We start from the raw sequence: 57,671 nt of genomic DNA, 5'->3' as shown, positions 1-57,671 counted from the left end.
TAACGCTCATCACTTGGTGCTAACCATTCTTTTTCTGCTCCCCAATACACATCTTTTTCTGGGTGCCAAATATCTTGACGACCAAAGGCAAAACCATAGGTTTTTAATCCCATACTTTCGTAAGCAATGGTTCCTGCCAAAATAATAAGATCTGCCCAACTAACGGTATTACCGTATTTTTTCTTGATTGGCCAAAGTAAACGTCTAGCCTTATCTAAACTGGCATTATCTGGCCAAGAATTTAAAGGTGCAAAACGTTGGTTACCTGTACCACCGCCACCACGACCATCTGCTAATCTATATGAACCTGCTGCGTGCCATGCCATTCTAATCATTAATCCACCATAGTGTCCCCAATCTGCAGGCCACCAATCTTGGCTATCTGTCATAAAATCGTGTACATCTTTCTTTAAAGCGGCTACATCTAATTTTTTCAGTTCTTCTTGGTAATCAAAATCTGCACCTAATGGATTTGTTTTTGTATCCTGTTGGTGTAAAATATCTAGATTAAGTGTGTTTGGCCACCAATCTGTTACTGTTTTTTCGGTTGTAGTAATTGCGCCTTGCATAAAAGGGCATTTGCTCATGTCTCCGCTGCTGTTATGATCCATATTATATAGTTATTACGTTTTAATTTTTTTATAAAATTACTCTATTATAGAACCCTAAAACGATAAATAAAATTGATTGTTTTTATTTTATCATAAGTAATTCTTATAATCCTTCTATTCTAATCTGTCTCTAAATTTACGCAAACCTAACTTAGAGAACAAAAAAAAAGCCACTTCAGTTTGAAGCAGCTTTTTAAATAATCTTAATAAATCCCTAGTAAATTAAGATAATTGTAATATTATAGTATTAAATACATTAATTATGTATTCCATTAGTATTGAATGTTTTATAATTATTCTTTATCCAAAATTGTAATTATACAAATTATCTTACATATACGAGACTTAGTCGATATTGGTTTATAAGAATTTCAGCGTTAACACTTTATTAACGCATAGAGATATTCATTTATTTGATTCATAGTGATTTAATCAAAATCATAAGCATTAAAAAAAGATTAAACAAATAGTTTAAACATCTTATTATTCTTAATTTTACAACACAATTAATAAAACATAAAACTATGGCAACAGTAACATTAAAAGGTGGCGCAATACATACATCGGGAAATCTTCCTGCAAAAGGAACAAAAGCACCTGATTTTGCTTTAACAGCAAACGATTTATCAATAAAAAAATTAAGCGATTTTGCAGGTAGCAAAGTAGTTTTAAATATATTCCCTAGTGTAGATACAGGAACTTGCGCAACATCTGTTCGCGAATTTAACCGTGAAGCTAGTGAACTAGACAATACTAAAGTATTATGTGTTTCTCGCGATTTACCATTTGCTAATGCGCGTTTTTGTGGTGCAGAAGGTTTAAATGATGTAATTAGTTTATCTGATTTTAAAACGGGAGACTTTGGGAAAGCTTATGGTTTAGATTTTATCGATGGCCCTTTAGATGGTTTACACTCTAGAAGCGTTGTTGTTTTAGATGAAAAAGGAACGGTTTTATACACAGAGCAAGTTGCAGAAACTACAGAAGAACCAAATTATAAAGCTGCTTTAGAAGCTCTTTTAAATGAGTAACAAAAAAGAATCTTTTTTAGTAAATAGATTAAAAAGTGTTGGCTTTGCTTTTAAAGGTGCTGTATTACTCCTTAAAACCGAAGCCAGCATTAAAATTCAATTTACACTCGGCGTTATAGTGACTATCGCTGGGTTTTACTATAATATATCTACTACCGAGTGGCTTATTCAACTTTTGGCCATTGCCTTAGTGATGTGTGCCGAAGGCGTTAATACCGCCATTGAAGCTATAGCCGATTTTATTCACCCAGAACATCACGAAAAAATAGGTTTAATAAAAGATATTGCCGCCGGAGCCGTATTTATTGCTGCTATTTTCACCTCTATTATTGGGCTTATCATTTATATTCCTAAAATTTTCTAGACATCATCTTTTAAAAATGAGTGAATTAAAAGGTTTACTCTGCAATTTTTTAAAATATAGTTTCGTTAACGTTAGTAATTTGTATTTTTGTGTCGTTATAAAAATAATGACCTCTTTTGAATTCGATTCAAGACCTCAATCATGAAATCTAAACGCATTAATGGCGAAAAGTAAAACTAAACCTAAAAAAGCACCTCGTAAAAAAGCAGAACTACCTAGTTTTAAAATATCTAGTCAACAAAAACTAGTATTAGGTAGCTTTTTAATAATTTTCGGCTTTGTGCTAGCCATTGCCTTTGTATCGTTCTTTTTTACAGGAGAAGCCGATCAAAGCACTTTATCTCATTTTGCAGATCGCGAGATCGAAACCGAGAACTGGTTAAGTAAATCTGGCGCATGGTTAAGCGATTTTTTTATTCAACGTGGTTTTGGCTTGCCTTCATTCATATTTGCTGGTCTACTTTGCCTATCGGGTATGTATGTTTTAATGAACATCAATAAAGAAAAACTGAGAAGACATTGGTTTTGGGGCGTTTTAATCATCATTTGGTTATCTGTACTTTTTGGTTTCTTCGGAAATAAAAATGCCATTCTTGGCGGTACTATAGGTTTCGAAATTAACAGCTACCTACAAGATTATATTGGAAAAATAGGCGTTTCACTTTTACTTCTTTTTGGCTTAATTACCTATTTGGCTATTCGATTTAAACTTACGTTTGAAAGTATTTCGAATCAATTTAAATCTGCAAAAAGCAATTTAAAAAGTGAGTTATCGGATATGAAAGAAGATATGATCGTGCCTTTAGATAATAATTTATCTGAAGAAGCAGATGATATTAAAGCGGCTTTCAATATTACTGTAGAGGATGAAAAACCAATAGAGACACCTCTCCAAAAGGTTGAAGTTCCTATAAAACCTAAAGTAGAAAAAGTTACGGTTGAAGATAAAACACCATTAGTAGTAAAAGTTGCTGAAGAAGAAGCTATCGATGAAGATTTAGAAATGAAAGTGGTAGAAGTTCCTGAAGAACTTTCGGAAACCGATAATTTAGCCAATAAATTGGTTGAAGATTTTGGGCAGTTCGACCCTACTCTAGAACTTGGTAAATATCAATTCCCTCCTTTAGATTTATTAAAACAGTATGATACTGGTGGTATTACCATCAACCAAGAAGAATTAGAAAGTAATAAGAATAAAATTGTTGATACTTTAAGCAATTATAAAATTGGTATTGCAAGTATTAAAGCTACCATTGGACCAACAGTTACTCTTTATGAAATTGTACCAGAAGCAGGCGTACGTATTTCTAAAATCAAGAACTTAGAAGATGATATTGCACTTTCATTAGCCGCTTTAGGAATTCGTATCATTGCTCCTATTCCTGGAAAAGGAACTATTGGTATTGAGGTACCAAATAAAGATTCCACTATTGTTTCCATGAGATCTGCTATTGCTTCGCAGAAATTCCAAAAATCCGAAATGCAACTTCCTATAGCTTTAGGAAAAACAATTAGTAATGAAACACTTGTTGTGGATTTAGCTAAAATGCCTCACTTGCTTATGGCAGGTGCTACAGGACAAGGTAAATCGGTTGGTTTAAATGCTGTTTTAACGTCCTTACTTTATAAAAAACACCCTGCGGAAGTTAAGTTTATATTAGTCGATCCTAAAAAGGTAGAACTAACGCTTTTCAATAAAATTGAACGTCATTATTTAGCGAAACTTCCAGATAGCGAAGAAGCTATCATAACAGATAACACTAAGGTTATCAATACATTAAATTCACTTTGTATTGAAATGGATAACCGTTACGAAATGCTTAAAAATGCACTTTGTAGAAACATTGCCGAATACAACGTTAAGTTTAAAGCTCGTAAATTAAATCCAAACGACGGACACCAATTTTTACCATATATTGTTTTGGTGGTCGATGAGTTTGCAGATTTAATTATGACGGCTGGTAAAGAAGTAGAAACTCCTATAGCGCGTTTAGCTCAACTTGCTCGTGCCATTGGTATTCACTTAATTATTGCTACGCAACGTCCGTCAGTAAATGTAATTACCGGTATTATTAAAGCCAATTTCCCTGCACGTATTGCTTTTAGAGTAACCTCTAAAATCGATTCACGTACCATTTTGGATGGTTCGGGTGCCGATCAACTTATTGGTCGTGGAGATATGCTTTACACGCAAGGAAACGATTTAATACGTGTACAGTGTGCCTTTGTTGATACGCCAGAAGTAGAACGTATTGTAGACTTTATTGGTGCACAAAAAGCATATCCAGAAGCTTATTTACTTCCTGAGTATGTTGGCGAAGAAAGTGGCACAAGTCTTGATATAGATATATCGGATAGAGATAAACTCTTTAAAGATGCTGCTGTAGTTATTGTAACAGCACAGCAAGGTTCGGCCTCATTATTACAACGAAAGTTGAAATTAGGTTATAACCGCGCGGGACGAATTATCGATCAATTAGAAGCCGCAGGAATTGTTGGTCAATTTGAAGGTAGTAAAGCCAGACAAGTATTAATAACAGATTTAGTAGCATTGGATCTACATTTAGAAAACGAAATATAATTTAAAATGATAATGAAGAAAATTATTGCACTTTTATTAATTACCCTTTCAGTTAACGCCTTTGCTCAAAATAAAGGAAAAGCACTGTTGAATGAAGTCTCTCAAAAAGTAAAAAGTTATGATAACATTTCAATAGATTTTAAATATGTGTTAGAAAACACGGCCGAAAGTATTAAACAAGTCACAAAAGGTGATGTTGTTATGCAAGGTGATAATTACAAATTAAACATTCTTGGTATTACACGCCTATTCGACGGAAAAACTTTATATAGCATAAGTCCAGAAGATGAAGAGGTAACAATTTCTTCGGAAAATGATGATGAAAACGATGCTATTACACCAAGTAAAATGCTATCTTTTTATGAAGATGGTTACACTTACGCTTTAGATATCGAGCAAAACATTAATGGAAGAAAAATTCAATATGTAAAATTAACACCTATTGATTCTAGTTCGGAAATTAAAACCATCTTGTTAGGTATAGATTCTAAAACAAAAAATATTTATAATCTAATACAAATGGGGAAAAGGGGAAAAACAGTACAAAAACAACACTTACTGTTAATTCTTTTAAAACAAACGAGACTTTATCAAAAACCTTATTTACCTTTGATGCTAACAAGTATCAAGACTATTATATCAATAAATTAGATTAGGTTTCCTTTGAAAATATTAGACCGTTACATATTAACAACTTACCTAAAAACTTTTTTCAGCGTGTTTATTATACTCATGCTGATTTTTTGTTTTACAAACCATTTGGTTATACATTAAAGAACTTGCAGGTAAAGATCTAGAAATAGGTGTTATTTTTAAGTTCTTAATCTATTTTATGCCTAAGCTTATACCATTGGTATTACCGCTTACCATTTTACTGTCATCCATTATGGTGTTTGGTAGTTTTGCCGAAAACTACGAGTTTGCTGCCATGAAATCTACAGGTATTTCATTGCAACGTGCTATGTCGGGTTTAAGTGTTTTTATTGTAGGTCTTGGTATTCTTACTTTTTTCTTTGCTAATAACGTTATTCCTTGGGCAGAAGTTAACTCTTATAATCTCCGACGAAATATAGCCAAAATGAAACCGGCCATGTTACTCGCTGAAGGTCAATTTAACAAAGTCGATGATAACTACAATATTAAATTTGCCAATAAATACGGTGATCGCGATCAGTATTTAGAAGATGTTACCATCCACTTAAAAGCTGCAGATGGACGTACAAATGCCACAACTATTAAGTCGAAAACAGGAGAATTAGCTAGTGCGCCAGATTCTAACGTTTTAAAGCTAATTTTATTCGACGGAAACTATTATAGTGATATCACTAGCAAAAATAAAAAAAGCAGAGAGAAAAAACCTTTTGCAAAAAGTACATTTGAAAAGTATATTATAAACATCGATTTATCGGACCTTAATAAAGTCGATATGGACGAGCAATCTCAAACTGATAAATACAGTATGCTCGATGTTGTAGATTTAAACACTGCAATGGACTCGTTAATTGTACAACAAAAAAACCAAAGCGAAGGCCTTGCTAAAAATTTAATTAATAGATCGAGCGTTACTAAAGTATACCGTAACACTAAAAAACGTACGGACTCTGTTTACACTGGCCCTATTCTTGATGTTTTTGATACTAAAGAAAAATCTAAATTAGTAGAACTCACCCTAAAAGCCGCATCAAGCACACTGCAAACTGTAAGTCAAAAAATTATAACATCTAAAAAAGCAAAAACATCATTTAACCGCCATATTATCTCGTTTCACGAAAAATTCGCGTTAGGTATAGCTTGTATTATTTTATTCTTTGTTGGTGCTCCTTTGGGTGCATTAATTAGAAAAGGTGGTATTGGTTTGCCGATGGTTGTTGCCATTTTATTATTTTTAACTTATCACTTTATAGGGATTTTCGCAACAAACTCTGCTAAAACAGGTGATTTTAATCCTGTTCTAGCCAGTTGGTTTTCAACATTAGTTATGCTGCCTTTGGGCTTTTTTCTAACTAAACGTGCTACTGACGATAAAGGTTTATTTGAAGTTGGAAGTATTATGGTTCCGCTTAAAAAAATCTTCAAAATTAAAGAAAAAGACAGTGTTGATTATAAATTTTTAGGATCTTACAAAAACGAAGAACTTATTGATGTAGTTAAAAATTATGAAGCATTAGGACACGATGAAAACTGCCGTTATGAAGCGCTTAATATTTTAAATGAACGCGGATACAGTATTCAAGATTTAAAAGAATCTAATAGTATTACGATAGATAACCGTTTTAATGCTTCGGAAAAGATTTCTAAAGATTACACCGATCATTCTAAGTTTGCTATTTTCCTTTACGGAACAGCTGCGGTATTACTTATTCTCTTTTTTGTATTTAAGAACAATAAACTACTACCACTTGCAACGGCTTCTATACAATTAAGCGTTGTATCATTTGCTCTTTACGTTGTTTACTACGCAAAAACTATTTTCAATTTAAATAGTTTTTACACCTATATCAACAAAAAAATAAAACGCCCTAACCTTGGTTTACTAATTTTAGGATTACCGTTTTATATGATAACATATCCACTATTGAATGTTAAATTGAAAGAAGATATAAAGCGATTTTGTTTAGATTCTTTGAAATAACAATATTTTATAATACATGATTACAGAAATTATGAACCAAACTTCGAACCCAGATATTAAATTAAACACCATTCACGATGCTATTGAAGACATTAGAAATGGAAAAGTTATTATCGTAGTCGATGATGAAAACAGAGAAAATGAAGGTGATTTTCTGGCTGCTGCCGAAAAGGTAACTCCAGAAGTGATAAACTTTATGGCCACACATGGTCGTGGATTAATTTGCGCACCATTAACGGAAACACAATGTAAAGCTCTTGACCTAAACATGATGGTTAGGAATAATACAGACCCAATGGAGACGGCTTTTACAGTATCTGTAGATTTACGCGGACAAGGAGTAACCACGGGAATATCGGCAGGAGACCGCTCAAAAACCGTAAAAGCATTAATAGATCCATCTACAAAGCCACAAGATTTAGCAAGACCTGGACATATTTTCCCACTAGTAGCAAGAGAAGGTGGTGTTTTAAGACGAACTGGCCACACGGAAGCTGCAATAGATTTTGCTCGCTTAGCAGGTTTACAACCAGCAGGTGTAATTGTTGAAATAATGAATGAAGATGGTACCATGGCACGTTTACCTGAATTGTACAAAATTGCACAAAAACACGATATAAAAATTGTTTCTATTGAAGATTTAGTGGCTTATAGAATGCAACACGACTCTTTAATTGAGAAAAAAGAAGATTTCGAGATTGAAACTCGCTTTGGAAGTTATAGACTAAGAGCTTACAAACAAACCACTAACAACCAAATCCATATAGCTTTAACAAAAGGCTCTTGGACCGATGAAGAAGCTGTGCCAACTAGAATAAACTCTACGCTTATAAATAACGACATTTTAGGAACGCTTACAAACAATGTAGACGCACAACTAGAAAACATGTTTAAGGTTATTAATAAAGAAGGAAAAGGTGCTATTATCTTTATAAACCAAGAGGTACAATCAATGAATATTTTAAGTCGATTAGCTTTTCTAAAAGATAATCAAGCTGAAAATAGTGTTACTAAAGCTCCAAAAATAAACATGGATAACCGTGATTTTGGTATTGGCGCGCAAATATTACACGACTTAAACATACATAAATTACGCTTAATTTCTAATACCGAACAAACCAAACGTGTTGGTTTAATTGGTTACGGTCTAGAGATTGTGGATTACGTTAAGTATTAAAAAAATTAAATTTAATCAATACAAAATGAGTGATTTACGACCCATTTTGTATTGATTATTTTATTATGAAGCATTATTCAATAATGACCTTTTTTGTTATATGCTTAATACCGGAAAAAGCTTTAAGTAAATAAAGTCCTTTTGATAAATCTTCTACATTTATCTTTTCGTAATTATTAGAACTTAAAACTTTCTTTCCAGACAAATCGTATATTTCAAACCGATCTACATCAATTTTAGATTCTACATTAATATAATTAGATGTTGGATTTGGGTATATTTTAAACCCTAATCCAAACTCTAAATTGTTTGAAGATAAAGTGATTTTATCCATATCTCCATTGATAAAGCCTTCGGAAAGAAGAATATTATCAGCACTTAATTCTTGTACATTAACTTCTCCAATGGTATAAATCATTTGAATGCCATCAGCACTTGTTGATGCCCCTCCAGAATCGATGCTATATTTTTCTATGCTTTGAGAATATCCTAAATAGGTAATAAGTAAACTTAATATTGTAGTTTTCATAATCTTTGTTTTTTTCAATGTTTTTTTTAATCACAGTTTAATATGTCTACACTAATCATACTTAAATAATAAACAGAACGGTACATTTATCATTCTGTATTTCAGATGATTATCAGAATCAATTATTTAGAACTTCCAAATTCTCTAATTGTTTTGATAATTTCATTAAGTCATTTTCTACATTATCAATTTGAGAATTCTGCTTATCAATTATAAGTTGTTGCTCTTGCAAAGCCTTAATTAATAGAGGAATAAATTCAGAATAAGACAGGGTTAATACGTCAGGCTCTTTTAAATAGTTAGTAATACTTGGAAATATATTTTGAACTTCTTGAGATATTAAACCCATACTGCGCTTTGTATTTACTTGGTTTTTTATTAAGTAGCTCACCGGATTTAGTTCCATAATTTTATCTAATATCCCATTTTCTAAAGATGTGATATCTTTTTTAAGGCTTCTATCAGAAAAAGTGTTATAAGTTCCATTTGTATGATCAAAATACCCTAAAAAATCACCATTATAACTCAGGCTTAATGGACCTTCTGAATACACATAGTATTGCCATGAGGAACCGCTAATTGCATTCGTAATGCTAAAAGTATTTTCACTATTTTCAGGTGTTGGCGAACCATCTTTTAAGACAACTTCAAATTGACTTGAAGGAGAGCTAGAATTAACACCGACTTTCCCTTCTGCGTCAATAGTTAATCTAGGAATGGCTTGCGTAACTAAATGTGCATTACCAGTTTCATTTCCAAAACCCGTACCAAATTCCAAATCATTTACATCTGAAAAAATCCCTGAGTAGCCCTTATAACCATTGGAATTAGAAAATGACATAAAATTAATATTGTTCGTTGTTCTAATTGATAATGGGTTTGAAGAACTGCTATTTACTATAACTCTCTCAGAATTATTATTTGCAATATTATTTCCGGTTTGTGTCCAATTTAAATTACCGGTAGTTTCAGAATGTTTGGCATAAGGTACAGCCTTAAACTCTGTTGTTCCCATATCTACAAAACCATCACTTTTATCAATTAAAACGTTTAGAAAATGAGTGTCGTTTCCCCACTCTATATTAGTGAAATCTGGACTTCCAGAAATTAAATTACCTTCTCCTATATTGACAACTATAATGCCGTTATCGTCTGTAGTTGGTTCGTGAATTTCGGAATATACATTGGTTTGAGCAATACCTTTTAATATATTAAACTGCACTGCTATTTGACTGTTATCTATTAAATTACCACTTCCGTCTTTTATAACAGCCTTATAATTAATACCGTTTTGAGCAAAGCAAATTGAAGTAATAAAAAAAACGAGTAATGTGATTGATGTTTTCATAATTAAATAGTTTTAAATTATTTAGTTCCAAATAGTTTTTCTGCATCAGAATATCCAACACTACTAAAGCTGAAAGGCGTTAAAGAAATAGTCGCCATGGTTTGGTCTGCCAACTGATTTTCTTCAAAACGAATTTCCATATTTGATACCTCTGCAGTTCCGGAGGCTGTTGGGTTAGATAAATCTAAAGTGCCGGTGATTTTACTTTCTGGAAGGCGCTTCCCTCCTTTTATTTTAAGTTGATACATGGCGCTCATATTACCTCCTACCCTTTTTGGAGTTTTAAGTATGGCTGTAACTTCTTCTAAGACATTGCTATCTCCATCATAAAAAAGTTGAACACTTTCCTTTCCTTTTTCTAACTGTTTAGTAAAAGTGATAATCGCTGTACGTTTTTGTGTTTTTTTATGGCGACTTACAATTCCAGACGCTTTAGTATAACTCCAAACTTCACCATTAATGTTACATAGAAAAGTACCTTTTGGCGTTTTATTGGTTACAGGTGACGTTTCTTTTTTAACCGCTTTTGGTTTGTTATTTTCAACCACTATTTTTGTTTCGTTTTTACAAGACAGAACAAGTATGGTAAGTAGTAAGATGACCTTGTATGTTTTCATGAGTTTAGATTAAAGTTTATATAGCATATAATTAAATTTATTACTAACCTTAATTAAGGTTTTCATAGCATTATTAAAACAAATACAAGATTGAAATCACCTATATGTACCACACATACATGGATAATTCGTATTTGGACCAACCCCATTAAATACTTTTAAATACGTTTTAAAAGGATTACTCCCGTTTTCTATAAAAGTTGAATCTTCGATACGTATTTCCCCTGTTGTTCCACGGCCACTATCTCCAGCGCTAATATTGAGCCCATGAGCATTATTTTCATGAGCACTTGCAAAATAGGTATTACCTACATTATAGGTAACTGGTGTAATTGCCCAAAATCGTACTTGATTAATACTATTTAAATTAGTTTCATCATAGTTTCCTAAAATTATGGCTTGGGTTATTTGCTCTAAAGTAAAAGCACGTACATTAGGGTCTCTAGGATAGGCTGCTTCACACATTTTTTGTGCAGCCTGCCACCCATGCTTTTCATTAAATTGAAATCTTGCATTAGAACTTATTAAACTTCTTCCTAAAATATAAGGTTCAGGAAGTTTAATAATTTTTTCCGCAATTTGAGCATGCTTCGCATATGGCACAGACATAAACTCCGTAGTTCCCATATCTACAAAACCTTCTCCAATATTAATATACACACTAAGAAAGTGTCTACCACTTGCCCAATCTATATCTGCAAAAACACCGCTATTTACAGTACCTTCACCTATGTTAAGTATTACTAACCCATTAGCATCGGTAGTTGGTGTATGCGTTTCTAAATAATTATTGTCTGAAGGATTAGATATGCCTGTGCGAATAGCAAACTCAACTTGTATTAAATCGTTGGCTACTACATTGCCACTAGCATCTTTAATAATGGCTTTATAGTTAATACCTTGTTGGGCAAACGTGAAGATTGAATTTACAAGAATAAAGAGGATAATTGATAGTTTTTTCATGATGGATTAATTTTAGTTTTTACTTTTTATATATAAATTTGTGACCTTACAAACCAAAGCATCCTTGCGTAGGGAGATTAGCTGATGTTAATGCAGATCCTAAAGCGAAATCTTCACATCGTATTACATTACTTGTATTCCAACCAGATAAATTTTGATTAAAAACTGTTGCATTTTCAAACGTATTTCTCATATCTTCTACATTGCTAACATCCCAATTACTAAGATCTGCGTTAAAAATACTTGCTCCTTTAAACACATCATCCATAATGGTTACACTGCCAACATTCCAATTACTAAGATCTCCGTTAAAAGCACTTGCTCCTGCGAACATACTTTGTAATTGTATAACATTACCAACATCCCAGTTACTTAAGTCGCCATTAAAAACGGATGCACCTGAGAACATAGACGCTATAACTGTTACATTACTAACATCCCAATTACTAAGGTTTCCATTAAACGCCCATGCAGAAGTAAACATTAACCCCATATCATCTACATTACTAGTGTCCCAAGTACTTATATCCCCATTAAAGGCTCTTGCATGAGCAAACATAGCAGACATATTTGTTACGTTACTGGTATCCCAGCTACTAAGATCTCCATTAAACTCCCATGCAAATGAGAACATACTAGACATATTTGTTACATTACTTAAGTTAGGAGCATCTGTAGCCGTGTATGTTAAAAATCTGCACCCTTCGAAAGCATCTATCATAGATTCCCATTCTATACCACCCCATTGTTCTATAGTTCGTAATTTGTCTGGGGTACTGTTAGTTCCTCCACCACTAAATCTAATAGCAGGAAAGGTTCCTGAGATTTCAACAGTATATGTACCAGGCATTTCATAGGTATGCCTAGCATGATCTGTTAGGTTATTATCAGTTGTACCGTCTCCCCAATTTACGGTGTAGCTATACGTATATCTACTATCTATAGGTATTCTAATATTTTCATTATCGGTAGTCGTTAACCAAGTCGTGATAAATGGTCTATCATCACTATTAGCAGAGGTATCATCATCTCCACCTCCACAATTAAAAAGTGTGATGGATAATAAAAGCAATATTGTATATCTAAGTGTCTTCTTCATAGTAATATGTTTTATTTATTTGACTACATGAGTTTTTTATAACTACTAGTATTAATGGTCGTGTTATTTTTTTCTAGTTTTATACAGGTCATTTTTATGGGTTTATCTTTTTTTCTAGAGGTATCTACCATATCCATTTCTAATGTTAAGCCCGTTAATAATTTTTTAAAAATGACATCTTGGGATTGAGTAGGATCTGATTTGTACATATGCTTCGAAAAAGAAATTCCAGCATCTTGAGTTACCCATACAGTACCTTCAACCGTATCCCCTTCTACTTTATAACCTTCGCAGGTGTAGCCTAGTATAGTTTTTGTAGTTCCTGTTGGAGTTACTTTGATATTAGTTTGGTCAATCATATAATTTGATGACTTGTCCAAATTAAGCCCCATAGAGATACGGGTTTTATCACCTTTATTATCCATTAATGTATGTATTGTTTTTTGAGTCAAATCCATCACACTAATGGTGGTGTTTTTAGCATTACCATCTAGTATTTGGGTCGCAAAATAATCACCAGATGGTGTTAAATAATAATCTAAATTAGTATTACGATTACCATCTTCAATTTGCATGGTATATATATGTGTAAATGTATATGTGCCTGCTGGCTCTACGGCCGATTTTGATACTATGGGATTGTTTTCTTTATTCTTTTTCTTGGGCGTTTTATTGAATGTAGAATCGAATGCTTTATTGGTTTCTTTTTCTGTTTTTTCCTCTACTTTTTTCTCTACTGTTTTTTGTGCAGCGTTTTCTATAGTATTTCCTAATTTTTTTAAAAATTGTGCATTTGTAGTTGTAGTAAAACAAAATGCAATAGCCAGTAAAATAACTTTGGAAACATATAATATGCGTGTATTGTTTTTTGAGGTTTTCATTTTTTAAGTTTTATGGATTAATTATTCATCAACTCGTTTTGCTTCTTTTATTTTTTTACTCATTACTTTTCCTAGTGAGTCTTTTTGCTTTTCAGTAAGATTTTTAGACTGTAAATAATATAGATTTTTGTATTCTGTTTTTTGTTCTGCAGGTAAATCCATTTTATCTACCATTTCTAAAAAACTCAATTTTTTCCCATCTTTATTGCCATCTAAATTGCTACCAAAAATATCGGTTAAGGTTCCTGCTCCCATGTCTAAATAGTTACTTTTATTAACTTGCGTACTGTCTGTTTTTTTTTCTTGGGCTTGTGATATGGCAGATGCGCTTATGGTAAATACAATTAATAGTTTTTGTAATCGTTTCATGATTTTTATTATTAAAATTTTCTAAATAATTATTTTAACTAAAAACAACGACCTAACGTGGGTAGGTTTGATATTGTTAAGGCTGAACCTATTGAAAAGTCATAACAATTTCTTACGTTTCCTGTAGCCCAATCACTTAGATCTTGATTAAAAGAACTAGAGTTCCGAAACATATCGTTCATATCAATTACATTACTAACATCCCAACCACTTAGGTCTTGATTAAAAGAACTAGCTCCCCGAAACACACCTCTTAGACTTGTTACACTACTTAAGTTAGGTGCATCTTTTGTATTTAATCTTAGATTTACACATCCAGAGAAAGCATAATACATAGACTTCCAAGCTATATTGCCCCAACTTTCAATAGTTTGGAGTTTGGCGGCATTATTAGGGCTTTCATAATTATAAATAGCAGGAAAATCTCCGGTTATACTTACTGTATGTGCTCCTGCTGTAGCGTAAGTATGAGAAACAGTTCCAATAGCATTATTAGAAATTGTTCCATCTCCCCAATCTACTGTATAATTATAGGTATAACTTGAGTTTGTGTAAATAGTAATATCTTCGTTAGATGCGGTGGTTTGCCAAGTGGTTACAAAGCCTTGGTTTTTATTACCATTATCGTCGTCTTTACTACATGATATCAGCAATAACACACTTAAAATTGTGATGGTGTATTTTTTAAAATTCATTTTTATCTGTTTAATTAATTAATATATTTCGTATGTCCAATTGTAATAGGTTGTATAGGTATCAGAATCTGTACCGGTAGTATAACTTACCGTTCTTTCTGACGCTATTGGATAATTACCTTCGTTATAAGCATACTCATTTTGAGTTACTTGTGAATCTCCTGAGGAAAATCTCTGATTGATTGTGATTACATTATTTTTACTGTAATAATAAAGTGCTTGATAGCCTATTTGGTTTCCTAAGGTTCTAGAACCAGTTATACTTATTAAATTAATATTGCTAGTAGTACCCGTTTTTGTAAGTGTATTATAATACGGGTTTAGTTTATCATCATAGATATAACTTACGGTTTCTGTAGTTGTAAATGTTTCACCATCTACACTACCTGATGTTCTTTGCTGTATAATATTATCCTTATCATCAAAAGCAAATTCTATTTTATAATACTTATTATAATAAATAGGATTGTATTCTAAAATAGAGTCTACTTTATTATTGCTATTATATACAACCGTTGTTTGTGAAGTACCTGTAACACCAACATTTGGTGTGTAAATAGAATTAATTTGCACCGTTTTTCCGTCATTAATATATACTACATCACTTTCTCTTGTACCTCTACTATTTAATATAGTTATTGTAGACATCCTTCCTTGCGAATTGTAGGTGTATGTGGTATTTCCGTTTTCAATAATATTATTATCTGCATTATATTTTACTTGGTTATTTTCTGTATTTGATTCATAATCTGTTAATAGATTTTTTGCATTATATACAAGATTATACTCATCTGCATTTATAGCATAAGTCTTTACACGAATGCCATCTTCTAGATTATTTACATCATCATTTTTACTACAACTAATAAGGGTAGCGATTATAGTGATTAAGAGTATTCTTAAATTTTTCATGTGTCATTTTTTATATCTTTTTATTAAAAAGCTCTAATTGGCCTAATATTTTGTATGTATGTTTTATAATATGTTTTTGTTAAGCCCGTATCAAATTGTATTAACCAAGCATTTATTTCGACTTCTTCACTAGAGCTCCAATAGTTAGACCTGTCGTCATCTAAAGTTTTAAATACTTCACCTTCATTAGCAATAGCTGTCGCATTAATCTTGTTTTTGTTTGTGTATATTAGGTTAAGTTCATCTAAACTAGGTAGGTACCAATCTGCATACTCATCATCTTCAAAGTTTAAACACAATTTTGCAGCTGTATCAATATCTGGATATGCAGCGGTAATAGCTAGGGTATTTGCTAACCCAGAACCTATAATTTGTTCAGTATTATTTAATAGTACATCGTTATAACCCCATCGCATTGGTTGAATCAAATCTTTTGTTGCACAAACAAGACCATGCTCACCCGTATCATCTACATAAAATACAATACCGCCTTCGTGAAAATTACCAATTTGTATGTTTTCTGAATTATCATCATCATTTTTACTACAGCTAGATAGTATCAATATGCTTGTTAAGCATAAAATGATTTTAAATATATTTTTCATAGGTTCTAGATTTTAGTTATAATGAAACTATTTCTGTGTCGTGCTCACCTATGTATATGGTAAGCTCTTTTGATGTGGTGTTTGATACTCCAGATTCTCCTCCAAAATCTGATACAAAAAATCTAAAAGTGTCTGATATATTCTCGCCATTAGATTCAAACGTTCCTGCAAGTATATTTCCTGTTAAGGGATTATTGGAGTTACCTTCCCACTTAATAATTTTATTTATCGATGAAACATTCGTTACTGTCCATGGGCTTGAAACGGTAGAATCAAACTCTATAAAATCGTCATCTGGCAATTGCCATTCTATAAGCTTAACACCTCCATTGTCACTACCAGAAAAGATGAAATCATATTCGGCATCATGCTTTAAATTAAGCTGTATATTATCATAATCTGTATCTTGATCAAATACATATTCAAACCCGTCTCCTGTTATTCTAAATGAGAAGGTTGGTGGAATATTATCGGTTTCTGGAATATCAGTTTCGCAGCTTTGTGCTGTTATTAATAAAAAGATTAAAAGAAAGTAGATTGTTTTTTTCATGATTATTTATTTTAATTTTTAAAAGCCTCTTTTCTAATTTTTCACTACAAAAACAGCATTAGCACTTGCATAGTTACTACCGTCTGTTAAAAATATTTCTTCTCCATCTTTCCAAATTTTTGCAATATCATTTTCATTATTAGACTCGTAACCAGATAGGTAAATATTATCATCTAAAACAGAAATCGAATAAAGTTTAGAACGATTTAAACCATCTGTTATAGGGACTTCAATGCCGTTTTTCCACATTTTTACCACTCTAATGATATCATTACTTGCAAAACCAGTGACATACACATCACCACCTACTGCATATATATCAGTTGTTTCAGTGTCATAAACCCCATCGCTTAAGGCTGTTTCTACTCCGTTTTTCCACATGGTAGCCACTTTTACTGTACCATTATCTTTGTGTCCTGATACATATACATCACTACCTAAAACATATACAGATGTTGCTTCTGCATCGGTAGTTCCATTTGTTAATGGAATTGGTATTTCATTTTTCCAAATTTTAGCGATATATCCAAATCCATCATCTTCTTCAAAACCTGCCACATATACATCGTTGCTAGAAACAAAAACGGAATTTGCTGATGAAAAATGATTCCCATCAGTTAAGGCTACCTCTATGCCATTTTTCCAAAGTGTTGCATCTCCATTTTTATAGCCAGTAACATAAACATCACCTTCTGAAACATATAAAGATGTTGGTCTTGCATTATTAGTACCATCGGTAAGCGCTATTTCTAGGCCGTTTTCCCATATTTTAATAACTTCATTAGCACCATTCGATTCGTAACCTAAAACATATACATCGTTATTCACTATATATAAATCGACTACTTCTGAATAATAAGAGCCATCTGTTAAGGCTATAGCTTCACTATTTTTCCACATTTTAGCTACCTTTCTTAATCCGTAATCTTCAAACCCTGCAGCATAAACATTTGTTTCGGATTTAGAAACTGAATCTTTACTACAAGCCGTTATTATAGTTATAAGTATTATTAATGCTATTTGTTTAATAAATGCTTTCATAAGTAGTTTATTTTGAAAAATTAATTTAGAGTTATAGTATTTATTGTTCCTACTCTATTTTTTAAAGTAGCCCCTGGTACTTGACGTAAACCTCCAAAAATCCATATAGCATTATTGTAGTTTAACGCAGCAAAGTTTTGAAGGCCATCCTCTGCTGGAAGTGGTTCGTACCTAAACCATGCTTCACCATCATTAGAATACCAAAGTCCCATACCCGTAATTGTTGATGTATTATTTCTACCACCAAAAACCCATAGTTTGTTTTCGTAAACTATAAAGGCATGACCTGCTCTTGGCGAAAAAATAGTACTACTGGTATTTACTTGGGTCCAGTTTATACCATCTGAACTTTTCCATATTTCATTAAAAAAGTCAGACCCCCAACTTCCACCTGTTACATAAATTTCGTTATTGAATACAGTTGAACTAAAATCGTCTCTGTAAGGAAATGCATTATCGGTTTCTCGTACCCATGAAATACCATCACTAGAAGACCAAACGGTACAACCTGGGGCACTTTCGTAGTAACCATCTTTAATAAGATACAATTTGTTATTAAAAACAACTGTACTATGAAATCCTATAGTTGATGTACCAATAATATCATTAGTAGCTAGAGTCCAGGTTTCACCATCTGAAGAATACCATACGTCACTCAATGCTTCATAGACACCAGAATCATTTTCTGTAAAACCACCTATGACCCACATTTTATTATCAAAAACTGTAAGTGTATGTTCAACACGCATTGGAAATTGATTGCTTGTAACTGACAACCAGTTTACGCCGTTTGTACTTTTCCAAACATCACTACCAGCACTTATATTAGATTGGATAATACCACCAATTGACCAAACTTCACTATTAAAAATAACCATTTTATTATGAGAAAAATTTTCCATTTGGTCTTGATTGGTTTCTACATTAAAGGTTAATGTAAAGTCTTCAGTATCATCATTACCTTTGTTATCATCATCCGAACAAGATGTACAAATTAAGAATAGAACTAATGAACATAAACTGAGTATTAAAGTTTTCATGTGGTTATTTTTTTAGTTATTATTAGGCTATTCTATCTGCCCTATTTAATTATTAACTTTTTTATAGTGTGCGTATGGTCTGAACTTAATTTTAGAAGAAACATACCTGAGTCTAAGTTTGAGATATCTATATGTTCTGTTTGGGTTGTTTTTAATACTTGTTTCCCTAACAAATTATACAATTCAACGGAGAGAATTGGTTCTTTAGAAAGGATGTTTAAGTAATGAGTTGCTGGATTGGGATAGACACTAACTGAAGCATTTTTTTCATAATTATTAACCTCTAATGTTTCAGACTCTGACCAGAAATTAACTATTCGTAAAAACCCTTTCCATTCATTAGGTTCCATAGCTATATTCCAGTTTTCATAGATGAATTCTATTTCGTTATCATTGGAGTCGTATGTTTTTACATGTCTATAGGAATTAACCCAATCTCCCAAGGTAGTACTCCAATTTTGCATTACTAATTCTGTTAGATTTTCATTGGTGTAGCTATACAGAAATCGTTCTGTATTCACATATTCTGAGGATGCCCATAACTGCGTTATACTTCCTTCTATAAGTCCTTCAGAAGTATAAGTGATAACTGTTTTTTTGTATGGAGATTCTGAAAACATGCCAGTAGTCGCATTAAATCCAAAATATTCAATATTTTTATGTTGATTATTTATATTATATGTATACTCAATTTTTTCATTATTATCCCAAACACCAAAATCTGGAAAGTAAATTTGATGTATTTCAAAATCCAATAAATTGTCTGAATAGTTATAAATAAATTGTTTTTCTGGTACAAACTCCATCAATACAGAGTTGTATTGATATTGCGTTTTGGTATTAAGGTAGTTGTTCACATAATCTTTAGTTTCCTTTTGATAATTTCCCCAAACACCATTATTGTATAAAAAATATTGATGTTCTATTTCGTTTTGGTTGCTATCAAACAGGTAAACATGTTTATACTTATCATTCCAACCTGTGTTTGGACTATTCCAGTTTTGTTGAATGTTCTCTTCTAAAAGATCACTAGTTGTGTAAACTTTATTGAATTGATAATAATTAGCCCAAGTATTACCACTAAGAAACTGCCGACGTAGATTCGTTTCATTACTTCCTCCATCATCATAAGTGAGATACTCTCTTGTATTATGTTTCCAATTATCATTGGTATTATCCCATTGAAATAGATGAATGGAATCTTTCCTAAACTCAGTTTGAGCATTAAAGTTGAAAAATGCTAAAATGAATATTAATAAAAATAATGTGTATTTCCGTTTCATAATTATTACTTATCAAAGCTTATTTTTTTAATTACTTTATTTCTGTTAAGAATTATTAAAGTGTACGCTCCTTCATCTAAATTGTTAACATTTAGATATATAATATGTCTTGGGAATGATTCTATTTCTCCTTTATAAGTTTTATTTTTTTTAATCACTTATTAATTGAGTAACATTATTGCTATTAATTCCTTCAAATGTAAACGTGTTATAAATAATTATTTATAACGCACGTAACAATAGCTATAAATTATGTAACAAGTGAGTATTAGCAAGGGTTTAAGAAGACTGTTTTTTTACTAATAATTAAAAACAATTCTAATTATAGTAAAACAAAACCCAAGATTTAGAAGTAATATAGTTTGTGTTTAAGAAATAAACGTTGTTAAATAGGGCTCAAAATATTATTTAACAACATTATTTTTTGCATACTCGGTTGGTGTAGACTTGTAAGTATCTTTAAAGCATTTTGCGAAATAAGAATGATCGTTAAAACCAACCGAATATCCTACTTGAGAAATATTAATATCGGAAGTTTTTAAAAGCTGAGCAGCTAATTTTAAACGTTGTGATCTAACAAATTCCGAAGCCGATAAACCAGTAAGTGCTTTTATTTTACGATGCAGTTGCATACGGCTCATACCGACAGCTTTACTGAAATTTTCGACATTGAAAGAAGATTCTATAAGGTTTGCTTCTAGAACTTCCTGAACTTTATTTAAAAATTGTTCGTCTAAATTAGTAACAGCAATATCTTTAGGAGTTAACACTATTTCCTGACTGTAGCGACTTTGAAGCTTTTGCCTAATCGCGATAAGGTTAGATACTTTCGTTTTTAAAAGTTTAGAACTAAATGGTTTTGTAATATAATCATCGGCACCAATTTCTATACCTTTTAATTCGTTTTTGTCCCCTGCTTTCGCGGTCAGTAAAATAATGGGAATATGGCTAGTAAGCGCGTTATTTTTTAATGTTTTGGTAAGTGCTACACCATCTTTAACAGGCATCATAATATCAGATATTATAATATCTGGCACATGCTCGATCGCTAAATCTATACCTATTTGTCCATTTTTAGCCGTAATAATATTATAATAATCTTCAAATGTTTGTTTAAGTAAAATGGTAACATCTACATTGTCTTCAACTATTAACAAAATAGGCTTATCTGCATCTTCAAAATCGTCCTCTATGTTTTTGGAAGCTTCAATTTGAACGGATTCGTAATTGTCGGTAATTTTAGATGATGCTATAAATACTTCATTTTTAAAACTATTTTTATCTATGGGCAGTGTAACACTAAAGCAAATAGATTCATTAAGCTTACTTTCCACTTTTATGGTTCCTTTATGAAGTTCTACTAATTCCTTCACTAGAGCTAAACCAATACCTGTTCCCTGGTTGTTTTCATCGGTTTGATAAAAACGAGTAAAAACATCTTCTTGTTCTTGCTTTGTTAATCCTACACCTGTATTTTTTACACTAAAATGCCATGTATTATTTTCTATATAAGACTTACAAGTAACACTGCCATTAGCGGGTGTGTATTTTATGGCGTTAGACAATAAATTGATACTTATTTTCTCAACTGCGTCCTTATCAAACCAAACGGTATCTTCATATTTTTCAATTTGTAGTTGATAATTAATATGGTTTTGTTTAGCTGAATAGTTAAAAGATTCTGCTAGCCCAGAAATAAGGTCTTGAATATTACCTGTTTGAATATGAAGTTTTAATTGTCCTGCGTCTATTTTTGATAGATCTAATAATTGATTAACTAATGCCAATAACCTATCGGAATTGCGTTTAGCCATAACAAACTGCTCTCGTTTTTTATCTGAAATAGAAGGATCTTCAATAGCGGCATCTATTGGATTTGATATTAAAGTAAGTGGTGTTCGAAACTCGTGCGATATATTAGCGAAAAAGTTTGATTTGGCAGTATCCAGCTCTTTTAATTTAGTATTTGTTTTTTGATGATTTCTGTAAAGCACGAAAAGAAATAGTCCAGCAAGCGTTGTAAACCCTAAACCGCCAACTAATAAGTTGCGCTCATTCTTTTGTTGTTGTAGGGCTAAATCACTTTCTGCTTTTAAAGATTTTATCTCCTTGTCTTTTTGTTCTGTTTGATATTTCTCTTCAATTTCTTTAATAGTTTCAGCAATTTGAATTTGACTGAGTGAATCTTTTATTTTGTATGCTATTTTACTGAGATTATTTGCTTTTTGATGCTCCCCTGTTTGCGTATAAACATCTGCCATAACAAATGCCAAATCCTTTTTAAGTATGCTGTTATTTATACTTTCATTTAATTGAATCCCAACCTTAGACCATGATAAAGCTTTTTGTAAATTATTTTGGAGTAATGAAAGTTTTGCGAGTTCAAGTGCATTTGTAGCCGCTTGTAAATTAAATTTTGATTCCTTATAAAATTCAAAAGATTTCGTAAAATAGACTTTTGCTTCTTCTAATTCATTTTTATCCAATTTAATAAGGCCAAGTGCTCTCCCTATCTCTGCGGCGTTACTTAAGTCTTTAATTTTAATAAAAAATTTCTGCGAATTGGTTAAAATACTATCTGCTAAGTTTAATTTTTGTTGTTTAAAATATAGTTTACCTAACTCTACATTATTAGTACTCATGTAATATTCGGCAGCTGCAGCGGGTAGTTTTCCAAACTGATTATTTGCTTTTAAATAATATGATTCGGCAAGTTCAAGATCGTCAAACTCCAAGTAAATACTTCCTAAATTTTGATATGCTGCAGCAATAACATCTGGTCTTAATGTCTTTTTAACATGCATAGAATCGACCTTTAAAAAATATATTTGAGCCTTTTTTATAAAATCTTGTTGCTTATAAATAGTTCCTAAAGCGGTGTATGTATCTGCTTTGGTCATATAAGACAGTTCGTCTTCGCTATTAATATTTAATAAAGCTTTCTCACATGCAAATTCTGCTTCTTTAAATTCGCTTAAGAGGTACAAATTTCTACACAACCCATTGTAAGCTATGGCTGCTCCAATATTATATTTTTCATTTTCTGATTTCCTTGCTGAGCTTTGAAAATAATATAAGGCAGAATCCCTTTGTTGCGTGCGTCTAAAATACTGAGCATATAAATATTCCGTATCGGCAATACCCTTTTTATAACTGCTTTTTTTTGCAACTTTAAAACTCTTCTGTATATAATAAAGCGCACTGTCGGGCTTTGGATTTATGTACTGAATTACCTTTGTTTTGTATTTTGCAATTACAGCAGAATCTGACTGTTTATCATTTTGTCCTAAAGAACAAAAACAGACCAAAAATAAAAATGGAAAGCATGCGAATTTCATAAGAATAATTAATAGCTTACTAAATATACGCAATTATATAAAAAACAGATGATTGCAGTTAAAATCTTTACATAAAAAAGGCTTTAAATATTAAATTTAAAGCCTTTTTTATGTTTATGTTATTCTATAACAACCTATAAGGTTATGTGTTTATAACTTATAATACACTTTTAATGAGTTCTGCCATTTTATTAGCACGTTGTTTAACTTCCTCCTCTGTCCATGATAGTTTTATTAAACAAGATATGTTTCTAGAAATATAGTGATCGGATTTTTCGAATGTTCTAGTTTGAAGATATTCTAATCCTTCTTTAACTTCTTTAGAAATAGGAAACAACGATTTTAAATTCTTTAAATGATCCCATTTACGAATGTAATGCCAATTGTTATCGAAATAATTCCAACAAGCATCTACGCCTCCATTTTTAAAGGCTTCTATTACTTTTCTAGATGTTTCTAAATCGGGTAAAAAGAAGTTTAAAAATGCACAACTTTCTACTCCACCTTCTGGAACCGTTCTAAAAACAACTTCTGGAATGGTTGATAAAGCTTCACGTATAATATTAAAATTACGCCTCTGTATATCTAAAAATTCTGGTAACCGTTTTACTTGCGCTAAACCTACAGCGGCATGCAATTCTGATATTCTAAAGTTATATCCTAAAAACGGATGTGTTTCTGCTCCGCGATCGCTACCAACGTGATCGTGACCATGATCGCTATAATGATCGGCATTAGTGTAATATTTCTCGTTATTGGTTATTACAGCTCCTCCTTCTCCACAGGTTATGGTTTTAACAAAATCGAATGAAAAACATCCAAGATCTCCAACGCTCCCTAATGGTTTACCATTAAAAGTTCCGCCAATAGCTTGACAAGCATCTTCTACTAAAAGAAGGTTATGTCTATCTGCAATATCTTTAAGCGCATCCATATTAGCCATACTACCACACATTTGCACCACCATAATGGCTTTTGTTTTTGGTGTTATAGCGGCTTCTACAGCTTCAGGGTTTAAGCCTAAAGTATCATCTATATCTGCTAAAACAGGAATAGCTCCTAACATCATTATAGCTTCAAAACTGGCTACAAAGGTAAAGGTTGGCATAATAACCTCGTCTCCTGCTCCAACGCCAGCAGCCCCTAAAGCTACCGATACAGCAGCTGTACCACTTGATACGAGTTGTACGTGTTTGGATTGAAAAGTGCTTTCTAATTCGGCTTCTAAGGCTTTTGCTTTCCAATGCCCTTTACGCATACCATCGAAACCATAGCGCATTAAAACACCATTGTCTAAAACATCATTTACTTCTTGTTTTTCTAGTTCTCCAAATAATTCAAATCCTGGCATATTGTTATTTTTTTTATCTTTTTATTTAATGGTGGACGGTTGCTGCGTTAGGGATTGAACGGCTTGTTTGAAATCCTTTTTGTTTTAGTGAAAAAACAAAAAGATTGAGTAGTGAAAGCCCGACCCTTGCGGTAACGCCCAAAAACATTAAATTTCTATAATGGTTTGGTTAATTGGTTTTCGTACTTTTTTTAAGGTTGAAAACATATCATCCTCGGCGCGATAACCTACAGGTAAAGTTAATACGGATTTTAGTCCTTTTTGTTTTAGTTGAAGGATTTCGTCGTATTTTTCTGGGATAAACCCTTCCATTGGGCAAGCGTCTATATTTTCTATAGCGCAAACCGTCATGAGATTACCTAGTGCAATGTAGGCTTGGTTTTTAGACCAGCTTTGGCGTTGTTCTAGGCTTTTACTCTCCATCATCCCAGCTAGCTGTTCCCGGTATGGTTTTAGAATACTTTCGGGTGTATTACGTATATTTTTTATGTTATTATAATAGTCGATTACATCGTTTTCTTCTATATTTTCTTGAATACATATTACAAGTAAATGTGATGCGTTTACCACTTGCGATTGGTTATAAGAGTGAGGCAGTAGGCTTTCACGAAGTGTTTTGTTCTTTACTATAACAAGGCTTAACGTTTGCAAACCAAAAGAGGTTGCGGTTAGGTTAAAGGCTTCTTTTAGTGTATTTAACTTAGTAGGTGTTAGTGTTTTGTTTACGTCGAATTTTTTTGTTGCATAACGCCATTGCAACTGTTTTATAATATCCATCTAGTTTTACTTGATTGCTATGCAAAAGTAAGGTTTTATAATTTTATTTTTTTTGAATTGATTGGTAAATATTGATGATTACTGAATTTGTTTTATTATTTCTAAAACTCAATTTCATTGTTTTTACCTATAAATGAATACTTTATAAACTAGTTTTAAAATTAATGTAAAAAAACTTAAATTTTATTTGAATAGAACGAAAAAGGCTCTTATATTTGCACCCGCAATCAGGGAATACTTGATGAGACACACTGGAGAGTTGGCAGAGTGGTCGAATGCGGCAGTCTTGAAAACTGTTGAGGGTCACACCTCCAGGGGTTCGAATCCCTTACTCTCCGCTTAGAGATTACAAAATCTCTGTAAAACCCCTTAAACATTATGTTTATGGGGTTTTTTGTTTTTGGCAGATAGTCAGAACTCACTGATTATGGATGATTCAAATAAAGAATATCTAAGAGTGAATAATTTTCATAAAACTACTAGTAATCATTATGGTACAATAAAAAAAGAACTCTTATGAGTTCTTTTTTTATTAGAAGTTATTTTTTAATTTTTCCAAAGAATAAAAATTTTTAATTATGCCGTACAATATAATTTGTTGTTCCTAACCATTTCTGTAACCTTGAAGATTGTCATAAAAATCTATCCACATTAATAGTAACACATTTAAAACTACATGAATCCTCCAAACAAAGCATGACATGCGATAAAAGCAATCACAGATAAAATAATGCCAATCAAAAAAATATTAAACGATTTACGAAGGAGCTTAAATTTACGATCAATCGTTTTCCCTAAATGATAAGTATCTTTTGCAATTGTTTTATAAAGCTCATCCCCTTCATTCATTAAATTGGTAATATTATTAACATATTCATCTTCTTCCATATCTTGAAAATTGCCATAAAACATTAAATTTTTCGCTTCACTTTTTCCGTGAACCAATTCTGGACGTGTTGCAAAAATGGCAAAAGTAATTGATGCTAAATTGGTGAATAATATCATCACTATTGGATAAATAAGATGTGGGTCGTTACTTAATTGGCTCATGACAGTCCCTAATATTAACGATAAAATTAAAGCATTTATAGATATCAAAATATTTGATTTTGTATCTATCATTGTATTCAATGTATACTGATTTTTAGATAACAATCTAAACAATGTTTCTACACCTCTTTCCGACCTTGGTGCTACTTTAGCTAATTTCTTTTTTAACTGCTTTAAGCCGTCTTTATCAAGACTTAATTCATCCATTAAATACTTATCTTCTGCTTTTTCTTTTTGTTTATCACTCATAATAATGTTTTATAAATTATATGTTGAGAAGATTCTCCTAATGAACCTTTTTCTACATAACTGTTGTTTTGATTAGAATCTATTACTCTAGATTTTATAGTATCCTTTAATTGTAAGTCTAATAATTCTTTTAATTTTAAATGAATATCTCTATCTAAAATAGGTGTTATAACTTCTATTCTATGATCTAAATTACGTGTCATCCAATCTGCAGAACCAAGATACATTTTTTCTTTTCCATTATTTCCAAAAACATAAATTCTACCGTGTTCTAAAAATCGATCTACAATACTAGTTATAGATATGTTTACACTTTGTCCTTCAATTCCTGGAACCAAACAACAAATACCGCGTATAAGTAATCTTATTTTCACTCCTGCATTACTTGCTTTATAGAGTAACTTAATCATTTTAGCATCTTGAAGACTATTCAGTTTCAAAATGATATAGGCTTCTTTACCTGCTATGGCATTTTCAATTTCCGACTCTATTAATTCTCTAAATTTACTTCGTGTTGTAAATGGAGATACTAAAAGTTTTTTAGATTTTGGAATAATAATTTGTCCTTGTAATACTTGAAATACCTGACAAAGTTCTCCTGTAATTTTAGGGTTTACAGTCATTAACCCAAAATCGGTATAAATCTCCGAGGTTTTTTCATTAAAATTACCCGTACTTATATAACCATAAATAAGCGATTTATTTTTCTCAATACGTTCTATATATAAAATTTTAGAATGTACTTTTATTCCCGGATAACTGTAAACTACATGCGCTCCGTTTTCTTCTAAAACTTTTCCCCATTTTATATTATTTTCCTCATCAAAACGTGCTTTTGTTTCAATAAAAACAAACACTTCTTTTCCATTTTTCGCTGCATTTAAAAGTGCATTTACAACAAGTGATTTTTTTGAAATTCGATATAAAGTGATTTTAATTTTTGTAACGCTATCGTCATTAGAGGCTTCATCTAATAATTGAATAACCGGTTGGTAAGATTGATATGGAAAACACAAAAGTCTATCTTTAGCTTTAATAGCATGGAACATAGTGTCATAGTCAATAAACTCTTTGCTTAATAAGGGTGGTAAACTTGCAAAAGATAAATTTTTAGTAGTTGGATTAAGAAAAGTAAACAGATCTTTAAAATTATGATAAGTACCGCCTTTTATAATATCTGTCTCATTAATATCTAAAACCTCGTTTAATTTAAGCTGTAATTTTTTGGGAGATAGCTCATCTATTAAAGCTCTTGTAACCTGACCGCTAATTCTATTAGGCAATGCTGCTTTAATTTTATCTAATAAATTACCAGAATATTCATTGTCTATATACAGTTCTGCATCTCTTGATATCTTTACACTATAAAAACTCTGTTTATAAACTGCTTTAAGATTATCTTTTAAAATATCATCAACAAATGTTATATAATGCTTATTATCTATTGAAGGAAGTTCTACAAATCGAGGTGTTTGCTCATTTATTTTTACCCAAATAAGAGAATCATCTTCAATTTGAGAAACTAAATACAACGCCTCATTTTCAAGAAAAGGCTTCTCTTTACTGATATTTAAAGATTGCGAAGACTCTATTTTTTCTTTATAATATATTTTACTAAACGCCTGTTGTTCTTGATTAAATTCTTTATAACAAATCAAATTAACACCTTCATTTTCTAATGCCGGAATTATTTTAGTAAAAAAAATTCGTCCAAATTCTTTTTGCTGTACATTAACTTGTTTTTTAATTTCTCTCAGTAATTTATTTGGCTTTGTTATTAAACGTTTTCTAAGTGGTTTATCTAATTGTTTTATTTTTCTAATATCTGAAACTCTAACTTTAAAAAACTCATCTAAATTAGAAGAAAATATGGCCAAAAATTTAATACGTTCATACAATGGGTTTCTTTCATCTGCGGCTTCCTGAAGTACGCGATGATTAAACCTTAACCATGATAAATCTCTATTATAATACTCCTTTGTGTTTAACATGTTTTCTAAATTTTAAAGCGAATTCCTGTTCTTAAATACAGCGGATTAGAGCTATCTAATCCAACAATATCATCTTTGTTTTTATCCCTTAAATTAACTGAATTACTTAGCACGTAAGATGTTCTTGCATAAAATTGAATATTGTTGGTAATGTGAAATTCATATTGCAATCCACTTAAAAGTAAAGACATATTAATACTTTTTGCAACTATAGAATTATTTATAAGAACACCACGCTGTAAGTTTGATGTAAAACCATCAAGCTCTGTATATAATTTAAATCGGTGTTTAATTGAAGCGTGATATTGTAAATTTGATTTTGGAACCCCAAGGTTATACGACCATTTTGAATTAAATTTCCTGTAATAACTAATAAATGGTAAAGGAAAAGGATACCCACGGTTTCCTGAATAAGATACACCTAAGACAAGTCTCCATGGTTTTTTTACATCTTTACTTTCCTTTTTATCTTTTATAAAAATAACATCTCCAGAGAGTATTACATCTTCAAGATTTAAATCATTTGCCGTTAAATTAGAGCTAAAACCTGGCGTTAATCTTACACCTAAACGCCAATCGTTTTTTAAAGGCGCTGTATAGGCTATATTAATATCTAGTAATTGAAAATCATTAAGCTCCTCTTTGCCAAAAGAAGGAGTTTCTCTCATATTAAGATTTACAGTACTATAATCAACTCCTAAAAATAAATATGTACCCTCTTTTTTTAATTTAATAGGATAGTTAAATAATGCACGTACCCGACTATATTGAATATTAGATTCTCCCGCTGGAAGTATTGTATAGTCAATTCTTGCTAAATCGCTTAATTGAGCAAAACTAAAGTTTATAATAAATAGAGTAATTGTAAAACACAGAGCTTTTAAGTTTTTCATTTTCACCTATGTTGTTTATGTATATAATTTCTTTACAAAACGACCTATACTTAATCCTTGTACAATAATTGAGAACAACACAATAATATAAGTTATATGAAGTATTAAATCTCCTGAAAGTTCTTTACTTAAACTTAACGCTAATGCTATAGAAATACCGCCTCGTAAGCCGCCCCATGTCAAAATAGCAACTGTTTTAATTGGTTTTTCTTCTTCATGTTTTAATAATGAATATGGTAAAAGCACGGAAATAAACCGAGCTAGAAGCACAATTAGAATAGCAAGAATACCTAATACAATATAACCTGTATTAAAATTTAATAAATGAATGGCAAGCCCAATAAGTACAAATAAAATACCATTAAATACATCGTCTAAGATCTCCCAAAAAGAACTAATTGCTTTTTGCACAGGGTTTTTATCTTCATTAAGATGTATTTTGTTTCCTATAAATAATCCTGCAACAACCATCCCTAATGGTGCTGAAATATGCAATAAAAAGGCACCTGCTGTTCCACCCATAACTACAGCAAGTGTAATCATTACCGCTAATTGAGGATTTTCTTTTAAAGATTGAATACATTTTAATCCTAGAAAACCAATTATTAGTCCATAGAATACTCCTCCTACTACTTCTTCTAAAAATAATGTTCCTATTTCTGTTCCTATTTCGGTTGAACTATGCTCTCCTGTCGCAGCAGCTATTAATAATACTCCTGAAAAAACAACAACACCAATACCATCATTAAACAACGATTCTCCTTCTATTTTAATTCCTAAACTTTCCGCAATATTAGCCTCTTTTAAAATAGCCATAACAGCAATTGGATCGGTTGGAGATATTAATGCACCAAATAAAAGTGCGTGTAAAAAAGGTAATTCTAAACCAATAAGTTGCGCACCAAAAAAGGTTAAACCACCAACTAAAAATGTAGATATGAGAACCCCTAAAGTTGCAAACAGAAAAATTGATTTTTTTTCTTTTTTAAGTGCGGCAAGGTTAACATGTAGAGCTCCAGCAAACAGTAAAAAACTTAAAATACCATTAAGTAGTAGTGTTTTAAAATCTGCATTAACAATAATGTCGCAAAAGAACCTGTAAAATTCAGGGAAAATAGTTTTACTTAGGGTTATTGGGATGATTAAGATTAAACTTAAAATCATTAACCCAATAGTTGTTGGTAATTTTAACCACTTATAATTAATGTAGCTAAAAAGTGCTGAAATTGTAAATACAATACTGAAAGATTCGAACATTTTATTTAGATTTTGTATTAATGTATTTACCTACAAAAACACCGATAACAATAGCCAGATAAAATTGCCCGATGATATTCATAACAAGCGTAAGAGATTGTGCTGGCGCCGTAAGCGGTGTAATGTCTCCATAACCAACAGTGGTAATACTTATAAAACTGAAATAGTAAAAACTAAAGCCTGAAAACCCTTCAATGAGTTGAAATGAATTTGGATTTAAGAAGTTAATAGCTTCAAAAAGAATGCCTCCAAGAATACCTAAGTAAAGAAACCCTAATAATGGTCCAAGGATAAACTGCAGGCTTATCTCCTTTATTTTTAGTAGTTGCCTTATAAGAATAACACTAAAACAAGCAAATAGCACAAAAGAAAACACTAACCTACAAATTAAAATTGACTCAGAATTAGCATTTGCAAACTCTAACCAAATAGCCAATAAGGTCAGAAAACCAATAATATAGGTAGTTAATTTCGCGATTTTTTTAGTGGCAAGTAACGAGCTACTCAAAATAACCAATGTATAATTTATAACTACTACATAACTTGCACTAAAACTGCTAAATGCAACATGTACTGGGGTCAATAAAAAATTGAAGGCCGCTACAAGCGCAATCAAATACTTATATTTTATAATTTTCTTCCAGTTAATTATTGATTGCAGCTTCATTATATATTAAAAATTAGACTCAAGCGTTAATACCTTTCCTTTTCTTAAAACCTCAATTAACACTTTATCTCCAACTTTTAGACTTTCTATCTGCTTTTTAATATTCCCCAAATCGTGAGGTGCATTGCAGCTTAAGCCTTGAATACTTAAAATAATATCACCACCTAACCATAATTTCTGACCTAATATTTCTGCTTGAATAACACCAGGTTTTAATCCAATTTTATCTGCAAAAGAGTTAGGCGTTATACGCTGAATTAAGACTCCTGATTTTTGTGGTGTATTAAAAACACCAGCAAGACCTTCGCTTAAAAAAACACCTTCAAACCCTGTCCAAAAACTATTAACATCAAACAAAACTTTTTTCGCCGTATCAATATCTACAGCAAAACCAAGTCCTTCAAACCCTCCACTATTAGATAAAATAAAGCTTACAATACCAATTAATTCTCCTTTGGTATTAAACATTGGCCCTCCAGAATTCCCATGATTTATAGAAGCATCTGTTTGTATAAAACCGGCCATCTCACCATTAGAAATAATATTTTTTTTCATCTTACGGCTAATATGCCCAACAGATAATGAGTGTTCCAAACCTAAAGGTGCACCAATTACAAGTATTTGTTCTCCAACTTCTGAAGCATTAGAACTTCCTACTTTTACTGGTTTTAAATTTATAGGTACCGTTCTTATTTTAAGAAGTGCTACATCTGCAGCTGTTGAACTTGATAACACATCTGCCGTAAACTCAACTCCATTTTGAAGTTTAACCGATACTTTATTTGCCGATTCAACAACATGAGCTGCTGTTAAAATAAAGCCTTCTTTATCAATAATAACCCCAGAGCCTAAACCTCCTGAACTTGTTATTTTGTCATCTTTTACCTTATATTCTATAACCTCAATGGTTACCACTGATGGATCGAGTTCTTTGAATAAAGTAGATAAATCTTGTGCATTTAGGTTAGTAGTAATAACTAGTATAACTAAATAAACTATGCTTTTAATTTTATTCATAATAATTAGTGTAAGCTTGTTTCTAATTCTCTACTATAGCAAAACAATGCGCCGGTTAGTCTAGGAGAATATACTCGAGAAAGATTATCTGTAGTATTTACTTCAATCTTTCCCTTGTATTTTTTTATATAAAGTACTACGATTCTTTATTAAAATCGTGCTGCCTTTTTAAGCATTCATTTTAGCCCAAGCAGTATCTGCTAAATCTCTTAATTCTTTTGGCTTTTTAACCCATTGTCTTTTAGCATCGATGATTCCGAAAAACATTCTAGTGAAAAAATATAACTTTCCATCTCTAACTTCCCAACTTTTAGGATTAGGATCTAGCTGTTTATCTTCAGACATTGCAATAGCACAAAACCCACCGTATTCTGGTGTATACGATTCTGGTGCTTTTTCAAATTTTTCTTTATCCTCTAATGACGCAAATAGGTACTTTGCATTGTTATAAGTTGAAGTATAAGCTGCGTTTCCTTTTTTAGGGCTTCCGTTAAAGAATGATACCACATCATATCCTTGTGCTGCTGTTCCGTCTTTTAAATTTTGTTTCATTTTATTTGTTTTTATTTATATTAAAGTTGCATCAGTAATTATTTCTAATAATGCAGGACCTTTATGATCTCTTAGCTTTTCTAAAGCTGGTAATAGTTCTTCTTTTTTGGTGACTCTTATGCCTAATGCGCCACAATTTTCTGCATATTTAGCAAAGTTTGCATTGTGCAAAGATGTTTTCCAAACGTCTAATTCTGCTGCTTTCTGTTCTTTTGAAATTTTTCCAATTTCTGAGTTGTTAAGCAATACGTGCTTGATGTTCATATTGTACTTCACCAAAGTCATCATTTCTCCTAAATACTGCCCGAAACCACCATCACCAGAAACCGACCAAATGGGTCTCTCTTTTCCTTGTGCTGCCCAAGCTCCCATTGCTGCTGGTAATGAAAAACCTATAGATCCTAAATAACCAGACATTAAAACCGACTGATTTTTAGGCTCAAAATAGCGCCCAAAAGAATACGTATTATTCCCTACATCTACAGCAATTACTGCATTCTCTGGTACTACTTTATTCATTGCTTCGAAAACAGCAATAGAACTTAATCCAACTTTACTTTCGTCTTTTAATCGACTTGCTTTTTCTTCTTGCCAAATCGCCCAACGTTCTGCAATCTCTGGACGTCTGTCGATTGTATTCAGTTTTCCTTGCGTTTGTTCTTCAATTAATGCTAAAGTTTCGGAAATTTCTCCCCAAAGTGCTGCATCTACTTTATGAAACTTACTTAAAGCTGCAGGATCGTAATCCACCTGAATAATTGGTTTTTTGGGTGTAATACCTGTATGATTAGAGAACGAAGCTCCAAAGACTAGCAGTAAATCACTTTCGTTCATAAACCAAGAGGCTATTGGTGTACCACTTCTTCCTAGTACACCACAGCCTAATGAATGATTATCTGCTATTAATCCTTTTCCTTTAAATGTCGTAATTACTGGGCAGTTTAACTTTTCCGCGAAAGCGGTAATAGCTTCCATGTGAAAACGAGCACCGTGACCAACAATAATTGCTGGCATTTTAGCATTTTCTAACATGCCTACGGCTTTTGCAACCATTTGCCTTGGCGGCGAAATATTCATAGGTGTTATTCTATCTTCTGGTGTTTGCGCTTCTTCTCCTTCTGGTTTTGGCATAAATGCGACTTCATCTGGAAATGTTATATGAGACACATCTCTGTTTAATAAAGCACTTTTTATGGCTAAACTCATTAACTCGCTATGCTTTGAGTTTTGTTGTACGCTATGGTTAAAATTGGCTACGGTTTGAAACGCACCAACTAAATCTACTTCTTGAAAGGCACCTGTGCCTAATACTTGTGTATTTACTTGACCAGAGAGCACTAACATTGGTGATCGGTCTACTTTTGCATCCCACATTCCAGTAAACATATTGGTAGAACCTGGTCCTGCAATACCAAAACAAACTGCAGGTTTCCCAGTTAATTTTCCATAAGCTGAAGCTGCAAAAGCGGCTGCACCTTCGTGACGAATACCAAAAAACTGAAATTTATCTTGTTGCTCTAATCGCATCATAGCATCGGCAACTGCTAAGTTAGAATGGCCAACCATACCAAAACCTGTATCAACTCCCCAATTTACCATGGTCTGCATCATCACATCCGAAATGGTATCTTGATGTTCTTCTTCTTCCAAAACACCAACAAAAATTTCGTCACCTTCTTCTTTTACTTCAAAGGTTTTAACGCCATCATCAAAACCTCCTGGTGGTAAACCAGAACATGGATCGAAATCCCAACCGTGCCAAGGGCAACGCAGCATCCCGTTTTCAATAGAACCTTCTCCTAATGGACCACCTTGATGCGGACATTTATTATCTAATGCAGAAAACTTACCATCGTAATGTGTTAAACATACACCTTGATGACCTGCTGTTACCGTTTGTACACGTCCTTCAGGCAAAGTTTTCTTATCTTTTAGTACACTATACCATTTTGTTGTTTTTTTCATAATATTTCAGGTTTAATCTAGTTTGCTTTTAAATTGATTTTGACGAATGGTTACCGCTCTAAAAGAATAAATAATCAAAGAAATAAGACCAATGAGCGCAAAAATAATTGCCAAAACGCTTGTATATAAAGACGTTTTTCCTACTTCATATAAGCCATTAATAACGGCAGAAATTAATAAAAGTGCTACAGCCACATAGAAAAAAACCATAGCCATATTAAGCAACCTTAGTTGTTTCAATTTTCTTGCAGTAATTGATTTTTTATTAGAATTTTCAATCATCCCACTTATTTCATTACTCAATGTTACCATTAAGTTTGAAGTAGAAAGAATGAGTAAACCTAAGCCAGGAACAATTGTAATTGGTAAATGCCAGTTTTCCATGTTTCTATTTTAAGTGATTACGCACACCATAACTTGCCAATACACCTTCGCCTGTAGCGGCTGCTACTTGTGCAATTGCACCTTCGCGACAATCTCCAGCAGCAAAAACACCAGCTACATTGGTTTCTCCTAAAGCTGTTGTGGTAATAAATCCGTTTTTGTTCAAGTCAATAACACCTTTTACACTAGTTGTGTTTGGAATTAATCCTATAAAAATGAAAGCACCATCTGCTGTTAATTCTTCGGTTTCTCCTGTTGCTTTATCTTTAACTTCCAAACCTTTAAAATTGCCATTTTCATCCTTAGTAAATGCTAAGGATTCTTTATTAAGGTGAGTTTCTATATTTTTTATAGATGGTAGTTTTTCAATATAAGTTTCAGAAGCTGAAAATTCTGAACCACGATTTACAATCGTTACTTTTTTACAAAAACCTGCTAAAAATATACCTTCTTCCAAAGCACTATTTCCTCCACCAATTACAAGCACTTCTTTATCTCTATAAAAAGCACCATCACAGGTTGCACAGAAGTGAATACCTGCACCTACTAAATCTTCTTCATTTGTAATACCTAATTTGCGATATGTAGAACCTAAAGCTAATACCACAGATTTACTTTGGTATGCGCCCATATTAGAATCTATATCAAATAAGTTACCGTTTTTAGAAATGCTTTTTACCTCAACACCAGTTTCAATGCTTGCTCCGTATACCTTGGCTTGCTCTGCCATACGTTGCATTAATTTTGGGCCAGAAATCTCTGTAAAACCAGGATAGTTTTCAATTTTTTGTGTTAAAAAGGCATTACCTCCAATATTCTTTTTTTCAAGAATTAAAGAACTAAAACGATCACGTTGAATGTAAATAGAAGCCGTTAATCCAGCTGCACCAGCACCAACAATAATACTATCGTAAACCTTTTTTTCTGATTCTTTACCAATGTTTAATACATCTTTTAGAATCGAATTATCTGGATTGGTATAACTTTTATCACCAATAAATAAGGTAGGAATAATACGTTTTCCGTTATTAATTTCTTCTACTTTTTGAGTAGCCCAATCATATTTATCGACTTCTATATATTGAAAGTTGATATGATTGTCCTGCAAATATCCTTTTGCACGTTGGCAATCTGGACACCAATCTGCACCATACAAAATAACACGTCCTTGTTCATTAATCCCTAATACGTTTGCTAAAACACTATTATCTGGATTGGTATATGGTTTTTCGTTAATAAGAATGGTTGGTATAATACGTTTCCCATTGTTAATACCCTCTACTCTCGCCGTTGCATCTTTATCTAAATCGACATCAATAAAATTAAAATCAACATTATTCTCTTTTAAATATGCTTTTGCCCTTTGGCAGTCTGGGCACCAATCTGCACCATATAAATCTATTGTATTCATTATTAATTGTTCTTTAGTTGGTTAATTGCTTCTTTAAAAAATGCGACACCTTGAGATTCTACGATAGTATTTGTATCGAGAATAGCTCCAGTAAATCCATTAGATTTCCACTCTCCAGATTCTAATTTTGGTAATTTAGAAGTGTCGATGGTATTTCCATTTTTGTATCCAGAGATATATAAATAATGGTTGTTACAAATACTATCTGGTATTGCTAAACCTAATCCAATAGTAATATCAGAATTTGGTAGAGCGCTATAAATACCTGTATCGAAGTGATGTGGCCAGATTCTAATTGAAGTATTAAGATTGTATTGTTTATCTATATTTTCAAGAACCAATTGTGCCAAAACACGCAAATGCAGTAACGCTTTCAACTTAGACACATCTGCTAATTTGAATGTAAACGCATCGTCTATTGCATAAGGTAAATCGTAATGAAATTTATATTGATATGTTTTATTTAAGAATGCTTTAGAAGTATCTGTAAGCCATTTTAAAACTTCAGCATGCGTTGCACCATCTAAACTAAACGTTTTTGTTTCTTGATTGGATTTCCACTCTAGTGTAAAACTTTTGTAATTTAAACATAATACATCTCCATTTTCGGAAAGTGTATGCGTAGAAAGACATCCATTTCCTATGTTAAAACCTAGGTTTGTATGACTGTCGTCTGACTCCTTTTCTAGAAAACTAATTCCAGCTGCAGCTAAATATTGTGCTGCTAAATGCATTTGTTTTTCCATGATATATTATTTTAAACCTGCGTAGTTAATTCCTGTTAAATAATGTATATCTCTATCAAAGGTTGAAAGGTCGTCTGGATTAAACTTAGTAACATCATCGTAACCACAAGCACGTGCTACAACCCTTATTAAATCGTTTGTTGCTTCAAAGTAATTTTGTAATTGTTTAGCAGAAGAGTCTATAATTATTCGACTACGCAAAGATTCTTTTTGAGTTGCAATACCAACCGGACAGTTATTAGATCCGCAAGCGCGCATCCCTAAACAACCAATAGCTTGTAATGCAGAATTAGATACTGCTATAGCATCTGCTCCAAGCATCATTGCTTTTGAAAAATCTTCGGCAACACGCAAACCTCCAGTAATTACTAAAGTGACACCTGTTGCTCCTACTTTATCCATATAAGCTCTTGCTCTTGCTAATGCTGGAATGGTTGGCACATTAATATGATCTCTTAAAATGGTTGGAGCAGAACCTGTTCCGCCACCACGACCATCGAGAATAATATAGTCTACACCAACATCTAGCGCAAATTGGATATCTTTTTCAATATGACTTGCAGCAATTTTGAACCCAATAGGAATTCCTCCTGTACGTGCTCTTACTTTATCTGCAAATACTTTAAAGTCTTCAACCGTATGAAAATTTGGATTAGCAGCAGGTGAAATAGCTGTTTCCCCTTCTTTTAAACCTCTAACCTCTGCAATTTCTTTACTTACTTTAGATCCTGGTAAGTGACCACCAGTTCCTGTTTTTGCACCTTGCCCACCTTTAAAGTGAAAGGCTTGTACGTTATCTAATTTATCCCAAGAGAACCCAAACTGCGCCGAAGCTAATTCGTAAAAATATTTAGAATTGCTAGCTTGTTCTTCTGGCAGCATACCACCTTCACCAGAACAAATTCCTGTTCCTGCTAATTGCGCTCCTTTAGATAATGCTATTTTAGCTTCTCGAGATAATGCTCCAAAACTCATATCACTTACAAAAAGTGGCATGTCTAGTTCTAGCGGTTTTTTTGCGTTTGGACCAATAACAACTTTAGTCGCAACATCTTCATGATCTAATAAAGGTCTTGATGCTAATTGTGCTGGTAAAAACTGAATATCGTTCCATTTAGGAAGCGTATCTCTATCTACTCCCATAGATGCAGAAAATCCATGATGTCCAATATTTTTCAATCCATTTGTAGCCAGTTCCTTTATATAACCAGTGTATGGTTCTGTTTCTTCCGGATGCGTATCTGCATAAGCACCTAAATAAGCATCACGATTAAATGGTTGTGGGCTATTTACCAAATAAGATTCAATTTCGAATGCATCTACAAATAAATCATCACCTTCAATTTTAGTTGAAAATTTATGAAGTACTTCTTTATTATTATATTCTGAAACACCTGAATCTACACGATAATCCCATCCATGAACACCACAAATTAAATTATGACCATCTACGTGACCGTCGGACATTAGTGCGCCTCTGTGTAAACATCTTCCGTAGAGTACAGAAATATCATCATCAAATTTCACGATTACTAAATCCAACCCATTTACTAGGGCGTGTTCCGGTTGCTTATTTTCTAAAGTACTTACTTGAGCAATTACTACTGGTTTTTTCATGGTTTTATTTATGTTTTTATGTTAGATTTAAAAAGAGAAACCAAGCACAACTGAGATTATTCCTCCATCGGCACTTGAATAATATCCTGCATTTAGTGTAAATGTTTCCAAGCCGCTAATCCAAAAAGAACCTCCTAAACTATTGTGCCATTTATCTGACGTGTCATTTTTCAACCAAACTCGACCATAATCAAAACCACCAGTTACACCATATTTTGTTGGAATAATAGCACTGTTAAAATCACCTATTTCCAATCTTAAATCGGTACTTTGAAACACTGAATAATCACCTATAAAACGTTCTTTTCTGTACCCACGAAGGTTTTCTCCACCTCCTAATTGTGCTGCATGATACAATTCAAAATCATCTCCAAGAATAGCTTCTCCTCCTAATTTTGTTGCAAATACTAAGCTACCACTTTTATTTAACTTGTGATTAACAGCGATATGTGGTTTAATATAACCAAAAGAACTATCATCATTTCCTCCATCAATTACAGTTTTATAACCAACTGTAATTCCTGCATCTAAGCCCATTGTAGGATAAGCAATATCATTTCTGTTTTTAAACGTATAGTTTACTTCACTACCAACATAAATTTGTTTTTCAAAGAGGGTTGCTTCTTCAGGTAAAATATTAACAAATCTATCTTCTACATTTTCAACTTCAAAAGATTCTATTAAAGGTTTAAAATAAAAAGAGCCTCCATTTTCACCATGCCATATTAATGACACTGCAGCATTCCATTCTTTTATACTTACTCTATTAAAATCGAGTTCTACCTCATCTTTATCATAGCTTGTTTCATTACCAAAACCAAAGAAGTTCTGTGCAAAGTTTGGACTCGTGTACTTACCTTCTACTCCAAAATTCCATTTATGAAAAATATTTGAAAATTCACCTTTATAAGATAAATCATACCCTGAGTTCCCTGTGTAATATGCCGCACTTATACTATGTTTATAAGTGAACTCGTTGCGTTGTAACCCGAAGTATGAAAAGTTATTTAGAACCCCTAGTTTAACGCCATCATCTGGATTTACACCTAATAAAGGTAGTATTTGACTAAAATTATGTTTTACTTTTTTATGGTCGTAATTATTTAATTCATAATCATCAACGAGCCACTTTTTAGATTTTTTGTTTACAATGGTATTTTCTTTACTCTTGTAATCATAAAGTTTTACTTTTTTGGTGTTTTTAAAATCGTATATATCGTTTTTCTTTCCACCAACTATTCTAATTTTAATAAGATGATCTCCTTCTCCATCTACAACAAAAGTATCTTTTCCGTCTAGACCATAAATCCATATTTCTTTGGTAATATCATGAGAAAAAGTTCTGTTTAAAAGCCCCATGTCTTTACGATCTATTTTTATAGCAGTATCTCCATTTGGAAGGCGTGTTATAGAAAATGTATCTGTTTTTTGAGTTCCAACAATAACTTTAAATTTATTTAAATACTCGTAATACGCTTTTGCTATTTTAACCAAATTAGACCGTCTTCCTTTAAGTTTTACTTTTATATCATCAATAACTTCACCTCTTACTTCTAATGGAAAAGCTTCAAAAGCTTTCTCTACATCTTCATCTGTAAGATGCTCTTGAATGTGTTGTGCTTGTTTTTCCCATTCATCCCAACCAGAAGAATTAACCAGCATTAAATCTAAATGATAAGGAGAAGATGCTAACCATTTTACACTTCTAATTTCTTCATCATAAGATTGCATTTTACGAAGCGCCGGAATGGAACGGGTTAGAAAAGAAATTAGAGCTCCATCATATTTTGAAAATGCCTGATCTCTATCTCTAGGAATAGGCTCACAATGTGATGTTCCATCCTCATCATCATAATAAGCCCAACGCCATTGATCTTCATGTCTGTCCCAATCTCCTAAAAGCATATCAAAAAGTCTCGCTTTAATGTATGATGGCTCATCAACAACAGATTTTCCAGATCTATGAATTTCCTGTAAAACATCAGCTGTACTCAATATTTGTTTAGGATTTCCAAAACTTTCTAAACCTGCCTGCGTACTTCCAACATGTTCCTCTATCATGTATAACTCATCACCAAAATCTTCATTAAACGTACCTAATGTTTTTTGCTTAGGAATGTAATATAATATCGGATTTGTATGATTAACACCTACTGCACTTGATAATCCACCAATTGCAAATGCCGCGTAAGGATTTGATGTAGTATAAAAATCTGATAAAAACTTATCTATAGTTGTATCATCAAGTGAATTTTCTATAAAAGTATTAGGAAAAGCATTGGCTTGCAAAAACTTAGCTGTGCTCTTTTTTATGGCCCTCATAACAAACTGCTTTCCATTTTTATCTTCTAATCTAAGCGATTTCGATTGTTGACCTCCACCTCTTTTTATAGGAGAAAGTCCGCCCATTAATGTATCTAATAAAACTACTGGTACATTTACATTTGTTCCGTAAAACGGTCTATAGTGTTCTCCCCAAACTGTTTTGTAAAAACTACTTTTATCAATAGCTTCCTCTGTATAGATTGAAGCCGATTGCGTTTTTGGAAACGTTTCTTCAAAAGAATGGTTGATTTGACTATCGTCTTCATCTCCTTCTAAAATTTTAGATGTAAAAACTTCAGTAGACACACCCTTTTTTACAGTATAAAATTTTACTTGTGCAGCACCATTATCACCTATTTCTAACTTTGCGAAGCCGTTTTCTGCAAGACCAAAATCACCTTCACTAACGTTACTAATATTTTTAGTCTTTCCAACCGCCCCACTAATAATTTGAGGTATGCCTTTATCTATATATTGTAAATTTTTATCTTTCCCAGATATAAAAATGATATTACCAGCAGCCTGAGCAATCGTTTTTAATCTGTTTCTAAGTTTTCTGTATTTCTTGTTCTGAAAATCGTGCGACCTAACTCCTCCTACATTACTTAACAGCCCTTGTTTTGTATTTGTTTCAATAGGATGATGTAATGCAACTAGAATTGTTTTACCATAGGCTTTCTTTATTCTATTCTCAAATTCTAAGAAAAATAATGTTCTATTTTTAATTTCACTATCATCATTTATATAACTATGCTTATCCCAATCTTCCAGAAACCACTGTGTATCGACGGTAATAAGCACTATATTTTCAGATATATCTTTATGTTTTATAGCCTCACCATCGTCCGGATAAAATTTTGAATTACTATTTTTTTGAATATGGTTTTCAATAGATTGAACACCTTTGTGTCCATTAATTACCCATTCGTTTTTTCCAGGCATAAAATAAGCTTCCCCATTGAACAAAGACAGCTTATCTAATTGAGATAAAATATTTTGTTCAAAATCTTTACTACTATCATTGTCGTTTACTGAATTTCCAAGCAATAATAATATAGAATTTTCGGATGTTTTAGAATCCTTGATAATTTCATCCAATACATTAGTATCATTTGCTGTACCTGTATTGGCTATTAGATAGATTGATTTATCGTTTTTTTGTCCCAAAACAATGGAAACCGTCAGTAGGAAAAAATATAAAATATTTTTTCTAAAACTTTTTAAAATACTCATAATTTGTTTGGTTTTTGATGGTAAATTTTTAGTACTATTAAACTACTAAAAAGCAATAAAGAATAATAACACATTGGCGTTCCTGAAGCTGTTTTCGGGCATTCGGCATAACCTAAAAACTGCATGACTGAAGCCATTAAAGCAATACTACCTGCTAAGCCTGTAAATAAAAAGTACAAGACATTCTTCTTTTTTAAAAGATGTACTATTAACGGAACAAGAAAACAGAATAGAATAACCAAACACATGGGGATGCCCATTATTTTTGGGCAGCCTTCACCTGTTTTAAATTCTTCCACAACTAATCCGCCAGCTCCATATACGCCTATTATGAGCATACCAAGAATAGCATAATATGCAATTCTTTTTAGCATTATTTGTTATTTACAACCACACATGTAGGGCATTCTGTACCTTTAACTGTGCTCTTTAATTTTATGCCATTTAGATGTGTTACCATGAAATTCTGTACAAATGCATAATTAGCACTATGGTTATTAACACTTATCTGTGCATCTTCATACTTTTCTCTTATGAGGTTATCGTACTCTTGATGCCCCCAACAATTAGGACAATAGCCCTTAGATAAATCATTGATCGTCTCCTGTTTACCTTTTCCTAATAATTGTTTTATAAACTTCATTTCTTACTTACTTTCTTCGATTGTTTCTGTATCTACATCTATTTCTTGAGCAACTTGAACTTTAACCTGCGATTTTAAATCTATAATCGAGTTAATTTTTGGGTTATCAAGACTAATTTCCCTGTTGTCTGCCAAAAGGACTTTTACATTCAGAACAGTAGATTCTTTACCTAATCCAAATTGAAGTAATGCCGTTTGATCACTAGCTAAACCTTCTCCACTTACCAACCAATCGGTTAACGTTTTTGTTGGCGTAGTTACTGTTACTTTTGCTCCTTGTGCATTTACAGATTCTCCCAAATCTACTTGTAGATAATTATTAGTTCCGCCTTTATTGATGTAGGCTAAAGATGGCGAATCGATATTTACCCAAATCATGTCTAAATAACCATCTTGATTAAAATCACTTACTAATGATGTTATAGCGTAATATGGGTTAACAACACCACTTTTTTCTTCGGTTGGTGCAAACGTGCCATCTTCCTTCTGAACTAAAAATCTACTAGGTAACTTAAATAGTTTATTAGGTGCAAAATCCACATAATTTTCAGCTACCATTAAATCTTGTAAACCGTCGTTATTCATATCTGCGAAAGTACATCCCCAAGAAAATTCATAATCTGCAATTTTAGTTTCTTCGGCTGTATCTGTAAATTTAAAATCGCCATCATTTCTAAACAGAATCCATTTTTCATTAAATAAAGATGCATCTTTTATATCACCTTTAGCTAAAGCTCTTGGTAACGTACTTCCTGTATTAGAAAACATAAAATCTACCAAACCATCATTATTATAATCACCAACTGCTAATCCCATTGGGTAGGCAAATTTTTTGGTTAATGGGTTTGGCTTCATAGTGTATGTTAGGTCTCCATTATTTCTATACGTTCTTGCTTCACCGGTATCATGTACCACAACTAAATCTAACCAAGAATCGTTATCAATATCGACCAATACACCTTGAAACGTATTATGAACATAGTCTAAGCCAGCTTGTTTAGTAATACTTACAAAGTTTTCGTTTCCAGTATTTAAAAGTAATTCACTTGTAGAACCATAAGTATAATCTTCAAAAATGGTTTGACCTTCCATTAACTCTTTTTTAAGGTAGGTTGCCATAAAAATATCTAAATCACCATCTTTATCAATATCTCCAACCGTTAATCCCGCAGGTGTTGATTTTTCGTTTATAGGTGTGTCAATCTTTTTAGCGGTAAATTTTCCATTGGTATTATAATAGATTGTTAACCCATCTTCTCTACCAAGTATAATATCTGTAAATCCGTTGTTATCAAAATCGGCAGAAACGACACCAACCGTGGTTAAAGTGTTTCCTTTTTTCTGTAAATTAACTTCGGAAGAAATATCGACAAACTTATTATCTCGATAAGCAAAAATGGCGTCTTCTTGAAACATACCGCCTCCAAAAAAGACTTCATCTATATTATCGTTATCAATATCTATTAAAGCTGAAGGTGCAATTGGTAACGATTTATCGCCATTATATTGATGTTTAAAATCGATTACAACGTCCTCGAATAAAGGGATTTTACTATCTTCTATTGTGATGTCGTATTTATCTGAAACTGAATCGCGCCAGAAAAAACCAAGAATGAGTACAACCAGTAAAAGGATTACTATTCCTGTGAATTTTAGAATTTTTTTAAGCATTTTTTTGATTTTTAATGTATTTGTTAAATTGGTATAATGATAATCCGAAAAGAATAAAATGAGTGACGTTCATTAAGATAGGCAGCATGTGCTTTCCTAAAGCAGGTATTAGTTTTCCTAAAACCACTAATAAAATAAGTATAACAATAGGGTTGAAAATTGCCATCCATTTTTTGTAATACGTGCCTCCTTTTAAAATAGCGACAGCAAAAACAATAGATAATGTTGCTATAATAACACGTAGCGCTTGCACTAATACTTCCATGTGGTTGGTGTAATGCGCTAATAGGTTTTGGTAAACTGAGGCATCCATACTCTCTTTTAAATGCACAATATTACCAATAGAAGCGCGTGAGCCAATCCATACACCGCCAACAGCAAAAGCTATAAACCCTATAGCTAAAACCAGCCTAGCCAATGTTTCGTTTCCAGATTTTAACATTCTGTATATATGAATGTATCCTGCAAAATAAAAAGGCAATCCAATAACGGCCAAGAAATGACCTGCGGTAAGATTATTTAATGATACAAATTTAAAAAATTGATAGTTTTCGGAATGTTCTAAAATTGAGGGTGAATAGTGTAAAAAGTATTCGCCCAAACCTACAAGAATAGAAGCAATAAGGCCTAGATACCCTAAAGTTTTAGTTAATTTCATTTGATTGTTAATGTGTTAGTTATGGGTTTGTCGAGATATGTTAAAATTACTTTCAAATAAAACAAAACACTCTAAAAAAAGTATTGCACAATCTATAATACTGAATAATAAAATGTAAGATAAACCTTTAATTTTAATAATGAAATTTCTTCTATATTTTATTTAAATGACTTAAAAAATAAGCAATGCATGTTATTATTCCTGATACATATGTTCGAATATTAATGAAAGGTATTCTAAGATAAAATTTGATTTAAAAACACAACACCTTCGGACTTATAAAATGAATTAACAGTAAAATAGTCTAATATTTAATCATTACTATTAAATAAATATTGAAAAGTGGCCAATTCGGAAAACTACATTTTTTAGCCATCAAAAAAACTTTAAACATTGGTAAAGTAATAATTATAGATAGCTCACTACTCTCCAAAAAAAAAGCCCCGTAAACATTATGTATACGGGGTTTTTTATATATTCTAATTTTGTATTCTATTAGCTAATCAAAACTTGACAAATCAATTCTTCTTAACTAATAAATATTAGCTCTACTTAACATTAGCCAAAGTTTAAAATATCACAAATACTTAGTTATTTTTGAACTCATTGGATTGGTTATTGAATAATAGTAATCTATAAGACCGCCATTATCATCAACTAAATATTTTTGAAAATTCCATTTTACACTTGAGCTCATTTTCCCGTTAAGACCTTTAGTTGTCAACCACTTATATAAAGAATGTTGTTTAGCTCCTTTAACATCAATCTTTTCTGTAAGTAAAAATTTAACACCAAAATTGAGTTCACAAAATTTTTGGATTTGTGAAGCATCACCTCTCTCTTGTTGTCCAAATTGATTACATGGTGAGCCAATAATTACTAGCTCTTCTTTATACTTATCATTCAACATTTGCAAATCCTTATATTGTTTTGTAAATCCGCACTTTGAAGCAACATTAACAAAAAGTATTTTCTTCCCTTTAAATTCTGAAAGAGAAATAGATTTACCATCTATAGCATTAATAGCTATATCATAAATTGAATACTTTTTTATTTCAGTAGATTTATTCGAAGCTAATTTGGCTTTATCAATTGTTTTCATAACTATTTTTTAAAAGATATTTAAACCTAATTTTAAAACAAACAAACAAACAAACAAACTCAAGTAAGCTATTGAAGTAAAAAAGTAAATTCTAGAAATTTTATAAAAATTTATTGAGTTGAAATAACAGAGAAAAAATGTGTGTGTGTATTAGAATTTTATTAGAAAGTAACTCAAAACTCATCCTTAAAATGTACTATCACAAGATTATTGCAACACGCCTTTAAATGAGTTCTAAAAATATTTAGTCCACTGCTTTTACGCATTATTAGATACCTGAATCAGGTCTTCCCTTTAACCGAATATCAATCCTCTTTTTCTTAGCTGTTAACCTCTTCATGGCATCCATGAGCGTAATATCTTTAGTTTTCTTATAAATCTCGTTGATTGCTAAAATAAGCCGCTTTGCTTCTCTTGAAGCCACCACTCTATCACTTGTAGACATATGACTCATCTTGGCGCTTTCAAAGATTGTTGCTTCTTTTAAAATATCCATAACTATTTTTTTTGTTTAAACTTGTGCGAATATAGCTAAACAATAAATAATTTGCAAGTAACATATATTGGTTATGAATACTTTAACAAAAGTTTAGCGAATTAAACATGTGCCAATTCAGTATAAAAAGCTACAAATGACTTCCTTATTTTGAAATTAATCGCTTATATCTAAAACAAAACAACCATCTTTTTAATATTTAAATTAAAGTATGCAATCTTACTTGCCATTTTCTATAATTTGCAGTTGAACTAATTTCATTATCTTGTGCATTAACTGCAAATAACATAAAACAAGTAATTAAGATTATGTTATTATTCAGTAAATAATAAAAACCTGACTTAAATCATAGTTTGGAAACACTCTTTATGTGCATCTTAGGGTTTTATAAATCACTAGTTATTAATCCGTTTTATTTATAAAAACATACTTATTTTTAATATGACTATGAAACTTTTAAATACATATATAGACCACACTCTACTAAAACCGACAGCCACAAAAAACGAGATCATTAAACTCTGTAAAGAAGCTAAAGAATACCAATTTTTTTCAGTTTGTGTTAATAGTTGTTATGTGGCATTAGCCAAATCAGAATTAAAAAACAGTAAAGTAAACGTGTGCAGTGTTATTGGTTTTCCATTGGGAGCAATGAGTACTCAAGCCAAAGTTGAAGAAGCTAAATCAGCATTAAATGATGGTGCAGATGAGATTGATATGGTTATCAATATTGGATTACTAAAAAGTAAAGATTTTGATGCCGTTTGGAAAGATATCGAAGCTGTTAAAGAAATTATGCCTAATAATATTCTAAAAGTTATTTTAGAAACCTGCTATCTTGAAGAAGTAGAAATTATTAAAGCTAGTGAACTTGCCATACAAAGTGGTGCCGACTTTATAAAAACCTCAACAGGTTTTGGAACTGGTGGCGCTACTATTGAAGATGTAAAACTTATGAAGAGTGTAGCAAAAAATGAAGTCAAAATAAAAGCTTCGGGAGGTATTAAAGACACTAAAACCGCTTTAGAATTCATAAATATTGGTGCTGAACGTTTAGGAACATCTTCTGGGATTGCAATAATTACCAATGATAAATCATTAAATTCAAATTATTAATAATGAGTGTACATATTGAAGCCAAAAAAGGTGAAATTGCAGAAACCATTCTATTACCAGGAGATCCTTTAAGGGCAAAATGGATTGCTGAAACATTTTTAGAAAATCCGGTTTGCTTTAACAAAGTTAGAGGGATGTTAGGATTTACAGGTACCTATCAAGGAAAACAAGTTTCTGTTATGGGCACAGGTATGGGTGTGCCTTCTATTTCAATTTATGCGAACGAACTCATTACAGAATATGGTGTTAAAAATTTAGTTCGCGTTGGAAGTGCTGGCTCTTATCAAAAGGAGATAAAAATTAGAGATATTGTTTTAGCCATGGCCGCATCATCAAATTCTGGAGTTAACGTACTCCGTTTTGGAGGAGCAGATTACGCACCTACCGCAAACTTTGAATTGTTTCAAAAAGCTGTAGATGCTGCAAAAACAAAAAACATACCTATAAAAGCTGGTAATGTATTTACTTCGGATGAATTTTATGCTGACGATTTTGAATCTTATAAAAAATGGTCCAAATTTGGAGTTCTTTGTGTTGAAATGGAAACGGCTGGACTTTATACAATTGCATCCAAACATGGTGTGAATGCATTAACAATTCTTACCATTTCTGATTCTTTAGTAACTGGTGAGCGTACCACAAGTAAAGAACGTGAGACTACATTTAAGGATATGATTAAAATCGCTTTAGAATTGGCTTAAATTATACGAATACTTTTTCTAATTCAATTTTTGAAAAGAGTTTTAATTTATCATTTAAAAAGAGACAATAAAACTACCATCTAACTGCGTATGTTAAACATTATCGAACTAAACTAAAATGACCTTTTAAAACCTTGCCATCTTTATAGATTATTTGATACCAATAATCATCTTTCTGCAAAGGATTTCCATTAAGTGTGCCGTCCCATCCTATGGATAAATCATTGATTTGCTTTAACAGCTTTCCGTAACGATTATAAATTAACACTTTAGAGACTTGGTTTAATAGGTTTGGAACTATCCAATAATCGTTAGTGTTGTCGTTGTTTGGTGTAAAAAACTTAGGAGGTATTTCGGCTCCTATAACTTCTCCTGTTTTAAAAAACTCTTCAATACAGCCTATAGCTTCTCCTCCTATATTATAAGGAACTATTGTAATTACAATAGTTCTGTTTTTAGGCAAATTTGTAGGAGGTGTATAACTGGTAACATCTCCAAGGTCGAATATATTTAAAACATCTATTCCTGTTGTAAGTGTTTCTAAAGTTAACATGTAGCCAGTTGCACCAGGAACAGAGGGCCATTCTATATTTGTATCAACAGGTACATTTTTAGCATTATCTAATGGTACTAACAAACTCGTGCAACTAGGCACTGGAACTAAAGATTTTGTTGTAAAAAATTCTTCATCACAGGCAAAGGCTTCACCAGCTATATTGTATGGGGTTATGCTAACATAAATAGCTGTAAACTCTGGTAAATTCAAAGGCAAATTATAACTTAATACGTTACCAACATCAAAAGCATTTAGTATGTCTGTTCCTCCGGAAGTTGTTCCTATAGTCAACTTATAGCCTGTAGCATTGGAGATAGACTCCCAAGATAAATCGGTTTCAAGAGGTACTCTAATATCTCCTGCCAATGGGGATCTTAATATTGTACAAATAGGTGCCAGAACATTTGGAGCGAATGTGTTAAAAAAATCCTCTTGGCATCCTAGAGCATCTCCATCTAAATTATAAGGTATTATGCTAACATATATAGTTGTGCTCTCTGGTAAACTGATAGGTAGATTATAAATTAAAACATTTCCAACATCAAACGCATTCAAAATATCCGTTCCGCCAGAAACGGTTCCTATAGTTAATTTATAACCTGTTACATTGGATACAGAGTTCCAAGATAACGTTGTGTTTACAGGAACACCTGTATCTCCAGATATTGGTGATGATAAGGTTGTACAACTGGGTGGCAGAACATCTAAAGAAAACATGTTAAAAGATCCCTCTTGAGATACCACAGCGTCTCCATCGAAATTATAAGGTGTATTACATATAAAAACAGAACTATACGCTTTTACGATTAAAAAAAAGAGAACCATAAAAAATAGAATACAACGCTTATTTAAAATCAATTTAGTCATAAAAAAACTTAACTACTGTTTTAACATTTACAATTTATTTATACAATGTTAAAAACATTACTCTTGTAACATTAGCAAGATTAATCAATACTACAATAAAAGTAAAATAATCACTATAAGCTAAAGTTCAAAAGGTATAAAACAGTGCTCCTTTACTATTAAAAAAATCCTTATTACTTCATTTTCACCTTATATAATATTTGGAACAAAAATTACAAACCTACAAGCAATCTATCCCAACCAACCTTCACGATCTAAGCTTCTATACTGAATTGCCTCACCAATATGCGAACCATCAACTTTGTCAACACCTTCTAAATCGGCGATAGTTCTTGAAACTTTCAAAATTCTATCATAAGCTCGAGCCGATAAATTCAAACGTTCCATAGCTGTTTTTAATAACTGCTTAGAAGCTTCATCTAACACACAATGTTTTCTAATTTGTTTGGTATTCATTTGCGCATTATAATGTACGGTATCAGACTCTGCAAAACGTTGTGTTTGTCGTTCTCTAGCTTTCGTAACACGTTTTCTAATATCAACAGATGTTTCTCCCTTTCTATCATCCGATAGTTTTTCAAAAGGCACAGGTGTTACTTCTATATGGATATCAATACGATCTAAAAGCGGTCCAGAAACTTTACTTAAATAACGTTGCATTTCTGCAGGACTTGATGTTACGGGCGCATTAGGATCGTTAAAATAACCACTCGGACTAGGATTCATACTTGCCACCAACATAAAAGATGATGGATAGGTAACCGTAAATTTTGCTCTTGAAATTGTTACTTCTCTATCCTCTAATGGTTGGCGCATAACTTCTAATACTTCGCGCTTAAACTCTGGTAATTCATCTAAAAATAAAACACCGTTATGCGACATAGAAATTTCGCCAGGTTGCGGGTAACTTCCTCCGCCGACTAAAGCGACGTTTGATATTGTATGATGCGGACTTCTAAACGGACGTTGCGACATTAACCCAGTATCTTTTACACGACCAACCACCGAATGAATTTTAGTAGTCTCCAAAGCTTCATGCAACGTCATTGGTGGTAAAATACTAGGCAATCGTTTTGCTAACATAGTTTTCCCTGCTCCTGGTGGCCCAATTAAAATAATATTATGTCCGCCAGCCGCAGCAATTTCCATACAGCGTTTAATGCCTTCTTGGCCTTTTACATCCGAGAAATCGAATTCAGGAAAATCTAAACTTTTCTCAAACTCTTCTCGTGTATTAATTATGGTTTGCTCTAGAGCGATGCCTTTATCAAAAAAGTCAATCACTTGTTTAATATTTTCTACACCAAAAACTTCCAAATTATCTACAATAGCGGCTTCTTTCGCATTCTGGACTGGCAAAATAAAACCTTTAAATCCTTCTTCTCTTGCTTTTACAGCAATGGGTAAAGCGCCTTTTATAGGCTGTAAATTCCCATCGAGAGATAATTCTCCCATAATGAGATATTTATCTAAATCGTCAGCTTTAATTTGGTCTGTTGAAGCTAATATGCCGATAGCTAAAGTTAAATCGTAAGCAGATCCTTCTTTTCGCAAATCTGCTGGCGACATATTAATGATAATTTTTTTACCAGGAATTTTATATCCGTTATTCTGAAGTGCGGCGGCAATTCTAAAATTACTCTCCTTAATAGCATTATCTGGTAAACCTACTAAATGATAACCGACTCCCTTATCTACGTTTACCTCGACTGTAATTGTCGAAGCTTCCACACCGAAAACGGCACTAGCAAAAACTTTTTTAAGCATAAATCAACATTGTTTTATGCTTAAATGTAACAAATGTATTTGATACTTTATAATTAATTAAGTTTCATCCCTAATTACTGTATACTTTTATTCTAATTGAAATTATCTAATAATAACGGAAAACGAGTTTTTTATGCCTGCACTTTGTTATGTTAAAGCTTTTCCTATGCTTGCTTTAATTCTCTAATTTTCTTAGTATTTTATCAACTACAGAATTATCATCCAATTCGAGGGTTTTAGCATAATATTCCTTAGCTGCAATAGTATCTTCCTGCAATAGATAAAAGTCTGCTAAATCTTTATAAACTTTTGAGCTATTTGGATAATATTCTATATTTAGATCGTAGTTTTCTAGCGTATATTTGATAGAAAATTTTTCTAACAAAAAGGACTTTAAAGTTTATACTATAAAGCAAAATGGAATTAATCCAACTCTTGCAGGGTTTAAAACAGGTAATCTTTTGTTTGAGGTTTTTTCACAAAATATTCCAACGGAAAAGCAAAACACTTACAGACATATAATTATTGAAAATAAAATTTTAAAAGAAAAAGGTTATAAATTTAAACAGAACGTCAAACATAGAAAATAGGCAAAAAAAACACGCTTTAACGGTGATAATTCATGAAAAATACTACATTGCAAGTGTTTTAATAAAAAAAACAAAACCCCAATGAAATTAAAATTACTAATTTTTAGTTCACTTCTTTTATTTGGAAGTAAAATACAGGCGCAATCTCTCTGGTATGAAAATGAGTCACAAACAGAGAACATTATATTTACAAACACTTTAGACGGTACTTTTACTTTAAATCAACCCAACCCCAATACAGGCGGATTAAATACAAATACAGTCAGCTCTAAGTTTAAAAGAAAATCAAATGTAACTCGAGGTTTTTTGTATTTCGAAATACCTCAGAATATTGTTTCTGATGCATTATATACAATAAGTTTAAAAGCATATATAGATATTCCAACAGCAGATGTATCAGCTGTAAATCGTATCCGTTTGTATTTAACAAATACAACTACAGGAGATTTTAAGCAAATCACATTAAAATTTACAAAAGGACAAGAATGGGAACAATTTTCTTTTATTTTTAATCCAGGAGATTTACCTGCAGGTGGGTTTTTAGACGGTGGTTACAACCAAATGCATATTGGTTATGGAAATGGACAAGTATCAACATCTGAGATCACTTACTATATAGATCAAATATATGGTTCAATGGAACAAAAACCTCTTGTAGACGTACTTAAAGGATCATGGGGAGGTCGTTTTTACGTAAGAGGAGGTGAAGATTTAGATCAATATGTGGCTCCTATTGCAGATGGAGGAAAAGCCTATGATTATATTGCGGGAGCACAAGAAATGGCAAATAACTACCCAACAATGGGACATGTAATTACCAATGCTACCAATAATGCGAACTCTCAACTATGGACTTTAAGAACAAACCTTAATGTAGATGCTGTGATGGGAGTTCCAAATTCCATTATTGATGAAGAATTTGTGCCTAGTTTAGCTAACGAACAAATTATTATTGACGTTATTAACATATTAAAAAATAAGAGTAAAAAAGTAATTTTATATTTAAATACTTTAAGTCCTGGAGATAGAGCTACAGCGGAAGGAGCAGTAGCTTGGAATAATTACGTAGACACTTATTTTTCTGGTGATGGTCATGCAGCATGGGTTAATTTATGTGAAGGTTATATAAAACGTTTTACTGACTTAGGTGTTGATGGATATTGGTTAGATGCTTTTGGAAGCTATAACGTCAATTCCAGTCTTGGAGATTCAGATCCTGAAAACACGACTGCTCAAAGAGCAGAATTTGTGCGAATGGTTCGTAATGCAGCACCTAATGCTACTATAACAACTAATATTGATAAGGATTCTTTTGTAGACGAAGATGGAGAGCTAATATTGGTAGATACAGATGGTGTCGATGATATTGATGAAAGAGATTACGCGATTATAAAGATGACAGCAACAAATCCTTGGTCAGACTTTACAGCGGGGCATATTACTCCTTTAGGTCAAGGAGCACCGCCTAATTCTTGGGCTTACGAAGAGTTTACGGTAACAGACATTGAAGAATCATCAACATCTGTGTATAAGTCAAGTAAAAAAACATTAAAGCATTTGTTTTTACCTATACGAGCAACATGGTCTAGTGAAAGATCTGATTTAATGTTTGATGGAGAACAAGCCTATAGATTTGCAAAAAGAATTACTGATGCAGGCGGATCTGTAACTTTTTCAAATACAACTTCTACAGACGGAACAACCCCGGATGACGAAGTTGAAATATTAGAATTTTTAAATCAACAATTTACAAACAATGCTCCCGCATCTGTTTATCAGCGTCCTTTAGGTGCTTTTTTAGTAGGAGAAAATGAAAATCTTTCAACAAAAGACTTTCACGAAATTGCTAATGCAACAATTAAGATATATCCTAATCCAGTAAAAAATTCATTTAAAATATCTGAAGAATTTGTTTCCCTATTCGTTTATGATATCACAGGTAAAGCATTGTTACAGTTTTCGGGAGATGAAGATGATTTAAATGTTTCAAAACTAAATACGGGAATTTACTTATTAAAAGTTAATGATAGCCAGGGTAATAGTAGTTTTGCTAAATTTATAAAGCAGTAGTTTTGATAATAGTTTAATAAATTTATTACTAAGGCAAAGTTCAGATATAAACAATCAATTTTAGTATACTTACTATAGAGAAAGCGGCTAACAAACTAAATAAAAACTTCTTCTTACTCGTTTTATATTTTGGTTTTAGAAAATAAACGTGAAGTGGTAAAAAAAGCAACCAAAGTTATACCCATAGCTACAAATGAAAAACCAACTATTGCTAATTCTCCAAGGACATTAAAAGAAGCATGAGATAAAGCAAAAAAATCATCCAATGAATTAATAGCACTATTGCTGCTGTAACTAGTATTATTCTTCTTGAAGAAAAGATTTATTTCAATAAAAAACAAAACAATATTGAATGCCAAGTATAGTATTAACCAAATTATTTTTTTTAATATTCTTTTCATTAATTCAATATTACTATTCCGTTTTAAAATATACAACAGTATTCCTACTTTAGATTTGCTAATTTAATTGAAACAACTACTAAACTAAAAAATAATTACTGGTCCCGTTTTAGATTTACTATAATAACTACTTAAACTAAAAAAACAGAAACTCCTTTTTTTAAACACCTATAAATGAGTTCATCGCAACATTTAATAAACAGGTAAATATTAGACATCAATAACATTTTTATCGTTAAATGGTAAAAAAAGTAAACTTTTACATTGTTTTAATAAGGTTATTTTAATAACTAATTTTTTTTTAACAATATTAATTAGATATTTGTTTTCATTTAAAACCTACATTTATGAAAAAAAAATACGCTTTTTTATTGTTTTTATGCTTCCAACTTTCCTTTTCTCAATATGGAAATGTGTCAACTATTGCCGGTGATGGTAGTCAAGGTTATAGTGGTGATGGAGGTCCTGCTACTTCTGCTGTTACAAACTTTCCTTCAGATGTTGTGATTGATAATTCTGGAAATATTTATTTTTCAGAAATCACTAATTGTGTTGTTAGAAAGATAGCTACAGATGGAACAATAACAACAGTAGCGGGTGTTGTTGGTAATTGTAGTTTTGATGGTGATGGAGGCCCAGCTAATGTGGCAAAACTAGACTTCCCTTCAGGATTAGGAGTAGATGCTAATGGCAATTTATATATATCCGATAGAAATAATCATAGAATTAGAAAAGTGGCTACTAACGGCATTATAACTACTGTTGCAGGTAATGGTACTGATGGTGATAGTGGTGATGGTGGTCAAGCTACTGCTGCTAACTTAGACACCCCTACGGATGTTGCTGTTGATGCTACTGGAAATATTTATATTTCTGATTGGTACAACCATAAAATAAGAAAAATTAATACAAGTGGAGTTATATCTACTTATGCCGGAACCGGTGATAGTGGATTTTCTGGAGATAACGGTCTAGCCACTGCCGCAAAATTAAAAAGCCCTGATGGCATAGCTGTCGACGCCGATGGAAATGTCTATTTTTCAGACAGAAGCAACGATCGAATTAGAAAAATAAGCACCAGCGGTATTATTACTACTGTTGCAGGCAAAGGAGGTTTTAATGCTTTTAGTGGAGACGGAGGACAAGCTACAGATGCAGAATTCAATGACCCCAATGGAATTGCATTAGATGCAACCGGAAATATATATGTTGTTGACAGAGATAATCATAGAGTTAGAAAAATTGGAACAGATGGTATTATTAATACTATTGTTGGAACTGGCACTACTGGTTATTCTGGTGGAGGATATAATGGAGATGGACAAATAGGCACAGCTACTTTGTTAAATAAACCAACAGGTATTGCTATTGATAATTCTGGAAATGTAATCTTTGCGGATTACAATAATCACCGAATTAGAAAATTAGCATCATCTTCTTTAAGTGTCAATAACTTCTCTAAAAATATAATTAGCTTTTATCCTAACCCTATTTCTGGAGACCAAAAACTGACTATAGAATCTAAAGAGAACATCTCTGAAATTTCTATCCTAAATTCAACTGGGCAAGTTGTAAATAAAGTAACTGTAAATAGTGATATTTATTCTGCTTCTATGGATAACTTAAGTAAAGGAATTTATTTTGTTAAGTTGAGTAATGACAAAAACCAAAGTACAACTTATAAGCTTGTAAAAAATTAATTTTTTACAAGCTTTACAATAATCTCGTCTCATTTGTTTTTAAAAATAAGACGAGATTTTTAAAACAAAATAGCACTCATACTTTCTTAAATTATATCAAAATCTTTTTCTCCTTCTCCACTATTACGCTATAAGAAGCAAGAATATCATTTCCTTTTTTAAGATGAACATCAAAGGAGCCT

51 protein-coding genes, 1 tRNA gene and 1 pseudogene (2 of these 53 cut by a window edge) are annotated in these 57,671 nt (G+C 32.1%); 12 read left to right on the top strand and 41 right to left on the bottom strand.

Going from position 1 to position 57,671, the window contains the following annotated elements; genetic code table 11:
* Positions 1-611, bottom strand: the 5' portion of a protein-coding gene (katG, locus tag GQR97_RS14065; RefSeq protein WP_158849472.1) for a catalase/peroxidase HPI. It extends 1,564 nt beyond the left edge of the window; only the first 611 of its 2,175 coding nucleotides appear in the window; its start codon is at positions 609-611; its stop codon lies beyond the left edge, outside the window.
* 524 nt (positions 612-1,135) lie between these two features.
* Here katG and tpx point away from each other — a divergent pair.
* The 6 genes and pseudogenes from tpx to ribB all read left to right on the top strand — a co-directional run bounded on the left by tpx (position 1,136) and on the right by ribB (position 8,396).
* Positions 1,136-1,642 (top strand): thiol peroxidase, encoded by a 507-nt coding sequence (gene tpx / locus GQR97_RS14060; RefSeq protein ID WP_158849470.1) that lies wholly within the window; start codon positions 1,136-1,138, stop codon positions 1,640-1,642.
* The gene (locus tag GQR97_RS14055; RefSeq protein WP_158849468.1) at positions 1,635-2,006 is read left to right on the top strand and encodes a diacylglycerol kinase; all 372 of its coding nucleotides are present in this window, start codon (positions 1,635-1,637) and stop codon (positions 2,004-2,006) included. Before tpx ends, GQR97_RS14055 begins: the two co-directional genes overlap by 8 nt.
* A gap of 160 nt (positions 2,007-2,166) precedes the next feature.
* Complete coding sequence (locus GQR97_RS14050) at positions 2,167-4,587, top strand: DNA translocase FtsK (RefSeq protein ID WP_158849466.1); 2,421 nt, start codon at positions 2,167-2,169, stop codon at positions 4,585-4,587.
* A gap of 12 nt (positions 4,588-4,599) precedes the next feature.
* Positions 4,600-5,243 (top strand): annotated as a pseudogene (locus GQR97_RS14045) (LolA family protein).
* 101 nt (positions 5,244-5,344) lie between these two features.
* The gene (locus tag GQR97_RS14040; protein WP_158851831.1) at positions 5,345-7,219 is read left to right on the top strand and encodes an LptF/LptG family permease; all 1,875 of its coding nucleotides are present in this window, start codon (positions 5,345-5,347) and stop codon (positions 7,217-7,219) included.
* A gap of 16 nt (positions 7,220-7,235) precedes the next feature.
* Positions 7,236-8,396, top strand: a complete 1,161-nt coding sequence (gene ribB, locus GQR97_RS14035) for a 3,4-dihydroxy-2-butanone-4-phosphate synthase (protein ID WP_233267545.1) — start codon at positions 7,236-7,238, stop codon at positions 8,394-8,396.
* Positions 8,397-8,469: 73 nt separating this feature from the next.
* Here ribB and GQR97_RS14030 read toward each other — a convergent pair whose 3' ends face one another.
* The 17 genes from GQR97_RS14030 to GQR97_RS13950 form a co-directional block, all read right to left on the bottom strand.
* Positions 8,470-8,925 carry a T9SS type A sorting domain-containing protein gene (locus tag GQR97_RS14030; protein WP_158849464.1) on the bottom strand — a complete coding sequence of 152 codons (456 nt, stop codon included), beginning with the start codon at positions 8,923-8,925 and terminating at the stop codon, positions 8,470-8,472.
* A 118-nt stretch (positions 8,926-9,043) separates the two neighbouring features.
* Positions 9,044-10,273 (bottom strand): tail fiber domain-containing protein, encoded by a 1,230-nt coding sequence (locus GQR97_RS14025; RefSeq protein ID WP_158849462.1) that lies wholly within the window; start codon positions 10,271-10,273, stop codon positions 9,044-9,046.
* A gap of 17 nt (positions 10,274-10,290) precedes the next feature.
* Entirely contained in the window at positions 10,291-10,890 is a 600-nt protein-coding gene (locus GQR97_RS14020; protein WP_158849460.1) for a hypothetical protein, read from the bottom strand.
* A 96-nt stretch (positions 10,891-10,986) separates the two neighbouring features.
* The gene (locus GQR97_RS14015; protein ID WP_158849458.1) at positions 10,987-11,853 is read right to left on the bottom strand and encodes a hypothetical protein; all 867 of its coding nucleotides are present in this window, start codon (positions 11,851-11,853) and stop codon (positions 10,987-10,989) included.
* 46 nt (positions 11,854-11,899) lie between these two features.
* Complete coding sequence (locus GQR97_RS14010) at positions 11,900-12,952, bottom strand: BspA family leucine-rich repeat surface protein (protein WP_158849456.1); 1,053 nt, start codon at positions 12,950-12,952, stop codon at positions 11,900-11,902.
* A 23-nt stretch (positions 12,953-12,975) separates the two neighbouring features.
* Complete coding sequence (locus GQR97_RS14005) at positions 12,976-13,833, bottom strand: DUF4412 domain-containing protein (protein WP_158849454.1); 858 nt, start codon at positions 13,831-13,833, stop codon at positions 12,976-12,978.
* Positions 13,834-13,854: 21 nt separating this feature from the next.
* Entirely contained in the window at positions 13,855-14,202 is a 348-nt protein-coding gene (locus tag GQR97_RS14000) for a hypothetical protein (protein WP_158849452.1), read from the bottom strand.
* Positions 14,203-14,240: 38 nt separating this feature from the next.
* Positions 14,241-14,897, bottom strand: coding sequence for a BspA family leucine-rich repeat surface protein (locus GQR97_RS13995; protein ID WP_158849450.1), 657 nt, complete (start codon positions 14,895-14,897; stop codon positions 14,241-14,243).
* Positions 14,898-14,915: 18 nt separating this feature from the next.
* Positions 14,916-15,809, bottom strand: coding sequence for a hypothetical protein (locus tag GQR97_RS13990; protein WP_158849448.1), 894 nt, complete (start codon positions 15,807-15,809; stop codon positions 14,916-14,918).
* A 23-nt stretch (positions 15,810-15,832) separates the two neighbouring features.
* Positions 15,833-16,414, bottom strand: coding sequence for a DUF1566 domain-containing protein (locus GQR97_RS13985; protein WP_158849446.1), 582 nt, complete (start codon positions 16,412-16,414; stop codon positions 15,833-15,835).
* Positions 16,415-16,430: 16 nt separating this feature from the next.
* Positions 16,431-16,964, bottom strand: a complete 534-nt coding sequence (locus GQR97_RS13980; RefSeq protein ID WP_158849444.1) for a hypothetical protein — start codon at positions 16,962-16,964, stop codon at positions 16,431-16,433.
* Between the two features lie 33 nt (positions 16,965-16,997).
* Complete coding sequence (locus tag GQR97_RS13975) at positions 16,998-18,005, bottom strand: hypothetical protein (protein WP_158849442.1); 1,008 nt, start codon at positions 18,003-18,005, stop codon at positions 16,998-17,000.
* A 20-nt stretch (positions 18,006-18,025) separates the two neighbouring features.
* Positions 18,026-19,045, bottom strand: a complete 1,020-nt coding sequence (locus GQR97_RS13970) for a Kelch repeat-containing protein (RefSeq protein ID WP_158849440.1) — start codon at positions 19,043-19,045, stop codon at positions 18,026-18,028.
* 41 nt (positions 19,046-19,086) lie between these two features.
* Positions 19,087-20,328 (bottom strand): T9SS type A sorting domain-containing protein, encoded by a 1,242-nt coding sequence (locus GQR97_RS13965; RefSeq protein ID WP_158849438.1) that lies wholly within the window; start codon positions 20,326-20,328, stop codon positions 19,087-19,089.
* 404 nt (positions 20,329-20,732) lie between these two features.
* Positions 20,733-23,666: a response regulator gene (locus GQR97_RS13960; protein WP_158849436.1), complete on the bottom strand. Its 2,934-nt coding sequence runs from the start codon at positions 23,664-23,666 to the stop codon at positions 20,733-20,735.
* Between the two features lie 157 nt (positions 23,667-23,823).
* Positions 23,824-25,017, bottom strand: coding sequence for a DegT/DnrJ/EryC1/StrS family aminotransferase (locus GQR97_RS13955; protein ID WP_158849434.1), 1,194 nt, complete (start codon positions 25,015-25,017; stop codon positions 23,824-23,826).
* Positions 25,018-25,164: 147 nt separating this feature from the next.
* On the bottom strand, positions 25,165-25,794 hold the full coding sequence (locus GQR97_RS13950) for an NAD(P)H-dependent oxidoreductase (RefSeq protein ID WP_158849432.1): 630 nt from the start codon (positions 25,792-25,794) through the stop codon (positions 25,165-25,167).
* Between the two features lie 253 nt (positions 25,795-26,047).
* Here GQR97_RS13950 and GQR97_RS13945 point away from each other — a divergent pair.
* Positions 26,048-26,132, top strand: a tRNA-Ser gene (locus GQR97_RS13945).
* A gap of 334 nt (positions 26,133-26,466) precedes the next feature.
* Here the strand turns inward: GQR97_RS13945 and GQR97_RS13940 are convergent.
* The 18 genes from GQR97_RS13940 to GQR97_RS13855 all read right to left on the bottom strand — a co-directional run bounded on the left by GQR97_RS13940 (position 26,467) and on the right by GQR97_RS13855 (position 47,721).
* Positions 26,467-27,093, bottom strand: coding sequence for a Pycsar system effector family protein (locus GQR97_RS13940; RefSeq protein ID WP_158849430.1), 627 nt, complete (start codon positions 27,091-27,093; stop codon positions 26,467-26,469).
* Positions 27,090-29,084 (bottom strand): polyphosphate kinase 1, encoded by a 1,995-nt coding sequence (gene ppk1, locus GQR97_RS13935; protein ID WP_158849428.1) that lies wholly within the window; start codon positions 29,082-29,084, stop codon positions 27,090-27,092. Before ppk1 ends, GQR97_RS13940 begins: the two co-directional genes overlap by 4 nt.
* Positions 29,085-29,089: 5 nt before the next feature.
* Positions 29,090-29,977: a DUF6268 family outer membrane beta-barrel protein gene (locus GQR97_RS13930; RefSeq protein ID WP_158849426.1), complete on the bottom strand. Its 888-nt coding sequence runs from the start codon at positions 29,975-29,977 to the stop codon at positions 29,090-29,092.
* 15 nt (positions 29,978-29,992) lie between these two features.
* The gene (locus tag GQR97_RS13925; RefSeq protein ID WP_158849424.1) at positions 29,993-31,234 is read right to left on the bottom strand and encodes a cation:proton antiporter; all 1,242 of its coding nucleotides are present in this window, start codon (positions 31,232-31,234) and stop codon (positions 29,993-29,995) included.
* Between the two features lies 1 nt (position 31,235).
* Complete coding sequence (locus GQR97_RS13920) at positions 31,236-31,901, bottom strand: potassium channel family protein (protein WP_158849422.1); 666 nt, start codon at positions 31,899-31,901, stop codon at positions 31,236-31,238.
* 6 nt (positions 31,902-31,907) lie between these two features.
* Positions 31,908-32,918 (bottom strand): S1C family serine protease, encoded by a 1,011-nt coding sequence (locus GQR97_RS13915; protein WP_158849420.1) that lies wholly within the window; start codon positions 32,916-32,918, stop codon positions 31,908-31,910.
* 168 nt (positions 32,919-33,086) lie between these two features.
* A complete protein-coding gene (locus tag GQR97_RS13910) occupies positions 33,087-33,470 on the bottom strand; it encodes a YHS domain-containing (seleno)protein (protein WP_158849418.1) in 384 nt (127 codons plus the stop codon).
* 15 nt (positions 33,471-33,485) lie between these two features.
* Positions 33,486-35,435 (bottom strand): thiamine pyrophosphate-dependent enzyme, encoded by a 1,950-nt coding sequence (locus GQR97_RS13905; protein WP_199269856.1) that lies wholly within the window; start codon positions 35,433-35,435, stop codon positions 33,486-33,488.
* A gap of 12 nt (positions 35,436-35,447) precedes the next feature.
* Entirely contained in the window at positions 35,448-35,819 is a 372-nt protein-coding gene (locus tag GQR97_RS13900) for a hypothetical protein (RefSeq protein WP_158849416.1), read from the bottom strand.
* 4 nt (positions 35,820-35,823) lie between these two features.
* Entirely contained in the window at positions 35,824-37,230 is a 1,407-nt protein-coding gene (locus tag GQR97_RS13895; RefSeq protein ID WP_158849414.1) for an FAD-dependent oxidoreductase, read from the bottom strand.
* A 2-nt stretch (positions 37,231-37,232) separates the two neighbouring features.
* On the bottom strand, positions 37,233-37,976 hold the full coding sequence (locus GQR97_RS13890) for a hypothetical protein (RefSeq protein ID WP_158849412.1): 744 nt from the start codon (positions 37,974-37,976) through the stop codon (positions 37,233-37,235).
* A 6-nt stretch (positions 37,977-37,982) separates the two neighbouring features.
* The gene (locus GQR97_RS13885; protein WP_158849410.1) at positions 37,983-39,593 is read right to left on the bottom strand and encodes a glutamate synthase-related protein; all 1,611 of its coding nucleotides are present in this window, start codon (positions 39,591-39,593) and stop codon (positions 37,983-37,985) included.
* A gap of 27 nt (positions 39,594-39,620) precedes the next feature.
* Positions 39,621-43,151, bottom strand: a complete 3,531-nt coding sequence (locus tag GQR97_RS13880; protein WP_158849408.1) for a metallophosphatase — start codon at positions 43,149-43,151, stop codon at positions 39,621-39,623.
* The gene (locus GQR97_RS13875) at positions 43,148-43,525 is read right to left on the bottom strand and encodes a hypothetical protein (RefSeq protein WP_158849406.1); all 378 of its coding nucleotides are present in this window, start codon (positions 43,523-43,525) and stop codon (positions 43,148-43,150) included. Before GQR97_RS13875 ends, GQR97_RS13880 begins: the two co-directional genes overlap by 4 nt.
* Before the next feature lie 272 nt (positions 43,526-43,797).
* A complete protein-coding gene (locus GQR97_RS13870; protein ID WP_158849404.1) occupies positions 43,798-45,465 on the bottom strand; it encodes a CRTAC1 family protein in 1,668 nt (555 codons plus the stop codon).
* Positions 45,458-46,123 (bottom strand): DUF6796 family protein, encoded by a 666-nt coding sequence (locus GQR97_RS13865; RefSeq protein ID WP_158849402.1) that lies wholly within the window; start codon positions 46,121-46,123, stop codon positions 45,458-45,460. The genes GQR97_RS13870 and GQR97_RS13865 overlap by 8 nt, the downstream gene beginning before the upstream one ends.
* Before the next feature lie 577 nt (positions 46,124-46,700).
* Positions 46,701-47,225, bottom strand: coding sequence for a glutathione peroxidase (locus GQR97_RS13860; protein ID WP_158849400.1), 525 nt, complete (start codon positions 47,223-47,225; stop codon positions 46,701-46,703).
* 268 nt (positions 47,226-47,493) lie between these two features.
* Entirely contained in the window at positions 47,494-47,721 is a 228-nt protein-coding gene (locus tag GQR97_RS13855; RefSeq protein WP_158849398.1) for a hypothetical protein, read from the bottom strand.
* Between the two features lie 447 nt (positions 47,722-48,168).
* On the opposite strand from GQR97_RS13855, the gene deoC reads away from it, so the two are divergent.
* Together deoC and deoD are read left to right on the top strand one after the other, a co-directional pair.
* A complete protein-coding gene (gene deoC / locus GQR97_RS13850) occupies positions 48,169-48,837 on the top strand; it encodes a deoxyribose-phosphate aldolase (RefSeq protein WP_158849396.1) in 669 nt (222 codons plus the stop codon).
* 2 nt (positions 48,838-48,839) lie between these two features.
* On the top strand, positions 48,840-49,538 hold the full coding sequence (deoD, locus tag GQR97_RS13845; RefSeq protein WP_158849394.1) for a purine-nucleoside phosphorylase: 699 nt from the start codon (positions 48,840-48,842) through the stop codon (positions 49,536-49,538).
* A gap of 100 nt (positions 49,539-49,638) precedes the next feature.
* Here the strand turns inward: deoD and GQR97_RS13840 are convergent, their stop codons facing one another.
* The 3 genes from GQR97_RS13840 to GQR97_RS19695 form a co-directional block, all read right to left on the bottom strand.
* Entirely contained in the window at positions 49,639-50,961 is a 1,323-nt protein-coding gene (locus GQR97_RS13840) for a T9SS type B sorting domain-containing protein (RefSeq protein WP_158849392.1), read from the bottom strand.
* A 231-nt stretch (positions 50,962-51,192) separates the two neighbouring features.
* Positions 51,193-52,728, bottom strand: coding sequence for a YifB family Mg chelatase-like AAA ATPase (locus GQR97_RS13835; protein ID WP_158849390.1), 1,536 nt, complete (start codon positions 52,726-52,728; stop codon positions 51,193-51,195).
* Between the two features lie 175 nt (positions 52,729-52,903).
* Complete coding sequence (locus tag GQR97_RS19695) at positions 52,904-53,113, bottom strand: hypothetical protein (RefSeq protein ID WP_199269953.1); 210 nt, start codon at positions 53,111-53,113, stop codon at positions 52,904-52,906.
* Here GQR97_RS19695 and GQR97_RS13830 point away from each other — a divergent pair.
* Together GQR97_RS13830 and GQR97_RS13825 are read left to right on the top strand one after the other, a co-directional pair.
* A complete protein-coding gene (locus GQR97_RS13830; protein ID WP_158849388.1) occupies positions 53,091-53,318 on the top strand; it encodes a DUF4269 domain-containing protein in 228 nt (75 codons plus the stop codon). The genes GQR97_RS19695 and GQR97_RS13830 overlap by 23 nt on opposite strands.
* 81 nt (positions 53,319-53,399) lie before the next feature.
* The gene (locus tag GQR97_RS13825; protein WP_158849386.1) at positions 53,400-55,388 is read left to right on the top strand and encodes a T9SS type A sorting domain-containing protein; all 1,989 of its coding nucleotides are present in this window, start codon (positions 53,400-53,402) and stop codon (positions 55,386-55,388) included.
* Between the two features lie 122 nt (positions 55,389-55,510).
* Here GQR97_RS13825 and GQR97_RS13820 read toward each other — a convergent pair whose 3' ends face one another.
* Entirely contained in the window at positions 55,511-55,789 is a 279-nt protein-coding gene (locus tag GQR97_RS13820; RefSeq protein ID WP_158849383.1) for a hypothetical protein, read from the bottom strand.
* 347 nt (positions 55,790-56,136) lie between these two features.
* Between GQR97_RS13820 and GQR97_RS13815 the strand changes: the two genes are divergently transcribed.
* A complete protein-coding gene (locus GQR97_RS13815) occupies positions 56,137-57,489 on the top strand; it encodes a T9SS type A sorting domain-containing protein (RefSeq protein WP_158849381.1) in 1,353 nt (450 codons plus the stop codon).
* A gap of 91 nt (positions 57,490-57,580) precedes the next feature.
* On the opposite strand, the gene GQR97_RS13810 is transcribed toward GQR97_RS13815, so the two are convergent.
* On the bottom strand, positions 57,581-57,671 hold the end of the coding sequence (locus GQR97_RS13810; RefSeq protein WP_158849379.1) for a transglutaminase domain-containing protein. 938 nt of this gene lie beyond the right edge of the window; the window shows 91 of its 1,029 coding nt (coding positions 939-1,029); its start codon lies beyond the right edge, outside the window — the gene reads right to left on this strand; its stop codon occupies positions 57,581-57,583.

Source organism: Algibacter sp. L1A34, from assembly GCF_009796805.1.
Classification (GTDB): Bacteria; Bacteroidota; Bacteroidia; order Flavobacteriales; family Flavobacteriaceae; genus Algibacter.
This window is presented reverse-complemented; position numbering and strand designations above follow the sequence as displayed.

Excerpts from the sequence above, each read along its gene's own strand:
- tpx (WP_158849470.1), top strand. The coding sequence starts at position 1,136 with ATGGCAACAGTAACATTAAAAGGTGGCGCAATACATACATCGGGAAAT.
- GQR97_RS14055 (WP_158849468.1), top strand. The coding sequence starts at position 1,635 with ATGAGTAACAAAAAAGAATCTTTTTTAGTAAATAGATTAAAAAGTGTT.
- GQR97_RS14050 (WP_158849466.1), top strand. The coding sequence starts at position 2,167 with ATGGCGAAAAGTAAAACTAAACCTAAAAAAGCACCTCGTAAAAAAGCA.
- ribB (WP_233267545.1), top strand. The coding sequence starts at position 7,236 with ATGATTACAGAAATTATGAACCAAACTTCGAACCCAGATATTAAATTA.
- GQR97_RS14030 (WP_158849464.1), bottom strand. The coding sequence starts at position 8,925 with ATGAAAACTACAATATTAAGTTTACTTATTACCTATTTAGGATATTCT.
- GQR97_RS14025 (WP_158849462.1), bottom strand. The coding sequence starts at position 10,273 with ATGAAAACATCAATCACATTACTCGTTTTTTTTATTACTTCAATTTGC.
- GQR97_RS14020 (WP_158849460.1), bottom strand. The coding sequence starts at position 10,890 with ATGAAAACATACAAGGTCATCTTACTACTTACCATACTTGTTCTGTCT.
- GQR97_RS14015 (WP_158849458.1), bottom strand. The coding sequence starts at position 11,853 with ATGAAAAAACTATCAATTATCCTCTTTATTCTTGTAAATTCAATCTTC.
- GQR97_RS14010 (WP_158849456.1), bottom strand. The coding sequence starts at position 12,952 with ATGAAGAAGACACTTAGATATACAATATTGCTTTTATTATCCATCACA.
- GQR97_RS14005 (WP_158849454.1), bottom strand. The coding sequence starts at position 13,833 with ATGAAAACCTCAAAAAACAATACACGCATATTATATGTTTCCAAAGTT.
- GQR97_RS14000 (WP_158849452.1), bottom strand. The coding sequence starts at position 14,202 with ATGAAACGATTACAAAAACTATTAATTGTATTTACCATAAGCGCATCT.
- GQR97_RS13995 (WP_158849450.1), bottom strand. The coding sequence starts at position 14,897 with ATGAATTTTAAAAAATACACCATCACAATTTTAAGTGTGTTATTGCTG.
- GQR97_RS13990 (WP_158849448.1), bottom strand. The coding sequence starts at position 15,809 with ATGAAAAATTTAAGAATACTCTTAATCACTATAATCGCTACCCTTATT.
- GQR97_RS13985 (WP_158849446.1), bottom strand. The coding sequence starts at position 16,414 with ATGAAAAATATATTTAAAATCATTTTATGCTTAACAAGCATATTGATA.
- GQR97_RS13980 (WP_158849444.1), bottom strand. The coding sequence starts at position 16,964 with ATGAAAAAAACAATCTACTTTCTTTTAATCTTTTTATTAATAACAGCA.
- GQR97_RS13975 (WP_158849442.1), bottom strand. The coding sequence starts at position 18,005 with ATGAAAGCATTTATTAAACAAATAGCATTAATAATACTTATAACTATA.
- GQR97_RS13970 (WP_158849440.1), bottom strand. The coding sequence starts at position 19,045 with ATGAAAACTTTAATACTCAGTTTATGTTCATTAGTTCTATTCTTAATT.
- GQR97_RS13965 (WP_158849438.1), bottom strand. The coding sequence starts at position 20,328 with ATGAAACGGAAATACACATTATTTTTATTAATATTCATTTTAGCATTT.
- GQR97_RS13960 (WP_158849436.1), bottom strand. The coding sequence starts at position 23,666 with ATGAAATTCGCATGCTTTCCATTTTTATTTTTGGTCTGTTTTTGTTCT.
- GQR97_RS13955 (WP_158849434.1), bottom strand. The coding sequence starts at position 25,017 with ATGCCAGGATTTGAATTATTTGGAGAACTAGAAAAACAAGAAGTAAAT.
- GQR97_RS13950 (WP_158849432.1), bottom strand. The coding sequence starts at position 25,794 with ATGGATATTATAAAACAGTTGCAATGGCGTTATGCAACAAAAAAATTC.
- GQR97_RS13940 (WP_158849430.1), bottom strand. The coding sequence starts at position 27,093 with ATGAGTGATAAACAAAAAGAAAAAGCAGAAGATAAGTATTTAATGGAT.
- ppk1 (WP_158849428.1), bottom strand. The coding sequence starts at position 29,084 with ATGTTAAACACAAAGGAGTATTATAATAGAGATTTATCATGGTTAAGG.
- GQR97_RS13930 (WP_158849426.1), bottom strand. The coding sequence starts at position 29,977 with ATGAAAAACTTAAAAGCTCTGTGTTTTACAATTACTCTATTTATTATA.
- GQR97_RS13925 (WP_158849424.1), bottom strand. The coding sequence starts at position 31,234 with ATGTTCGAATCTTTCAGTATTGTATTTACAATTTCAGCACTTTTTAGC.
- GQR97_RS13920 (WP_158849422.1), bottom strand. The coding sequence starts at position 31,901 with ATGAAGCTGCAATCAATAATTAACTGGAAGAAAATTATAAAATATAAG.
- GQR97_RS13915 (WP_158849420.1), bottom strand. The coding sequence starts at position 32,918 with ATGAATAAAATTAAAAGCATAGTTTATTTAGTTATACTAGTTATTACT.
- GQR97_RS13910 (WP_158849418.1), bottom strand. The coding sequence starts at position 33,470 with ATGAAACAAAATTTAAAAGACGGAACAGCAGCACAAGGATATGATGTG.
- GQR97_RS13905 (WP_199269856.1), bottom strand. The coding sequence starts at position 35,435 with ATGAAAAAAACAACAAAATGGTATAGTGTACTAAAAGATAAGAAAACT.
- GQR97_RS13900 (WP_158849416.1), bottom strand. The coding sequence starts at position 35,819 with ATGGAAAACTGGCATTTACCAATTACAATTGTTCCTGGCTTAGGTTTA.
- GQR97_RS13895 (WP_158849414.1), bottom strand. The coding sequence starts at position 37,230 with ATGAATACAATAGATTTATATGGTGCAGATTGGTGCCCAGACTGCCAA.
- GQR97_RS13890 (WP_158849412.1), bottom strand. The coding sequence starts at position 37,976 with ATGGAAAAACAAATGCATTTAGCAGCACAATATTTAGCTGCAGCTGGA.
- GQR97_RS13885 (WP_158849410.1), bottom strand. The coding sequence starts at position 39,593 with ATGAAAAAACCAGTAGTAATTGCTCAAGTAAGTACTTTAGAAAATAAG.
- GQR97_RS13880 (WP_158849408.1), bottom strand. The coding sequence starts at position 43,151 with ATGAGTATTTTAAAAAGTTTTAGAAAAAATATTTTATATTTTTTCCTA.
- GQR97_RS13875 (WP_158849406.1), bottom strand. The coding sequence starts at position 43,525 with ATGCTAAAAAGAATTGCATATTATGCTATTCTTGGTATGCTCATAATA.
- GQR97_RS13870 (WP_158849404.1), bottom strand. The coding sequence starts at position 45,465 with ATGCTTAAAAAAATTCTAAAATTCACAGGAATAGTAATCCTTTTACTG.
- GQR97_RS13865 (WP_158849402.1), bottom strand. The coding sequence starts at position 46,123 with ATGAAATTAACTAAAACTTTAGGGTATCTAGGCCTTATTGCTTCTATT.
- GQR97_RS13860 (WP_158849400.1), bottom strand. The coding sequence starts at position 47,225 with ATGAAAACAATTGATAAAGCCAAATTAGCTTCGAATAAATCTACTGAA.
- GQR97_RS13855 (WP_158849398.1), bottom strand. The coding sequence starts at position 47,721 with ATGGATATTTTAAAAGAAGCAACAATCTTTGAAAGCGCCAAGATGAGT.
- deoC (WP_158849396.1), top strand. The coding sequence starts at position 48,169 with ATGAAACTTTTAAATACATATATAGACCACACTCTACTAAAACCGACA.
- deoD (WP_158849394.1), top strand. The coding sequence starts at position 48,840 with ATGAGTGTACATATTGAAGCCAAAAAAGGTGAAATTGCAGAAACCATT.
- GQR97_RS13840 (WP_158849392.1), bottom strand. The coding sequence starts at position 50,961 with ATGACTAAATTGATTTTAAATAAGCGTTGTATTCTATTTTTTATGGTT.
- GQR97_RS13835 (WP_158849390.1), bottom strand. The coding sequence starts at position 52,728 with ATGCTTAAAAAAGTTTTTGCTAGTGCCGTTTTCGGTGTGGAAGCTTCG.
- GQR97_RS13825 (WP_158849386.1), top strand. The coding sequence starts at position 53,400 with ATGAAATTAAAATTACTAATTTTTAGTTCACTTCTTTTATTTGGAAGT.
- GQR97_RS13820 (WP_158849383.1), bottom strand. The coding sequence starts at position 55,789 with ATGAAAAGAATATTAAAAAAAATAATTTGGTTAATACTATACTTGGCA.
- GQR97_RS13815 (WP_158849381.1), top strand. The coding sequence starts at position 56,137 with ATGAAAAAAAAATACGCTTTTTTATTGTTTTTATGCTTCCAACTTTCC.